The following is a 57,671-nucleotide window of genomic DNA, read 5'->3' as shown; positions in this document are numbered from 1 at the left end:
TTCGCCCTCACCTCACCGGTCTCGATGCGCTCATGGATGGTGGCGGCTCGCGCCAGCAGCGGCTCGGCGTACGCGTGCCTGAGTGCGTCGACCGAGTCGAATCCCGGCTCGTCCGTCAGCCAGACCTCGGGGATCTCGGCGGTCACCTCGGCGACCAGTTCCTCCGTGACCAGCGGCGCCAACTGAACGGCGGCGGAGGCGATATCGGGGCCGAAGGGTGCGAGGGCGTGGTCGGTGGCGTCGTACGGACGGGCCGCGGAGGCGGGTGCGCCGGGCCAGTTGTGGTGCCAGATCATCGTGGCGCCGTGGTCGATGAGCCACAGTTCGCCCTGCCACATAAGCAAATTGGGGTTACGCCATGATCGGTCGACGTTGTTGATCAAGGCGTCGAACCAGACGATCTTCCCGGCCTCTTCAGGGCTCACCGGGTGCGCGAGAGCGTCGAAGCCGATCGCGCGGGACAGGAACTCCATCCCGAGGTTCAGCCCACCGCTCGACTTGAGCAACTCCTGTACTTCCTCGTCCGGTTCACCGAGTCCGATGACCGGATCGAGCCCGATCGTGACCAGTCCGGGCACGCGCAGGCCCAGGCGCCGGGCGAGTTCACCGCAGACGACCTCCGCGACGAGGGTCTTCCGCCCTTGTCCGGCGCCGGTGAACTTCATGACGTACGTCCCGAGATCATCGGCCTCGACGAGCCCGGGCAGCGAGCCGCCCTCACGCAGGGGCGTGATGTAGCGGGTCGCGGTGACCTCTTTCAGCATTTTCCCAGGCCACCCGTCTGTTCAACCTTGAAATCCACGACCACCGCTGGAGGGGCGCGGAAGCGCGAATCGACCGTCAACGGCCCTGGGGAGAATCTGGGGAGTTTCGACTGGCATGCAGTTTCCCCTACTCCCCGAGCAGCCCGTCGATGGCGGTTCGCCTCTTACTTCCGGCCTCCGGCATGAAGTGAGCATAGTAACCAAGGGTGATCGCGGGCGAGGAGTGCCCGAGCCACCGCGCAAGCGTGGCATGCAGAAGTTCCCGCTGGAACGCCACGAAGTCCTCGGCGCCGTGGCACTGACGCAGGTCCTGGATGAAGCTGACGAGCCACTCACCGTTCTCCCGGTGGAACGGGTGCTTGATCAGCGCGTCCAACCGGTCGGACGACATGTCGGTCAGCAAAGGAGCCACGCCCGGCATTCTCCCGGGGCAGACCAAACCCGCCCGAGCCGCGGCCGACAGTCCACAGCGATGGAGTCAATCGCCGGCAGGCAGGGACGTGGGCTTGCGCAGCAGCCACTGTCCGAAGGTCCGCCGTGCGGGCCGTACCACGACGCGGCCGTGGGTCGTCGTGCCGACCAGCTCCACACGCAGCGTGATCGGCGTCCCCTGGTCTGGAGCCTGACGAATCTTGATCTTGCTGTGTACGAGGCTCAGGGCGCCGGTATCGACCACGATGCCTGGCTTGGTGATCAGCGTCAGCTTCTTGCCTGCCGTGTCCATGCCGATCCGCAACGTGTCCTGCGTGATCACTGCCCGAGTGAAGTCGAGCGTCACCTCACACCACGCAGTGGCCAGCTCCAGCCTCCGCGGCACCACCCAGCGCCCCTCATGTCTGACCGCACCACTGTGAACCCCCTCGATCCGGAGTACGTCCTTGACCTCCGCTACGGCAGTGCCGGTCGAGGCGGACACGGCCGGCAGGTCAGCGGTCAGCGCGGTCAGCTCCCTGACGGTACGCGCCGACAGAGCAGCTTCCAGGCGCTCGTCCAACTCGTCCGCGGTCAGCAGGCCGTCCCCCGCCGCGATACGCAGCACGTCCACCACCCGGTCCCGGTCCGCATGAGAGGCCCTCAGCTCGGGCGACGCTCCGAGGCCGGAGTCCTTCCCGGTGGGCGAAATCTCTCCCGACATACTTCCGTCCTGGTCCTGTCGAACGTCCCCATGTGACGCAGGCAGCGGCACGAGTAGAAGACTAACGCTATATCGCGACATGGATCCCGGCTGGGCCCCATCACGGAGAGGCGATGGTCAGCGTCGATTCACGCACGGCTCGCGGCATCCATCATGCCGAGGCCCGGCCTCGACGTACATGAGGGAGTGTCACATCTGGCGATATCCGGTACGGCGCCCCCGGGCGCAGACACGGGAATCAAACACCGCTCTCACTGACCGTGACGGCTCCCCGTGATCGCTGACAGAGCCCCATATGCGACGTTGTCGCCGTCGTGGGCTCAGCCGAGTTCGGCGAAGGACTCCACGGCTTGGATCTTGCCGGTGACGATGATGACGTCGCCCTTGGCGATGACGGTCTCGGCGGTGGCGTAGGTGAAGCCCTCGCCCGGGCGTTTGATGCCGACGACCGTGACGCCGTACTGGGTGCGGACGCCGCTCTCGCCCAACGGGACGCCGGTGGCCGCCTCCGGGGCGACGGTCTTGACCAGGGCGTAGTCGTCGTCGAACTCGATGAAGTCCAGCATGCGGCCGGTGACGAGGTGGGCGACGCGCTCGCCCATGTCGTGCTCGGGCAGGACGACGTGGTGGACGCCGAGGCGTTCGAGGATCTGGCCGTGCTGGCGACTGATGGCCTTGGCCCAGATGTTGGGCACCTCGGCCTCCAGCAGGTTGGAGGCGATGAGGATGGACGCTTCTATGTCGGTGCCGATGCCGACCACGGCGCTGGTGAACTCATGCACGCCGAGTTGCCGCAGCGTCTCGGGGTCGGTGCAGTCGGCGACGGCGGCGTGGGTGAGGTCGTCGCTGATCTTCTGGACGAGCTGGGGGTCGGTGTCGACGCCCAGGACGTCCCAGCCGCGGCGCATCAGCTCGTTGGCGAGGGAGCTGCCGAAGCGGCCGAGGCCGATGACGGCGACGCGCTGGTCGCCGTGGGGGTTGGCGTACTGGGTCGCGAGCTGCTTGGCGCGGCGGCGGCGCAGGTTGTGCAGGTAGTTAGCCAATGACGGGTCGCTCCTCGGGTAGCTGGTAGCGGCGGGTGCGCTCGCGCAGGGCGAGCGCGGAGACGAGGGTGACCGGGCCGAGCCGGCCGACGAACATCAGCACGATGACGATCAGCCGGCCACTGGTGGGCAGGTCGCCGGTGATGCCGGTGGACAGGCCCACCGTGCCGAAGGCGGACACCGCCTCGAAGAGCACCTCCTCGAAGGGTTTGTCCACCACGACCAGCAGGGCAAGGGTCGCGGTCATCACGAATCCCACGCCGGCCAGGGCGACGGTCAGCGCCTGGCGCAGCACGTGCGGGGCCAGCTTGCGGCCCAGCACGCCGGAGTGCGGCTCGCCGCGCACCTCGGCCAGCATGGCCGCGCCCAGCACGGCGAAGGTGGACACCTTGATGCCGCCCGCGGTGCCCGCGCTGCCGCCGCCGACGAACATCAGCATGCACGTCAGCAGCAGCGTGGCGTCCGTCATCGCGCCGACGTCGACGCTGTTGAACCCGGCGGTGCGGGACATGGCGGAGTGGAAGAACCCGGCGAGGATCTTCTTGTGCCAGTCGAAGGGGCCGAGAGTGTCGTCGTTGCCCCACTCCAGGGCGCAGGTCAGCACGGTGCCGAGGGCGAGCAGGACGGCGGTGGTGACCACCGTGAGGCGGAAGTGCAGGGACCAGCGGCGCCGGCCGGTGAGCTGCCTGCGGCGGCGGTGGCGCAGCAGCTCCAGCAGTACCGGAAAGCCGATGCCGCCGAGGATGACCGCGACCGCGACCGGCAGGGTCACCCAGGGGTCCTGGGCGTACATGGTGAGGCTGTCGGCGTGCAGGCCGAACCCGGCGTTGTTGAACGCGGACACCGCGTGGAAGAACCCGAGGTACGAGGCGTCCCAGATGGACTCGCCGTAGCCGAAGCGCGAGTACGGCGCCGACGGCGAACTCCACCATCAGAGTGCAGCCGGCCACGCCGAGCAGCACCTTGCGTACGTCGCCGATGCCCAGGCTCTTGGTCTCGGCCTGCGCGGTCAGCTGCATCCGCAGCCGCAGCTTGCCGGAGATCAGCAGGCCCAGCAGGGAGGCCATGGTCATGATGCCGAAGCCGCCGACCTGGAACAGGGTCAGGATCACGCCTTCCCCGAAGCCGCTCCAGTACGTGCCGGTGTCCACCACCACGAGGCCGGTGACGCAGACCGCGGAGGTGGAGGTGAAGAGCGCTGTCACGAAGTCCGCGGAGGAGCCGTTCTCGCTGGCGACGGGCAGCATCAGCAGGACGGTGCCGAGCAGGATCACCGTGCCGAAGGCCGTGACCACGGTGCGCGCGGGGTGCGCCGTGAACAGTGCCTGCCATCTCCGTGCCGCCTTGGAAGGGCGTGCTGCCCCCGTCGGCCGCGCCACTGCACGTCCGGTCACGCTTGCGCTCCTCCACCTGTCGTATCCCGCCAAGACATCGTCGAGGGTCCGACAGGTCGGGGCCAAGATCCCGGCGGCACACCCTAACCGAACACGCGAGCGGGAGACACCGTGCGCACCCTCACACGGGTGCGGCGGCGCGGCCGTTACGTCATCGTTGTGGCCGGCACATCGGGGCGGGCCGGCGGCCGGCCGGGGGCCGTCTGAAGCGTGAGGACCATGGTGAGCCCGCCGCCGGGGGTGTCCTCGGCGTTGAGGGTGCCGCCCATGGCCTCGGCGAAACCCCGGGCGACCGCGAGGCCGAGACCGACGCCTGCGCCGCGTGGGGCGTCGCCGTGGCGCTGGAACGGCTCGAAGATGCGCTCCTTGGCCTCGTCGGGCACACCAGGGCCGCGGTCCGCGACCCGCAACTCGACACGGTTGCCGAGCGCGCTGGCGGAGACGTGGACGGGCCGGCCATCGGGGCTGTACTTGACGGCGTTCTCCACGACGTTGGCGACCGCCCGCTCCAGCAGCCCCTTGTCGACGGCGACCATGGGCAGCGTCTCGGGGATGTCGAGGCCGACGCTGTCCTCGGGCACGCCCACCAGGGCCATCGGGACCACCTCGTCGAGGTCGATCTCCCGGATCAGCGGGGTGACCGTGCCCGTCTGCAGCCGGGACATGTCCAGCAGGTTGTCCACCAGACCGCCGAGCCGGTCGGCGCCCTCCTCGATGCTCGCCAGCAGCTCCGCCTGGTCCTCCTCGGACCAGGCCACGTCGTCGGAGCGCAGCGAGGACACGGACGCCTTGATGGCGGCCAGCGGGGTGCGCAGGTCGTGGCTGACCGCGGCAAGCAGCGCGGTGCGGATGCGGTTGCCCTCGGCCAGTTCCTTGGCCTGGCCGGCCTGCACTTGGAGCCGCTGCCGGTCCAGTACGACGGCGGCCTGGGCGGCGAACGCGGCCAGCACGCGGCGGTCCTCGGCCGGCAGGACGCGGCCGGACAGGGCGAGGGCCATGTGGTCGCCGACCGGCATGTCGACGTCGGCCTCCTCCGGCCGCTCGATCACGCGTGCGTTTCCGACGCGGCCCGCGCAGGTCCACGGGTCGACGTCGCTCTCCCGCTCCAGCAGGGCCACCGAGTCCATGGCGAAGGTCTCCCGGACCCGCTCCAGCAGGGCCTCCAGGCTGGTCTCCCCGCGCAGCACACTGCCCGCCAGAAGGGAGAGGATCTCCGACTCCGCGCGCAGCCGGGCCGCCTGGTGAGTGCGGCGGGCGGCCAGGTCGACGACCGACGCGACGGAGACCGCGACCGCGAAGAAGACCGCGATCGCGACCACGTCCTCCGCATCCGCGATGATCCAGGTGTGCACGGGCGGGGTGAAGAAGTAGTTCAGCAGCAGTGATCCGGCGGTCGCCGAGGCCAGTGCCGGGCGCAGACCGCCGAGCAGCGCCGCCGCGACCGTCAGGGTCAGGAAGAGCAGGACGTTGTTGGTCAGGTCCGGGCCCGAGTCGAGGCCGGTGAGGACGTACGTGAGCAGAAGCGGGCCGGCCACACCCACCAGCCAGCCCCAGATGATCCGGGAGCGCCCGAGGCGGGCGCCCCGGGCGAGGGGCAGCCCGCGTCCCTTGCCCGCTTCGTCATGGGTGATCAGGTGGACGTCCAGGTCGGGGCCGGACTCCCGGGCGACCGTGGCGCCGACGCCGGGGCCGAATATGTACTGCCATGTTTTGCGGCGGGAGACGCCGAGGACGATCTGGGTGGCGTTGACGCCGCGGGCGAACTCCAGCAGCGCGGTCGGGATGTCGTCGCCGATGACGTGGTGGAAGGTGCCGCCCAGGTCCTCCACCAGGGTGCGCTGGACGGCGAGTTCCTTGGGCGAGGCGGAGGTCAGGCCGTCGCTGCGGCCGATGTACACGGCGATGACCTCGCCGCCGGCGCCCTTCTCCGCCAGCCGCACGGCACGGCGTACGAGCGTCCGCCCCTCGGGGCCGCCGGTCAGCCCCACGACGATGCGCTCGCGGGCCTGCCAGGTGGAGCGGATGTCGTGCTCCCCGCGGTACTGCTGCAGGTACTCGTCGACCCGGTCGGCCACCCACAGCAGCGCCAGCTCGCGCAGCGCTGTGAGGTTGCCGGGCCGGAAGTAGTTCGACAGGGCCGCATCGACCTTGTCGGGCTGGTAGATGTTGCCGTGCGCCATCCGGCGGCGCAGCGCCTGCGGGGACATGTCGACCAGTTCGATCTGGTCGGCGCGGCGCACCACCTCGTCGGGGACGGTCTCCTTCTGCCGGATGCCGGTGATCGACTCGACGACGTCGCCGAGCGACTCCAGGTGCTGGATGTTCACCGTGGATATCACGTCGATGCCGGCGGCCAGCAGCTCCTCGACGTCCTGCCAGCGCTTGGTGTTGCGCGAGCCGGGGATGTTGGTGTGCGCCAGCTCGTCCACCAGCGCCACCTTGGGTCGGCGAGCGAGGACCGCGTCGACGTCCATCTCCGTGAACGTCGTGCCGCGGTACTCGATCTCCCGGCGCGGCATGACTTCCAGGCCGTGCAGCATCACCTCAGTACGCGGCCGGTCATGGTGCTCCACGAAGCCGACCACGCAGTCGGTGCCCCGCTCCATACGGCGGTGGGCCTCGGAGAGCATGGCGTAGGTCTTGCCGACGCCCGGTGCCGCGCCGAGGTAGATGCGTAGCTTGCCGCGTCCCATGGGCTTCAGTTTCTCGTCTCTGCGGTGATGTGCGGTCGTGCGGTGGCCGGCGGGAGGGCGGCCGGAGCGGGGGTCACTCCTCGAAGCGGTATCCCATGCCAGGTTCGGTGATGAGATAGCGCGGGTGTGAGGGGTCCGCTTCGAGTTTGCGCCTCAGCTGGGCCATGTACACCCGCAGGTAGTTGGTCTTGTTGCCCTGGGAAACACCCCAGACCTCGTGCAGGAGCCGCTTCTGTGTGACGAGGCGGCCCGGGTTCGTCACCAGGATCTCCAGCAGGTGCCATTCCGTCGGGGTCAGGCGCACGTCACCTCCGCCGCGGTGGACCTTCTTCGCGGCCAGGTCGACGGTGAACTCGTCCGTCTTGACCAGGGTCATCTCGGGTTCGAGCGGTACGCTCTCGGTGCGGCGGACGGCGGCCCGCAGCCGGGCCAGGAGTTCGTCCATGCTGAAGGGCTTGGTGATGTAGTCGTCGGCGCCCGCGTCCAGGGCCGTCACCTTCTCGCCGGATGCCCGCCGGGCGGACAGCACCAGGATCGGTACCCGGGTCCAGCCGCGCAGCGCCTTGATGACGTCGACGCCGTCCATGTCCGGCAGTCCCAGGTCGAGGACGACCACGTCGGGCTGGCGCGCGGCAGCCAGCCGCAGGGCCGTGGCGCCGTCCGGGGCCGCGTCGACGCCGTAGTGGCGGGCCTGCAGGTTGATGACGAGCGCGCGTACGAGCTGGGGGTCGTCCCTCCACGACCAGCACCCGGGTCATCGGTGTGCGCCTTTCCTGTCGTGTCGTGCACGGGAGCGGAGCGGTCCGCAGGGACTGAGGGCAGGGACTGCAAGGCGTCATGGCGGCGGGAGCCGGTGGCCCGGACAGATGTCCCGAGCCACCGGCTCCGGCGCCGTTCGGATGAACCCATCAGCTCTTCGCCACGAGTTCCTTGAGCGCGATGTTGAGCTCCAGGACGTTGACGTGGGGCTCGCCCATGAAGCCGAGGGTGCGGCCGTCGGTGTGCTCGTCGACCAGCTTCCGGACCTGCCCCACGGTGAGCCCGTTGTTCTCGGCGACACGCTGGACCTGGATGTCGGCGTACGCCGGGGAGATGTGCGGGTCGATCGCGGAGGCCGAGCCGGTGACCGCGTCCTTGGGCACCTCGGACTCGGGTACGCCGTTGAAGGCGGCGACCCGCTGCTTGGCGGCCTTGACGTTCTTGACGAGCGTCGGGTCGCCGGCGCCCAGCTGGCTCGAGCCGGTCGACAGGGGGTCGTAGCCGCTGTTGGAGGGCCGTCCCTGGAACCACTTCGGGTCCGGCTTGTCGGTGCCCGGCAGGTTCCAGCTCTGCCCGATCAGCTTGGAGCCGACCTCCTTGCCGTCGACCTTCACGATCGAACTGTTGGCCTTGTCGTTGAACAGGGCCTGCCCGATGCCGGTGACCACCAGCGGATAGACGATGCCGGTCACGACGGTGAGGACGAGCAGCATGCGCAGGGCGGCCCAGACCATGCGGCCGGTGTTCACGAGAGAGGTATTCATGTCCTTCACCCGATCCCGGGGATGAGCGAGATGAGCAGGTCGATGATCTTGATGCCGATGAACGGAGCGACCAGCCCGCCCAGGCCGTAGATCGTGAGGTTGCGGCGCAGCATCTTGTCCGCGCTGCCCGGCCGGTACTGCACGCCCTTCAGGGACAGCGGGACCAGCGCGATGATGATCAGTGCGTTGAAGATGACCGCGGACAGGATCGCCGACTCCGGCGAGGCCAGGCCCATGATGTTGAGCTTGTCCAGCGAGGGGTAGGCGACGGCGAACAGCGCCGGGATGATCGCGAAGTACTTCGCCACGTCGTTGGCGATGGAGAACGTCGTCAACGCGCCCCGGGTGATGAGGAGTTGCTTGCCGATCTCGACGATCTCGATGAGCTTGGTCGGGTTGGAGTCGAGGTCGACCATGTTGCCGGCCTCCTTGGCGGCCGACGTGCCCGTGTTCATCGCCACGCCGACGTCCGCCTGGGCCAGGGCCGGGGCGTCGTTGGTGCCGTCGCCGGTCATCGCGACCAGCTTGCCGCCTGCCTGCTCCCGCTTGATCAGCGCCATCTTGTCCTCGGGCGTGGCCTCCGCGAGGAAGTCGTCCACGCCCGCCTCGCCCGCGATCGCCTTGGCGGTCAGCGGGTTGTCACCGGTGATCATGACGGTCTTGATGCCCATGCGGCGCAGCTCCTCGAACCGCTCTCGCATGCCCTCCTTGACCACGTCCTTGAGGTGGATGACACCCAGCACCCGGGCACCCCGGTCGTCGTGAACGGCGACCAGCAGCGGCGTACCGCCCGCCTCGGAGATCTTGTTCGCGATCCCGTCGGCGTCGTCGGCGACCTCGCCGCCCTGCTCCCGCACCCAGGCGATGACGGAACCGGCCGCCCCCTTGCGGACCTTGCGCCCGTCGACGTCCACGCCCGACATGCGGGTCTGCGCGGTGAACTCGATCCACTCGGCGCCGACCAGTTCGCCCTGGTGGCGCTCGCGCAGGCCGTACTTCTCCTTCGCGAGTACGACGATGGAGCGGCCCTCCGGCGTCTCGTCGGCCAGCGACGACAACTGGGCGGCATCGGCGACCTCGGCCTCCGTCGTACCGTGCACCGGCACGAACTCCGACGCCTGCCGGTTGCCGAGGGTGATGGTGCCGGTCTTGTCGAGTAGCAGCGTCGACACGTCGCCGGCCGCCTCGACCGCCCTGCCGGACATGGCGAGTACGTTCCGCTGCACCAGCCGGTCCATGCCGGCGATGCCGATCGCCGAGAGCAGCGCGCCGATCGTGGTCGGGATGAGGCAGACCAGCAGGGCCACCAGCACGATCATCGTCAGATGCGTACCGGCGTAGTCCGCGAACGGCGGCAGGGTCGCCACCGCCAGCAGGAAGATGATCGTCAGCGAGGCGAGCAGGATGTTCAGCGCGATCTCGTTCGGCGTCTTCTGCCGTGCGGCACCCTCGACCAGGTTGATCATCCGGTCGATGAAGGTCTCGCCCGGCTTGGTCGTGATACGGATGACGATCCGGTCGGAGAGCACCTTCGTACCGCCGGTGACGGCGCTTCGGTCGCCGCCGGACTCGCGGATGACGGGCGCGGACTCGCCGGTGATCGCCGACTCGTCCACCGAGGCGACGCCCTCGATGACATCGCCGTCGCCGGGGATGATGTCGCCGGCCTCGCAGACGACCAGATCGCCGATCTTCAGCTCGGTGCCCGGGATCCGCTCCTCGGTCGTGCCGTCCTTGCCAAGACGCCGGGCGACGGTGTCGGTCTTGGCCTTGCGCAGCGTGTCGGCCTGAGCCTTGCCGCGGCCCTCGGCGACCGCCTCCGCGAGGTTGGCGAAGATCACGGTCAGCCACAGCCAGGCACTGATGGTCCAGCCGAACCAGTCGCCCGGGTCCTTGAAGGAGAAGGCGGTGGTCAGCACCGAGCCGACAAGCACCACGAACATCACGGGCGACTTGACCATCACCCGCGGGTCGAGCTTGCGGAAGGCGTCCGGCAGCGACTTGACCAACTGCTTGGGGTCGAACAGGCCCGCGCCGACCCGGCCGTCGGGAGCCTTGTGCCCAGTCGGTGCGTCCTGATGGGGCGCAAGGGTGGGAGTGGACATGGAGTCCTGCTTCGTTACGTCGGTTTTCTGCGTGTTGGTCGTCATGCCGCCAGCCCCTCGGCGAGCGGGCCCAGCGCGAGGGCCGGGAAGAAGGTCAGACCGGTGATGATCAGGATCGCGCCGACCAGCAGGCCGGTGAACAGCGGCTTCTCCGTGCGGAGCGTCCCCGCGGTGGCCGGCACCGGCTTCTGCTCGGCGAGCGAACCGGCCAGCGCCAGCACGAACACCATCGGCACGAAGCGGCCCAGCAGCATGCACAGGCCGAGCATCGTGTTGTGGTACTCGGTGTTCGCCGCGAACCCGGCGAACGCCGACCCGTTGTTGTTCGACGCCGAGGTATAGGCGTACAGCACCTCGGAGAAGCCGTGCGCCCCGACGTTGGTCATGGACGACTCGCCCTTGCCCAGCGCCATCGCCAGCGCCGTGCCGACCAGCACCAGTGCCGGAGTGATCAGGATGTAGGCCGCCGCCAGCTTGATCTCGCGCGAGCCGAGCTTCTTGCCCAGGTACTCGGGCGTACGGCCCACCATCAGGCCGGCGATGAACACCGCGATGATCGCCATGATCAGCATCCCGTAGAGGCCGGAGCCGACACCGCCGGGCGCGATCTCGCCGAGCATCATGCCGAGCAGCAGTACGCCGCCGGACAGGCCGCTGAAGGAGTCGTGGAAGGAGTTGACCGAACCGGTCGAGGTCATCGTCGTGGACACCGCGAACAGCGAGGAGTTGCCCTCGCCGAAGCGCTGCTCCTTGCCCTCCATCGCGCCGCCCGCGATCTGCGAGGCGGTGCCCGGGTGGGCGTACTCGGTGATGGTCACGGCGACCACTCCGAGGAACCAGATGACGCCCATGGCCGCGACGATGGCGTAGCCCTGCTTGACCGAGCCGACCATCTTGCCGAAGGTGCGCGGCAGCGAGAACGGGATCACCAGCAGCAGGAAGATCTCCAGCCAGTTCGTGAAGCCGTTGGGGTTCTCGAACGGGTGCGAGGAGTTGGCGTTGAAGAAGCCACCGCCGTTGGTGCCCAGGTCCTTGATGGCCTCCTGCGAGGCGACCGCGCCCGGGCTGATGGCCTGCTTGTCGCCGGTGAGCGTGGTGATGCTGTGGATGCCGCCGAAGTTCTGGATGGCCCCCGCGGCGATCAGGATCACGGCCGCGACCACGGAGATCGGGATCAGGATGCGGACGGTGCCGCGCACCAGGTCCGCCCAGAAGTTGCCCAGATCCCCGGTCCGGGACCGGGCGAAACCGCGCACCAGCGCCACCGCGACGGCGATGCCGACAGCCGAGGAGACGAAGTTCTGCACCGCCAGGCCCATGGTCTGGGTGACGTGGCTCATCGCCGCCTCACCCGAGTACGACTGCCAGTTCGTGTTGGACACAAAGGAGGCGGCCGTGTTGAACGCCTGGTCCGGCGTGATCGGCTTGAACCCGAGAGAAAGCGGCAGCTTGTCCTGGATGCGCTGCAGCAGGTAGAGGAAGAGCACGCTGACAGCGGAGAACGCCAGCACCCCGCGCAGGTAGGCGGGCCAGCGCATTTCCGCGTCGGGGTTGGCACCGACGGACCGGTAGATCCACTTCTCGACCCGGAGGTGCTTCGTGGAGCTGTAGACGGCGGCCATGTAGTCGCCGAGAGGACGGTGCACCAGGGCGAGCGCGCCGATCAGCGCGGTCACCACGAGCACGTCAGCAAGTACGGGACTCATCTCGGTGACTCAGAACCTCTCCGGGAAAATGAGGGCGGCCACCAGATAGCCCAGCAGGGCGACGGCCACCACCAGACCCACGACGTTCTCGACGCTCACAGCCGCCCCACCCCTTTGGCGATGAGAGCCACCAACGCGAACACCGCGATGGTGGCGACAACGAAGGCCACGTCGGCCATCGCAAGCTCCCTGAATAAGGCTCGGCATCAGATCGGACCAGTACAGGGAACCCGCCGTCCGGCCGGATTCAACCGTCCTTAACGGCCCCCTAACGGCCGCCCTGACAGTCTTGACGCACCTCTTACGCCGTACCGCGCCCGCCGTTCGAGTGATCATGAAGTGCGCGGAATCGGCCGCGGCGCGCGCCCCGACTCGAAGCCGACGCCAGGGCGTCAGGGACCCGTCGGCAATGCGTCAGCGGTGCGTCAAGAAAGGGGCACGGGAGGGTTCCCGGCCTGTGGTCCCGCCATGGGACGCCATACGCCCGGAGACAAGGAGAGCCGCGGAAGCGGCCGGTCCAAGCGGGGCCTCAACGAGCGGGGCGAGCCGAAGGCCATCCTGCCGGCCACCACGCGCCCCCAGATGATCTGGGTGCGGGTTCCCGCCCACGTCGTCAAGGTCCCACGCTCGCCGCGGTGGTCGATGAGCTGAACGCCGACCGGCTTCGCGCAAGGCCCTGACAGGCCGCCTGTCGGCAACCGCCTCTCGCGTACGACGGCCCCACCGCCGATCGCCGACCCGGACGACACCGCCCTGGAGGTCGCCGCGCTGATAGCGCAGGTACGCAGCCCGCTGATCCCGGTGGCAACCAAGGACAAGGCCGACACGCATCTGGTGGGCGCGATCACCGCCTCCCACCTGCTGCACGGACTCCCGGGCATGGTTTCGTAGGTGGGCAGCTCCCACGTACAAACCCACGGGCAGGCTGGCACGTTGAGCGCCCCCAGCACGTGATACGCGCGCGGAGGGTGGCGTCCGCCCGCGGGACGGTGGCTCGCCGGGTCAGCGGTCGAGAACCGGCCCGGCCGTGTCCAGCGCGGCACCGACATGGTCGGCCAGGCTCACGGCGACCAGACGCGCCTGCAGGGGCGGCACTACGGCGCCGCGCTGCGGCTGCAGCATGAACCGGCCGAGGTAGCGGCCGCCCACCGAGGCGCGCAGTTCGATTTCCTCACCGGGCAAGCCGTCCTTCTCCAGGTCCCAGGTGGCCCGCCCGACGGTCACCGAGCCGTCCTGCTCCAGGCGGGGGTGGCGGCCGAGCAGCGTCCCGTGTTCGAAGCGGCAGCCGCGCAGTCCCAGGATCTCGACGAGCTGGGCCCGTACCTGGTCCACCACGGCATACGGCGAGGCACCGGCCTGGACCAGGCTGGCCGTGTCGTGGATCCGTGACAGATGGGCCGCGTCGGTGACGGTGACCAGCTTCAAGGTGCGTGCATGGGCCGCCAGTTGCGACACGGCCACGCCCACGGCGAGGAGCAGGAGCGTGGTGGTGATGTCGTCGCCGTCGGAAATCGTGAACCGCTGGTAGGGGCGGGTGAGGAAGAAGTCGAACCAGGCCGCCGCCGACAAGGCGGCCAGCACCCCGGCTGTCCGGCTGCCGAGGGCGGCGACCGCCACAACGGCCACGACCAGGATCAGGGCCAGGTTCGCGGACGTCATATGCGTACGGAACGGCACCAGGACGAGCGCGATGGCGAGCGGGGCGAGCAAGGCGGCCGCCAGGGCGATCCGGTCACGAGGGGGCATCCGCATGGTCCATCACCTCACGGAAGCGAGGAGCGGCCCGTTGCCCATGAGGCCGCCCGCACGGGGTCGGCGCGATGCTGCGTCGACAAGGCCAGAATCCTTCTGCCACCCCCACCTGGCCACAGCAACGCGCGCAACCTTGACACGTTCCTGACGCCGGATGCGCCGAGATGTGACGTCCTGCTCACTCTTGGCAAGCGGGTCGATGGTGAACTCGTCGGTCGTCACCACGGTCGTCTCAGCAGGCAGCGGCACGGCCTCGGTGCGGCGAACCACGGCCCGCAGCCGGCCAGCAGCCCGTCTCCTGGTCCTGTCCGCGCGCCACGCCTCCGCAGCGGCGAGGGCCGTGGTGCCGCCGGCTGCCGAGTCGACTCCGTACTGCCGAGCCTGCATGGTGGTCAGGAGGGCTGGTCCGAGTTGTGGATCGTCCTCCACCACCAGCACCTGGGTGGCACGCCTGCGCGGTACGTCCTGCCGTCGGCTGCCCTTCCTGGGTGCGGCCGTCCGCCTATCCCGCCGTGTCGCGCATCAGGTGTTGATGTCGCGGCGCCCGAAGCGGAGTGTGCCCAGGGTGACGAGGCCGGCCGCCGTCGCGGCGAGGGTGCCCGCGTCGGCCCACTGGAAGCCGTTCCGCAGCGGCTGCCCGCCGATGTAGTGGTGGAAGGGAGAGAGGGACGCCAGCCAGTCCACGCCGAGTTGGGCGGCGAACGTGTGGGCCGTGTAGGCGAGGACGCCGATGGCGGCGGTTCCGGCCAGTACGACGGTACGGCGGCCGAATGCCGCTCCGAGTCCGAGGGCGAGGGCGCCGAAGACGACGGCGAGCAGGGCAAGGTTCAGGCACTGGGCGAGCAGTTCGACCGGGGTGATGCTCGTGAGTTCGGCGCTGTCGCGGATGGCGAGCAGGGCGAGCCAGACCAGTACGGACACGGCCACGGCCCCGGTGACCAGCGCGCCGAACCGCTGGAGCGCGAGCCGGGTACGGGTGACCGGGTGGGCGAGGAGGAGGTCGAGCTGCCCGGAGTCTTCTTCGCCCGCGACGGCCCGGGAGCCGGTCGTGGCACCGTAGATCATGGCCAGCAGTGGCAGGATCACGCCGAACACGCTGGCCTGGAGGTATCCGGCGGCCGTGGCGTCGATGTGCAGGGACTCGCGCAGGGCCTGGGGCAGGCTCGCGGTGTTGTCCTTCTGCGCGGGGTAGGTGGAGGCGTACATCATGCCGACGGCGGCAGTGCCGAGCATCCAGCCGACGAGGCCGCGACGGCTGTCGGAGAGGGACTTGGTGCAGAGGGCGAGGTTCACGGCGGAGCCTTTCGTACGGGGATTTTCGAATCAGGCGGGCTGGGCGGTCGTCGTGCGCGGGGCGGCTTCCGCGCCCTCGTAGTAGGAGTGGAAGAGCTCTTCGAGGGCGGGCTCGGTGGCGCGCAGCCCGGTGACGGTGTGCGCGGCGAGGGCCTTGACGAGGGCATCGGGACTGCCGCTGACCTGGCCGGTCAGGGTGGTGCCGGCCGCGTCGAGGTGCAGGCGTCCCTCGATTCCCGTAAAGGAGGCGGCCGTTACAGGGCGGGCGAAGGTGACCTCGATGTCGCGGACGGCTCCGGCGCGCAGGGCGGCGACGGTGTCGAGGGCGACGAGCTGGCCGTCGCGGATGATGCCGACCCGGTCGGCGACGGCCTCGACCTCGCTCATGACATGGCTCGACATGAACACGGTCTGGCCGTTCGCCGCGGCCTCCGCGACCAGGTCCAGGAACGTCTGCTGGACCAACGGGTCGAGCCCGGAGGTGGGTTCGTCCAGGATCAGCAGCTCCGGGGTGTGCATGAACGCCTGCACCAGGCCGACCTTCTGCCGGTTGCCCTTGGACAGCTTCTTGATCCTCGCGCCCTGGTCGAGACCGAGCCGGTCGGCCAGGTCGTCGATGCGCTCCGGCCGTACGCCCCCGCGCAGGGCAGCAAGGAAGCGCAGGTAGCCGCGCACGTTCTGCCGCCCGTCGCAGACGAAGTCACCGGCCAGATAGCCGACCCGTGAGCGCAGCCGCAGACCGTCGGCGCGCGGGTCGAGACCGAACACCCTGGCGCTGCCCGACGTCGGGCGGATCAGGTCGAGCAGCAGCCGGATGGTGGTGGACTTGCCCGCGCCGTTGGGGCCGAGGAAGCCGAAGACCTCCCCTGCGCGGACGTCCAGGGTCAGGCCGGTGAGGCCACGGCGGGCACCGTACGTCTTGGTGAGCTCGCGGAGCTCGATCACGTTCTCCATAACTCGGAACGTATCGAACTTTCAGAGATCTGTAAATAGATTGAACTCCCTGAACACATCGAGACTTCGTAAAGTTCGGTACGCTGAGAGGCATGGACACGAAGGAGCAGTTGCGCGACGCAGCGGAGAAGCTCGCCCTGACCCTGGCGCAGGGCGGCATGCAGAAGACCACGGCCCGGGTGATGACCGCCCTGCTCTACACCGAGCAGGAGACGATGACCGCGGCCGACCTGTGCGAGGAGCTGTCGATCAGCTCGGGCGCGGTCTCCACCGCCGTCAAGCAGCTCATCCCGATCGGCATGATCGAGCGGGTCCCGGCCCCCGGCAGCCGTCGCGACCACTACCGCTTCCGCGAGCACGCCTGGGCCACACTCATGGGCAACCAGAACACGATGCTGGCTGTCATGGGCGACGCCGCCACCGAGGGCCTCAAGGCAGCCGACGAGAACAGCGCCGTAGGACAGCGGATGCGCGAGATGCAGGACTTCTACGCCTTCATGCAGCGCGAGATGGCCGCGCTCATCGACCGGTGGCGGGAGCAGTACGACGCCAGGCGCTGACCCCGGACAGATCTGCAGCTCTCAGCAGTGGCCCGCGCCGACCGCCAGGTCAACGCCACCGCAACGCAGTCCCTAAAGCCGCAGACTGACGCAGTGGGGCGAGAATCTGCTGCAGCTTCGCCACCCTCCCCCAGAGGGGGCACCCCCAGCAGCACCAGCCGTCCCTCCACCGGAGGCCGCCAAAGCCCGCAGCGGTCCTTCCGGCTGTCCGCTTATGTGGCAGCCGCCGTCGACGACCGGCTGGCTGGCCCTGGCCCGCGCCGACGACCTCCGAGTAGAGCCTCTCCCCTGACTCCCTGGGGAGAATCTGGGGAGTACGGGCCGCTCTGGGGAGCGCGTAGGGAGAATCGACTACCTAACCGGGTACGAGCCTGAAAGAACGCGAAAGAAGGATCAGCGCAGGTCAGAGACCTGATCGACCGCATTGCCGCAGGTCAGGGCCACCTGCTAGAGGACTTCATGACGTACGTCCCGAGATCATCGGCCTCGACGAGCCCGGGCAGCGAGCCGCCCTCACGCAGGGGCGTGATGTAGCGGGTCGCGGTGACCTCTTTCAGCATTTTCCCAGGCCACCCGTCTCTTCAGGCTTACAACGACGAGCATGGTAATCAAGGGTGATCGCGGGCCAGGGTGTGCTCTCCGCGCCTGCTGGCTTCGCTCCTGCTGCCTTCGCTCCTGCTGGTTTCGGCGCACAACCTCACCCAGCGCATCGAAGATGTCCTGCCCGTGAGCCCACGTTTCCATGAGTCGAAGCGGCACCATGAGCGCCGCGGTCAGCTGCGATCCGTACCACGGAAACGCATGGCCGTCTGGAACGTCACGTAGCGCCGCTGCCACCTCGGTTCGGCCGGCGCGCCATTGTTCCAGCAGTGCTGATCGCGGTTTGGCTGCTCCGGCGGCGGCGTCGAGATCGGCGTATTGGCTGCCTGCGGCTTTTGCCTGTTTGAGTACGGCGTCGAACGCATCCGGGGTCCGTATGGCGATAAGGACGTTCGCATCAGCTGCGGCAAGGTGAGCGATCTGGTGGGCGATCGTCCAACCCGCTGCCAGTGTAGGCGTGGACCAGTCGGTCTGCGCTGATACCAGGGCGTCCAGTTCATCGCCTTCAGCCACCAAGTCGGGCAGAGCAAGGTCGTGTTCTACGCCGGAGAGGTCAAGGCCGTAATCCAACATCCGTATTGCCTTTACACATTGACGGCAACGGGCTTGTCCCGCTGGGTGCGGTCGCGGAAACGTCCGGGGGAGATTCCGTACTCGCGGCGGAATGCGGCTCCGAACGCGAATTCCGTCGAGTAGCCGACCTGGCGGGCTATCGCCGCCAGCGGCGCCTTGGTATCCCGGAGCAGCCGGGCGCCGTAGCTCAGACGCCAACTGGTCAGGTAGGTCATGGGCGGTTTTCCGACCAGCGCGGTGAATCGTTTGGTGAACGCTGTCCGCGACATTCCGACGGTCTCGCCGAGCTGCTGTACCGTCCACGGCTTGTCCGGGCTCGTGTGGATCTCACGCAGCGCGACAGCGATGGCGGGATCGTCGATCTCCGGCCGTTCCACATCGCGATTCTGCTCGAGCCACTGACGCAGGACATGGGTCAGCAGCAGGTCCAGTAAGGCGGCACGGGCCGCCCTGCTCCCGGGTCGCGTATCGGACATGTCCACAGCCAGGAGATTGGTCAGCGCCCCCAGTTGTGAGGTGCGGCCATGCTCCGCCGACACCGCGATGACCTCAGGTAACGCCCTGAGGAAGGGGTGTACTTCTCCATGGTCGAGCCAGTAGGCGCCGCAGAGGATCTCGACCTCGGCTGGACCAGGATCGTGCGGGACCACCCGCGGCAAGTTCTGGAGCAGGCATGGTGCGTGGCTCAGTCCACGCTCGGCTCCGAACGGGCTGAGCACGACATCGCCCGCCTTGAGCGCCCGTGGCCGGCCGTTGGCCGTGATCAGCCATGCGCTGCCCCGCAGGAGGATGTGGAAGCCGCTGCCCGCGAAGGCGGGAAATCGTATCCCCCAAGAGCCCGCCCCCCTGACCCGGCAGGCCCGGGCGTGCCCGATCCGCACGCTCCCGATCGCCTCGCTGAGGATGTCCGTACCCGCGTCGGTATGGGCATGAGCGATGGAGACTGCGCGGGTGGAATTCTCTTGGTCCACGACTTTCTCGTCTTTCATCTGCGCCGGGCCCACAACGGCCCAGGTCCGCCCCTGCCTCCGTAGCCTAGGAAGATTGGTATGGCGGGCACTTGAACGACTGCGCCGTCAGAGCAGAACATCTGCGCCACGTGGCGATCACCGATGTGGTGACCGTCAGGGTTGGTGCGTGACGCTCACCTGCACGGTCAGCTGGCCCCTGTTGTCCTCGAGACAGGTTCCGTTGCCGTCGTTGATCCGCAGTTGCAGGGTGCCGTTCCCGGCCGCCTGGAAAGTCAGCCTCCGCCCAACGGCGTGAACGGGGACGTTCTTTGCACCCTCCAGGCGTGTCAGAAGGGTGCCGAACGGCAAGTCGGGCTTGACCTTGCAGCTCTTCGCGAAGTCCAGCGCCCTGTCGGTGTTCGCGTCGTAACCGGCCGGCCCGGTCATGGGCATGCTCCGGTGGTCGACCGTCCACGTTCCCGAAGCGAACCGCACGCTGACGCGGTCTCCCCGCTGGACGGACACCGCGGTCACCCCCTGCCAGCCGGTTGTGGACTGGATGACCTGACTGGTGGTCGTCGTCTTCGGGGCCTCCTCGGGCGGCAGCACCCCGGCGATGAAGAGACCGCTCGTCACGAACCCAGCCAGTACGACCATGCCGGTCATAGCCCACAGCAGCCGCTTCGGCCCGCTTGACCGGGACGAGGGCCGGTGCGCGGGCGTGAGTGACGTGGTGTGCCGCGCCGTCGGAACGGTCTCCCCGGCCGGGACGGCCAGCCCCCGGCCGCTGGTCACGGTATCGGCGTCGGTCAAGGACACCGGAGGCCGCGCCACGCGCATGGTCGCCGACGGCAGCGGCCCGGCGTCCGCCTCCCCCGCCGCGACGCGCCGCAACGCGGACCGTACGACGGCCGCCGGCGGGCGCTCGTCCGGGGACTTGCCCAGCAGTGCCTCGACGATCGGACGCAGCGGGCCGAGCCGCTCGGACAGGGCGGGTTGCTCGTACGCCACCGCGTGGAGCGTCGCGGGCCGCGCCGGTCTGCGGAACGGGGACTGCCCGCCGCAGACCGTGGCCAGAGTCGCGCCCAGTGACCACAGGTCGGAGGCCGGTCCGACCTCCGCACCCATCACCCGCTCCGGCGCCATGAACTCCAGGGAGCCGACCAGTTCGCCGGTGGTCGTCAGGAACTCGCCGTCGTCCAGGGCCGCGATGCCGAAGTCGGTCAGGACGGCGTTGCCGTCACGGCGCAGCAGTACGTTGGCCGGTTTCACGTCGCGGTGCAGGGTGCCGGCCGCATGTACGGCCTCCAGCGCAGCCAGCAGTTGCAGGCCCAGCGCGGCGGCGTGCTGCGGTGTCAGCGGTCCGCTCTCGTTGATCCGTTGGGCCAGCGAGGGGCCGTCGACGAGTTCCATGACGATCCACAGCCGGTCCTCGGACTCGACCAGGTCGTGGACGCCCACCACGTGCGCGTGCGGCACGCGTGCGACCGCGCGCGCCTCGCGGATCGCGCGGCGCATCCGAACGCGGTGCTCCTCGTCGCCGTGGATGAGGATGTGCAGTTCCTTGGCCGCGACCGGACGGTCCAGCAGCTGATCGTGCGCGCGCCAGACCGTGCCCATGCCGCCTCTGCCGAGGACGTCGTGGAGCAGATATCGACCGGCGATCAGCCGTCCTGATGCGCGTTCCGCACGCGTCCCCGCCTGGTGATCGCCATCTCCGGATATCACGTGCTCTCTCACGTTCCCCTCCCGGCGAACTGGGCGTCCGCCGGTCACCATTCGCTCGAATGGAGCCGAGCATAGAGGAGTGCATGACCTCACATGTCGTCAACTGTCATGCAGAGCAAGGCCCTTGCGGCAAAGTCCCGGACCGCGTGCACATACACGTATGGCTCCGCATCACGGGAGTATGGCTCCCCCGATCGACCGCTGGTTGAGTCAAGCGCGGCCAAGCCCTTTGCCCGAAAAACGGACATCGTCGGGCGACATGACACAGCATCATGAGGAAAGACCAGACAACACAATGACCGGGACAACGCCTCGAAATCCGTGGGACGCACTGGTTCCCACCTACGAGCGGTGGATGGAGCCTTGCTCGGCGGTGCTCGCGAAGGCGGCACTGGACCAGGCCGCCCTGAGCGCGTGCTCGTCGGTTCTGGACGTGGCCGCGGGCACGGGCGCGTTGGCCGTCGCGGCGGTCGAGCGTGGACACAGCGTCGACGCGATCGATACGTCGTCGTCGATGGTGGGCCGCCTGACCGAGCGCTTGAGGCCGTACTCCGGATGTTCCGCCGAGGTGATGGACGCACGGGACCTGCGCTACGGCGACGACGTATTCGACGCGGCGTTCTCGATTCTCGGCGTGCTGGACTGCGGAGCCCAAACGGCGAATGCGCTCGCCGAGATGGTCAGAGTGGTACGTCCTGGCGGCATCGTCAGTGTGGCGCAGTGGGCGGACCCCGTGGGAGCTCCGTTCCTCGCACCCCTGGCCCGGGCCGTCAACCGCCTGAACGACCCTGGCCTGGGCGAGTTCGTGGCCCCGTTGAGCGAGTATCTGAAGCAGTCGGAAATCGAGCACGCGTTGAGCCCAGCCGGATGCGATGACGTCCGCCTGGAGACCGTCCAGGTGCCGTGCGTCATGCCCAAGCCCGAGACGTTCGTGGACGAGCTGCATCCGATCTTTCGCATGCATCCTCAGTACCTCACCGCGGTTTCCCTCCATCGGGACCGCTTCCGGACGCTTCTGGCCGAGGAAGTGCGCGCCATGGAGACCGGAGAACACGGCCACCCCATCGCACGAGCCCATATCGCGTCGGCCCGTGTCACTCACGATGCCGCCCAGGCCAAACCGTCCCTCACCAAGCCGTCCATCATCGAGGCGCCACACGATCTCCCCGGTCGTCGCGAATCCGCTCGTCATGGATGAGACGAGCGGATGAGGGTCGCCGCTTTGGCACCTCACTTCGCACATCCGCCATGCCCGGCCGGCGTTGCCGCGCCGCTTCGGCGTATCGAAATCCACGGCCATCGCCGCTTGTTCAACAGCCTTCAGGGAGGCTTGTCCGATGCCGATCGACGAACTGAGCGGCGCCGTCCAGTACGCGATGGATCTCTTGGGCATCTTCGCCTTCGCCCTTTCCGGGGCGTTCCTCGCGGTGCGCAAGGACTTCGACATCTTCGGGACGGTCATCCTCAGTGAGGCGGCGGGCCTCGGCGGCGGCCTCTTCCGGGACATGGTCCTCGGGGTCACCCCCGTCGCCTTCACCGACCTCGGCTACTTCTTCACACCCTGCGCCGCCGCGGCGATCGTGTACTTCGGCCATCGCCTCGTCCACGACGACAAGGTGCGAGAAGGCAGGCTGTTCGACGCATCCGACGCGGCCGCGCTCGGACTCTTCAGCGTCACCGGCACGGTCAAGGCGCTCGACCATGGATTCAACATTCCCGCCGCCGTCACCCTCGGCTGCGCCAGCGCCTTCGGAGGCGGCGTCCTCGCCAGTCTCCTCGCGCTGGAAATGCCGACGCTGCTCCGCTGGAACCACGACCTGTACGCGCTGCCCACCCTCGCCGGCGCGACCTCGACCGCCCTGCTGCACCACACCGGACTGCTCAATGTCGGTACCGCCATCGGCACCGCGCTGTTCGCCTTCGGACTGCGGCTTCTCGCCCTGCGCTACAACTGGCGCACCCCGCGATCCAACTTCTGGCGCAACCCGTTCGCGGGAATGCGGCAACAGCCGCCGCCCGCGAACCCGGACCCCGCCCCAACGCCCCCACCAGCCATCGAAGCCGACACGGTAACGCTGCCACCCATGGACGCGGACCAATTGATCCAGCGCAGAGACGACACCCTCCGCTTGAAACGACGCCCGGACCCCCGGCTCCTCCTCAACCGCCCCGCGAAACGGAAGCCGGACGACCGGGAGCAGACGTCCCCAAAGCAGCCGTCAGAGGACTGACCGAGCGTTCGGGCCCACGCGCTGGGCCCGGTCATCGTCCCACGCCCCAGACCGACGGCACGCGCATCGCGTACGAGACCGACGGCGCCCTCCGCGTCGTACGCACCGACACGCACTGGAACGAGTGGTTCCTCGCACATCCGGACCTGTCGCCGGAGAATTGCGAGCGCTGTTCCCTGGCGCGGCGCTGCTCGCGGCGGGCCGTCCGCACAGGGTGCTGCCGCTGCCCGGTTCGACCCGTTTGGTCACACAGGAAGGCGTGATAAATACGCTCCTCCGGCTTGATCTCGATTTCATCAAGAACTCAAGCACCTTATGAACGACCCTCGTGACGTGCGCGTACACCTTGATGTGGATCAGCGCACTCCGCGTTGGTCCGCTGCACATCTGTACATCTGTGGAAGGGACCGCCACATGGCCAGCGAATCGCTTCAGTCCGCTCAACCCGCGCCGGCGATCTGTCGTCGCACCATCCTGGCGGCGCTCGGCGTGGCCGGCGCCACCGCCGCGTTGACCGCGTGCGGAGGATCCGACGACAGTTCGTCCGGCTCATCGGGCGCTTCCGAATCATCCAGTTCCGCCGGCTCGGGCGGCGGTGGCGAGGCGCTGGCCAAGACCAGTGAGATCCCGGAGGGCGGCGGCAAGGTGTTCGCCGACCAGAAGGTGGTCGTCACCCAGCCGACGGCCGGCGAGTTCAAGGCTTTCTCGACGGTATGCCCGCATCAGAACCAGCAGATCAACGCCGTCGACAAGGGCCTGATCACCTGCCCCGCTCATGGCAGTCAGTTCAGCGTCACGGACGGCAGTGTCGAGAAGGGGCCCGCGACCAGTGCGCTGACCACCGCGAACATCAAGGTCGAGGGAGACTCGATCATGCTCGCGTGATCGTGCGCGGACGTTTGAAGCAAGCCAGCACTTCGTCCGTAGTGGTGATGGTGGCCACGAGGGCGAGCGTGTTACGGACCATCGCGGGGGTGTAGTCGGAGGGCACCCCCGCGATGGCGTCCCTGGGCACGACGGTGGTGTAGCCGCGGTTGACCGCGTCGAACACGGCGTTGGGTATCGCCACATTGGCCGAGACGCCGGTGACGATCAGTGTCCGGCAGCCCAGGTTGCGTAGCAGGGCATCGACATCGGTGCCCGCGATCGGCGACAGCCCGTGCAGCCGCCGTACGACGAGATCCTCGTCCGCGACCTCGATGGGCGCCGCGACGCGCACGGCCGTACTCCCCGACAACTGCTGCACCGGCAGCCGCTCGGCGGCCCGGAACAGCCGGGCATTGTGATTGGCGCCCCGCCCGTCCGGCCGACGCTCGGCGATCGCATGAATCACCTGCACCCTGCACTCGTGCCCCGCCGCGACCAGCTGGGCGATACGGGCCAGAACCCCCGACGCACGAGCCTCCTTGGCAAGTTCGGGCAACGCACTGTCCGGCCCGACGACCCCCTGCTGACACTCGACGGTCAGCAAGACCGTGCTCGTAGGGTCGAGAATCTCCCTGAGCTCTTCGTACGACGGCATGACTCCCCCTGTCGCGGAACACGGAACACGGAACGCGGAACGCGGAACGCGGCTGGCGCTGCGGTGGCGGGCGAGCGTAGCGACCATTGCGTGAGGGCGGAAGACACCGCATGATTTCCTGACGCTCAGTCAGAAATGAGGGACCGTATGACCACCACGCAACGCCGGGGCCGCAAGATCATGATGACCCCCGAAGAACTGGACGAGTTCCTGAGAACCCAACGCACCTGCCGAGTAGCAACCGTCTCGGAGGACGGCGCCCCCCACCTGAGCGCCCTCTGGTTCGCCTGGGACGGCACGTCCCTCTGGCTCTACTCGATCACCCGCAGCAAACGCTGGGCAGACCTGCGCAGGGACCCCCGCGTGGCCGTGGTCGTGGACGCCGGCGAGGAGTACGGAGAGCTACGAGGCGTGGAACTGTCGGGCACAGTCGACTTCGTAGGCGAGGCCCCACGCACAGGCGAACCACGCCCCGAACTGGACGAAGCGGAGCGCCTGTTCGCCCAAAAGAACTTCGGCCTGGAACAGATGCCCCACGACGGCAAACACGCATGGCTCCGCCTGACTCCGGAGTCGATCAAGTCCTGGGACTTCCGCAAACTGGCTTCACTGTGACGTAGACACGAGCGCAGGGTCCCTGTGGGAGCGCCGGGTTCCGGCAGCGCCCCATCAGGGGCGCGGGGAACTGCGCGACAAGCCACAACGAACCCGCACCCGACCCAAAACCCCTTGGGGGCCTGGGGGCGCAGCCCCCAGTTCCGGGAAGGGGCGGGCTTGGGGACAAAAAACCTACGAACCCCCAGCGGAGCGCAACGCCTCAACGGCCGCCCGAACAGAAGGCCGCCGATCCCCATCGGCACGCCACACCGCATACACATGCCGAGTAACCCGCTGCCGAACCGGCACAGTACGCACCCCCTCCGGCACAACCCCCCGCCCAAGCCGAGGCGCAACACAAACCCCCAACCCCGCAGCAACCAGCGCCAGTTGCGTCTGATGCTCCTCAGCCCGATGCGCGACAACCGGCTCAATCCCCTTGGCCCGAAGCGTGAATAACAGCCACTCGTGGCAGAACTCCCCCTCGGGCCAGGCGATCCACTCATCGCCGGCGAACTCCTCGAGATCCACCTCATCCCGCCCGGCCAGCGGATGCCCCGCAGGCATCGCCACATCAGCCGCGTCCTCAAGAAGCGAGGCCTTGACCAGCCCCTCCGGCACAGGCAACGGCTTGTTGTACCAGTCGAGCACAACCGCCATGTCGACATCCCCCCGGACAACGGCGAAAACGCCCGCTTCGGGCTCCAACTCCCGCGAGCGAACCCGTAGCCCAGGATGCTCGGCCCGCAACGCGGCAAGCGCCGCGGGAAACAGCCCGCGAGCAGCCGTAGGGAACCCGCTGAGCCGCAGCTCCCCGACCACCTGCCCCCGCTGCGCCTCCAGATCGGACTGCGCAAGCTCGACCTGGGACAGAATCCGCGCGGCATGCTCGGCGAGCAGCCGCCCCGCGTCGGTGAGCCGCACCCCCCGCCCGTTCTTGACGACGAGCCGCTGCCCCACCTCCCGCTCCAGCTTGGACATCTGCTGGGACACGGCCGAGGTCGTGACATGCAGCCCTTCGGCCGCACGACTCACCGAACCGTGCCGGGCAAGGGCATCGAGGGTACGCAGGCGCTCCAGGTTCAACACCTAAGCAATGCTACGAGATACCGGCCAAAAAATCTCACTTGTGCTACGAGATCCCCAAGGCCATCGTGGTCGACATGAGCGCCGCCACCTCAAGCCGCACCGACACCGGCACCCGCACCCGCACCCCGGCGAGCCCACCCGACATCACCGCACCGACCACTCGCCGAGCCCTCGACTGGCGCCTCCGCTTCGCCTTCCTCTCCCTCATCTGGGGCTTCAGCTTCCTGCTGATCAAGGTCGGCACGGAAGGCTACGCACCCTTCCAAGTGACCCTGGGCCGCCTGGTGTTCGGCACCCTGGTGCTCGCGACCGCACTGGCCTGGAAGCGCGAGCGGCTGCCACGCGGGACGCGGACCTGGGGGCATCTGACGGTCACGGCGTTCTTCCTCAACGCCCTCCCCTTTTCGCTATTCGCGTACGCCGAGCTGACGATCCCGTCCACGCTCGCCGGCATCTGCAACGCGACCTCGCCCCTGTGGGGCATGGCCCTGTCCCTGGTCGCCCTCTCCGAGGACCGGCCCACCCGCCGCCGGGTCGCCGGTCTCGGCATCGGCTTCCTCGGCGTACTCACGGTGCTCGGCGCCTGGCAGGGCTTCCAGGGCCTGGACGCCACGGGCACGGCGATGGCCCTGCTGGCCTCCGTCAGCTACCCGATCGGCTGGATCTACCTCCGGCGCACCCTGGCCGGCTCCAGCCACTCGAACCTCTCGCTGGCCGGCGCCCAACTCCTGCTCGCGACCACCCAGTTGGCCGTGGTCACACCGCTGGTCACCACCTTGCCGAACCGGTTCACGGTCCTGCCCCTGCTCGCGATCGTCGCGCTCGGCGCGCTGGGCACGGGCGTCGCCATGCTCGTCCAGTACGGCCTGGTCGCCGAGGTCGGCCCGACGACGGCCCAGATGGTCACGTACTTCATCCCGGTGATCGCCACCGCTGCCGGCGTCGCGATCCTCGGCGAGTCGCTGACCTGGTCGACTCCGGTGGGCGCGGCCATCGTGCTGGCGGGCGCGGCCCTTACGCAGTCCAGAACGAAGTCACGTATGCAGTCCAGGCCCAAGTCACCTTCTTAGGCTGCGAGTTCAGCCGTAACGGCGCGCGGGCGCCCGGTCGATGGCGGAGGCGACCGCGTCCGCGAGCGGCCCGATGTCCTGCGGTGCGAGCGTCGAGACGGTGATCCGCAGGCCGGGCGGCGAGCTCACCCGGAAGCCGGCGCCAGGCGCGACGGCCCAGCCGGAGTGCAGCAGCCGTGCGACGGGACCGGTCTCGTCCGGCACGGGCACCCACACGTTCATCCCGCTGCGCCCGTACGCCTCGACGCCGCGCTCCGCGAGCGCGCCGATCAGCGTGTCGCGCCGCTGCCCGTACGCGGCCGCCACGGCCCGTACATCCACCGCGCCGCTCGCCCACAGCCGCACGACGGCCCGTTGCAGCAGATGGCTCACCCATCCCGGGCCGAGCCGTTGCCGCCCTTGGACGCGGTCGGCGGTGACGGGATCACCGGTGAACACGGCGAGCCGCAGGTCGGGGCCGTATGCCTTGGCGACCGAGCGTACGAAGGCCCAGTGGTGGGTGACTCCTGCCAGCGGGTGCAGGGGCAGGTCGACGATGCGATGGCCGTGGTCGTCCTCGATGAGCAGGGTCTCGGGGTGCTCACCGATCACGGAACGCAGGGCACGCGCGCGCGTGGCGCTCAGGGCGGCGCCGGTCGGGTTCTGCGCGCGGTCGGTGACGATCAGCGCGCGGGCGCCGGAGCGCAGCGCGCCCCGTACGTCGTCGGGCAGCGGCCCGTCGTCGTCGACGCCGACCGGGAGCGTACGCAGCCCGAGCGCCGGGGCCAGGTCGAGGACGCTGCGCCAGCCGGGGTCCTCGACAGCGACCGCGTCTCCGGGGCGGAGATGGGCGGCCAGTACGCGCTCGATGGCGTCGAGCGCTCCGGAGGTGACGGTGACGGGCCCGTCCGGCACGCCGTCCGCGTCCAGGTCTGCGCGCGCGAGGCGCGCCAACTCCGCGTCCACGGCGGCCTCTCCGTAGAGCACCGGCTCGCGGTCCGCGTGGGCCACTGCCGCCGCGAACGCCTCGGTGAGTGCGGGCAACAGGGCGGGATCCGGGCTTCCGTCGGACAGATTCCGCACCCCGGGCGGCACCTCCAGGCGGGAGAGCTCACGGGCCGTCGTGACCGGCTTGCGGCGTATGCGACTGCCGCGCCGGCCCGCGGTCTCGATGACCCCACGTTCTCGCAGCGTGCGATACGCGGCTGCGACGGTATTGGGATTGACGCCCAGCTCGGCCGCCAACTCCCGCATGGGTGGCAGAAGTTGACCGGGTTCAAGGCCTCCCGCGCCCACCGCACGCTCGACGCTGGCCGCAATCTCGGCTGCACGTCTTCCCTCAATCCGATACTCTCCTAGCACAAATCAAATTATGCACTAGTGCAAAACAAGGCGCAAGCGTTGCGCACCGAGCACGCGAGCGACCGAAGCAACGAACGACACGGAGAGCTGGAGACACCCATGACGCAGACGGCCCCGCGGCCCGCCGCCTACACCCCGACCGACCGCACCGTCCCCACCCGCTCCCGCGAGCGTGCCGCGTACGACCACGAGACGGTGCACTCGATACTCGACGAGGGGTACGTCTGCCATCTGGGCTTCGTCCGCGACGGGGCGCCGGTCGTGCTGCCCACGCTGTACGGCCGGATCGGCGAGCGCCTCTATGTGCACGGCTCGACGGGTTCGCGTCCGCTGCGGATGGCGGGCAAGGCCGAGCCGGGGCTTCCGGTCTGCCTCACGGTCACGCATGTCGACGGTCTGGTGCTGGCCCGTTCGGCCTTCCACCACTCGCTCAACTACCGCTCCGTGGTGGTGCACGGGATCGCCCACCAGGTGACCGACCTCGACGAGAAGCGCACGGCCCTCGACACCCTCGTCGACCAGGTGGTCACGGGCCGCTCGCAGGACTCCCGGCCCGCCAACGCCAAGGAGTTGGCCGCCACGTCCGTACTCCGCCTCGACCTCGACGAGGTCTCCGCCAAGCTCCGCACGGGCGGCCCCAACGACGACCCCGAGGACCTGGACCTGCCGCACTGGAGCGGAGTGGTGCCGCTCCGCAAGGAATACGGCACCCCCCTACCGGCCGTCGACCTGGCCTCAGGCATCGAACTGCCGGACTACGTGGCAGCGCTCTGAATCTCGCCTTCAAGCACCCGCTGCGCGGGGTGTGATGCCGGGGCGGGCGACGCCCGACATCACGCGCCCCTCACACCGGCGCCGACTCCTCCTCGGGCGCCTCCCGCGAGCTCTCCGCGCCCCCTCGCGTCTCCGCCACCGCGAGCCCCGCGACCGACCCGAGCATCAGCAACGTACCCACAAGCGTCGCCGCGGTGAGCCGCTCACCCAGCAGTCCCACGGCCAGTACCGCCGCGCTCACCGGCTCCAGGAGCATGATCACGGAGACGGTGGCCGAGCGGACGACGGCGGCCCCCGCGAAGTACAGGGCGTATGCGAGGGCGGTCGGGATGGCGGCGATGTACGTCAACAGGGCCACCACCTGGGCAAGTTCGGCGGTGTGCGGCACCAGGCCCTCGGTCAGGCCGAAGGGCAGCAGGCACAGCGTCGTGACGGCGAACGCGCCCACGGTGGTGGAGGACGCGTCGGCCCCGCCGTCACGCCCCCACCACCGGGTCAGCAGCGTCATCACGGAGTACCCGGCGGCGGACACGAGCGCGAGCGCCACACCCCAGGGCCGCACCGTCGCACCCTCGCCGCCCAGCACCAGCACCGTGAGCCCGGCGAGCGCCCCGATGACGGCGGCGGTCCCGCCCCGCCCGAGCCGCTCGCCCATGGTCAGCCGCGCCCCGAGCGCGATGAGCACAGGACCGGCGCCGAGGGTGACGACGGTGGCCACGGCGAGCCCGGTCGCCTCGACGGCGGCGAAGTACGCGGTCTGGAAGACGGCAAGGCCGAGCCCGGTGATCCCGATCCGCAGCAGGGTCGTACGAGGACGAAGGCGCGGCCGTTCGGTGTGGCGCGGCCGGGGCCGCAGCAGCAGCCGGGCGGCGAGGAGCAGCAGGAGTCCGCCCGCACAGCGCCAGAACGACAGGGCGACGGGACCCATGTCACTCGCCCGGTAGACGAGCGAGGCGGCTGCGCCCCCGGTGCCCCAGGCGGCGCCGGCGACGGTCAGGTAGAGGAGGCCTCGCCCGATGGGCAGGCCGGAAGCAGCATTCGACACGTGTTCTCTCCGCAGATACGCAGTTCGGAAAGGACCACGTCACGCGCGGAGCTCAGCGCAGAGCGCGGCGGCGCGTGGAAGGTCCTCGGACTTCGTCTGCGGGCAGCACCGTTCCGCCCGGCCGTCGGCCGGGCGTGGATTCCGGAGGGCCCGCCTCAGGCGGCGGGGGGAGGAAGAACGAGTGCGTCTGATGCGTCCGAATGCATGATCGGCAGCCTATGAGGCGCTGCCCCGCGCCGACAACTCCTTTTCGGTGTCGCCTCCGCCGCTGATCACCGGTCCGTCCGAGCCCTTGGCTGGCGTCGACGACTGCGCGATGAACGCGCCCAACAGCACCACCGCGCCGCCCACGAGCTGCGGCGCCGACAAGTGCTCGCCGAGCAGGATCCAGGCGAGGACGGTCGCGATGACCGCTTCGAGGCAGGCCACGACGCCCGCGACCTGCGGGGACAGCCGGCGCACGGCCAGCACACCGGTGACGTACGCGAGGACGGTGGCGATGAGCACGATCCAGACCAGCAGGTATCCGGCGGCGACCGTTGTGCCATTCATGTTCGCGCCGCCGCCGAGGACCGACCAGTCCATGCCCCACGGGCGTGCGACGAGCGTCAGCACGAGCGCGCCGATGAGCAGGCCGTACGCGATGACGCCGAGCGGGTCCGGGGCCTGGTCGCCCGCGTCGCCGCCCTGGTCGGACAGGACGAAGTAGCCGACCTGGCAGCAGGCCGCGCCGAGGGCCAGCAACAGTCCGAGGAGGTCGAAGCTCAGCCCCGCCCACACCTCGACGACACAGGCGAGCCCGCCGACGGCCAGTACGACTCCGAGCGCCGCGGCGCGCGTCACCGGCCGCCGCTGCACGAACCGCACCCAGCCGAGAACCAGCGCCGGCGCGAGGTACTCGACGAGCAGCGCGACGCCGACGGGGATACGGGAGATCGCCGCGAAGTAGCAGGCCTGGACACCGGCCACGGCGAGCAGCCCGAACCCGGCGAGCAGCGCGGGGCGCGTACGGAGCAGCCCCCGGTGGCGTACGGCGAGCGGCAGCATCACGACGGCGGCGCCCGCGACGCGCAGCCACACCACGTGGAGCGGGTCGAGGCCCGCGTCGATCAAGGGCTTGGCCGCGACACCGGATCCCCCGAAGGCGACCGCCGACACGAGCGCGAGGCTCAGCCCGACGCCTCTACGACGGGTGCCGTGACTGCTCTCAGACGTACGCATCGGCACATGATGACAGGCGACGACAGGAGCGTCATTCCCAATGACACCTGTCTCAGCGGCTGGACGCGCACGAGTGCGGACGCACCCTCGGAAACCGCCCGAAGCACAACCCTGGAGACCGACCGTGGCGACGCAGGGGGACGCTGGGGAACGTCAATACGTAGCGACGCTACGGGCCCGTCTCGACGCCCGGCCTCACCGCCGCGTCGAGACGGGCCCGTAGCGTCGCTACGTCGACGCCCGCCCGTCCCAGCACCTCAACAGCCCGGGACTCGGGATCGGCGACGATGGCCGCGAGCAGATCGATCCCGTCCGCCGGATCGCCGCCACGCCGCGCGGCGAGCGCGCACGCATGCTCCATGGCACCGGCCGCCACCGGAGACCAGCCGTCCTCCCGTACGACCGGTACGGCACCGGAGTCCTCCACACCGGTCTGCCAGCGCAGCCCGTAGCCGATGCTGCGCTGCACGAGATAGCCGAGCAGCCGCGCGATGCGGGGCCCGTCGTCAACGACCTCACGCACCTCCGGGTCGGACTCCAGGAGCGTATGCAGCAGATGAGCCGTGTCGATCTGCCGGTCCCCGTCCCGCAGCGCCCTTCTGCGCGCACCGGCGACCACCGCCGCCAGCTCCTTACTGAGCCCGGCCTCGATGTCCATGCGGTTCAGGCCATGATCGGCGGCCTGTTGCCGGGGAATACGGGGTTGCACACCCCTTACCCCATCAGCCCCTTCGAGCCGAGTCATCCTCGCCGGGAAGCATTTTCGCGTCCGACACAGGGTGGGCGGACGTAGGCGGATTCTCCTCCTTACGGATGACATCACGCCCTTGTCCCAGACGGAGCGCGCGCCGCCTTGCCTCACGCCACACGCGCAACCAACGTGCCCCGGCGCGCATCCATGAGGGCCCCTCATTTCCTGACGGTTCATCAGTATTGAATGTTGCGGGCCCTGCGGCTACGTTCCGCGACACCGTAGCTGCGCCCGGCGCAGCGCCTGACACGAAGGGGTGGTCGCATGGCCGAAGTCAGCGCGGAAGCACGGATCGAGGCGCCCGCCGAGAAGGTCTGGGCGCAGCTCACGGACTTCTCCTCCTACAAGGAGTGGAACTCCACGCACACCAGCTTCCCCAAGGGCGGCCCTCAGGTTCTCGAAGTCGGCGGCACCTTCGAGGAGCACATGAAGCTGATGAGTTTCCCCGCTGAAGTCAACTGGACCATCGAGCAGTTGGAGCCCGCCCGCACGCTGGCGATCCGCGGCAAGGGACCGATGTCCGTGACCGTCGCCACGCGCTACACGCTCACACCGGACGGCGAGGCCGCCACCAAGGTCCGTATCGACGGGGAGTTCACCGGCGCCGCCGTCTCACTGATGGCGGGCAAGCTCAAGGACTCGGCCACGGCCGCCCTCAACGAATCGCTGCGCAAACTGGGCGGGTTGGTCACCTAGAGCCCCATCATCACCGGCTCGGCCGCCGCCAACACATGCCAAAGGGGGTACTTCGCCGGCGAAGTACCCCCCTGTGCAGGCCATCGGAGATCGGACCGTGATCATCGGCCCTCACCCCGTCAGTCCTCGTCGGCGAGGATCAGATACAGCTTCTTCCGGGCGTCGTTGATGACGGACAGCGCCTTCTCTCGCTGCTCCTTGCTACCGGTCTTCCAGACCTGGCCGAACGCCTCCATCAGACCGAAACCGGCCTGCCGGATGTCGCTCAGCGCCTCCCAGTCGACCCCGCGCCCGGCCTCTTCCCAGGGCGCCTCGGGGCCCTCGTCGGCCGCGGTGCGGCCGGACTCGGTGAGCGAGAACAGCTTCTTGCCGCCCTCGGTCGCGCTGGTGATCAGGCCCTCGTCCTCCAGCAGTTGGAGGGTGGGGTACACCGAGCCGGGGCTGGGCTTCCATGCCCCGCCGCTACGCTCGGCGATCTCCTGGATCATCTCGTAGCCGTGCATGGGCCGGTCCTTGAGCAGAGCCAGGATCGACGCGCGTACGTCGCCGCGCCGCGCCCTGCCCCGCGGTCCACCCCGTCCGCCGTGGCCACCCCAGGGCCCCGGGCCGAAGCCCGGCCCAAAGGGACCGAAGGCGGAACGGAACCCTTCGAAGCCCCCCCGGCCATGCGGGCCGGGTCCACCGTGTCCACGCCCGGGACCAGGCCCGAAGCCCGGTCCGAATTCCTCTCCATGGGAACGCATCGCCATCACTCCATTCCATCGTTGATCGATCGCGATGCGTCAACGATATATCGGAATAGCTCGCCCGGCAAGCCCCGCCCAACACCGATCACATCCACACCCCGCCACAGAGAGAGCCCGTATCCGGTCCACTCACCCCGAATTGGCCTTGGCCTGGAGCTTCGATCCGCGCTTAGCGTCAGCGTCATGCGGATTCGAATCGTCGACGCCTTCACCGACCGCCCCTTCGCCGGCAACCCGGCCGGGGTCCTCCTCCTCGACGCCTTCCCCGACGACGCCTGGCTCCAGAACGTGGCCCTGGAGGTCAACCACGCGGAGACGGCGTTCGCCCACCCGCTCCCCGAGGGCGGCGAAGCCGACTGGGCGCTGCGCTGGTTCACGCCCGTCACCGAGGTCGCGCAGTGCGGCCACGCGACCCTCGCCACCGCACACGTGCTGGCCACCACGGATGCCGCCGAGGGGCCCGTACGGTTCGCGACCAGGAGCGGCGTACTCATCGCCACCACGAACGACGACGGGTCCATCACGCTGGACTTCCCGACCGCGGCACTCACTCAGGTCGAGGTTCCGGAGGGCTTGGCCGAGGCCCTGGGCGCCGAGCCGCTCACCGCCCACGACACGGGCCCGAACGTCGGCGACCTCCTCGTCGAGCTGGCCGACGAGAAGACCGTCCTGGGCCTCAGCCCCGACCACAAGGCCCTCGCCCGGTACTCCGAGCGAGGCATCATCGCCACCGCCCGCGCCGAAGACCCGTCACAGGGCCATGACTTCGTCTCGCGCTGCTTCTTCCCGAGGATGGGCATCGACGAGGACCCGGTCACCGGCAGCGCCCACACGGCACTCGCCCCCTACTGGTCCGAGCGTCTCGGCCGCCCCGACCTCACCGGCCTCCAGGCATCCCCCCGCTCGGGCCTGGTCCGCACCCGCCTCAACGGCGACCGCACCCTGCTCACGGGCCGCGCGGTCACCGTCATCGTGGGCGAACTCCACGCGTGAACAGCACAGAAGGGGCGTACGGGATCTCGTACGCCCCTTCCCATCGGCTCACGCGGTGGGCAGCCACCCCACCTTGCCCGCCAGCAGCGCGTACCCCACGAACGCCCCGATGTCGAGCAGTGAGTGGGCGACCACCAGCGGTCCGACGCGGCCCCAGCGGCGGTAGAGGTAGACGAAGACGACGCCCATCACCATGTTTCCGATGAACCCGCCGATGCCCTGGTAGAGGTGATACGAGCCGCGCAGTACGGAGCTGGCCATCAGCGCGGCTACCGGCGTCCACCCCAACTGGTCGAGCCGGCGCAGCAGATAGCCGACGACGATCACCTCCTCCAGGACGGAGTTCTGCACCGCGGAGAGGATCAGCACGGGGTACTTCCACCACACGTCGGGCAGCGATTCCGGGACGACGGTGAGGTTGAAACCGAGGCTGCGGGACGCCAGGTAGAAGGCGATGCCCGTGCTGCCGATGACCGCGGCGATCGCCGCGCCACGGCCGAGATCCGGCCACGGACGGCTCCGGTCGAAGCCGATGGTGCGCAGCCCCGCCCCCTCGCGGAGCAACAGGTGCGCGACGAGCACGACCGGCACCAGCGCCGACGCGATGCCGAACAACTGCCAGGCCAGATCAAGCCAGGGACGCCCCGGTGCCGCCGAGGCGTTCAGATTGGCCGCCTGATCCTTCAGGCCGCCGGGTTTCGTCACTGATCCGACAAAGCTGATCAGTGCGGAAACCCCGCTCGCACCGAGTGACACCCCGAGCACGAGCAGCATCTCGTCGCGGAAAATTCGCCGCGTCGGCCGCTCCACTGGAAAAGAATCGGCCACCGACCCCGCCTCCGCCTGCACACGTGCCTCCAGTTGTGTATTCCCGTCCCATGCCCATCCTGGCCCCGCTAGGGTCTCGAAAGAAGTTACGAAGATCGTGCGCAGGCCGTCGCTGGACGGACGCCGTACGGGGCGTACCTCCCTTTCAGGCCACGTGATACGGCCGCCGTACGGCTCACGGCTCACGCAGGTCAAGCAAGGGAGGGGCACCACCGCATGGGACGTCACAGCTTGCCCGACCGGCACGGGAGGAGGACAGCCGCCCCCCGTCCACGCGCCCGGCGCCGCAAGGTGGCCATCGCGGCGGTGCTCGTTCTCTCCGTCGCCGGGGGCACGGTTGCGGCGATCGAAGGCGGGCTGCTGTCCTTCCGGCCGACCTGCCAGGACAGCGCGGTGCGCCTCAGGGTCGCCGCGGCCCCGGACATCTCCCCGGCCCTCAAGTCCGCGGCCGACTACGTCCACGCCAAGGACGTGACCTCCGACGGCCGCTGCATGGATATCGAGGTCACGGCCCAAGAGACGTACGAGATCGTGGACGCCCTGCGGTCGAAGGACAAGAGCGGCACCGACTTCGACATATGGGTGCCCGACTCAAGCGTGTGGGTCGACCAGATCACGGCGGACACCAAGGCGGCCTCGGTGACACAGTCGGGCTTCGTCGCGTCGTCGCCGGTCGGTATCGCGATGATCCCGTCGGCCGCGAAGACGCTGGGCTGGCCGGAGAAGACGTACACCTGGACCGAGCTGACCGGCGCGGCCCTGCAGGACGACTCGCTCAAACTCGGGGCGGGCGACCCGGCGCGCAGCGCCACGGGCCTGCTCGCCCTGACCCGGCTGACCAGCGCCGCCGGACAGACCAAGGACGGCGGCACCCAGGCGGCCGTCCTGGCCCAGGCGCTCTCGCAGCGCACCGCCGAGAGCGACAGCCAGCTCCTGGAAACCCTCCCGCGCGACCTGTCCGGCACCGAACAGGGAAACCCGAAGCGCAACCAGGCCCTGATCCTCTCCGAGCAGGCGGCGTTCGCGTACAACACGGAGGCGGACGGCGGCGATGACCTCCAGTTGTTCTATCCCGAGGACGGATCGCCGCACCTCGACTACCCGTTCACGCTGGTCGACGAGACCAGGCTGACCACGGACGAGACCCGGGCCGCGCTGCGCTTCATGACGCTGCTCGGCGAGCCCGAGGGACGCCAGATCCTGGAGAAGCACGGTTTCCGTACGGACGACGACGAGACCCCGGACGCCCTGGTTACCCGTGCGGGAGGGCGGGCCCCGCAGCCGTACGCCGAGACGGCGGCCCAGCCGGCCTCGGCGAGGGAGGTCCAGGAAGCCCTCGGGATGTGGACGATCACGGTGCAGAGTGCCCGGCTCACCACGGTCGTCGACGCCTCCGCGTCCATGGCGAATCCCGTCCCGGGCACCGACCGCTCCCGGATGGACGTGACGAAGGCGTCCCTGCTGCAGGCTCTGGCCACCTTCTCGCCGGAAGACGAGATCGGCCTCTGGGAGTTCTCCACGAAGCTCGACGGCGAGCGCGACTACCGCGTCCTCGTCCCGACCGAGCGGCTCGGCGACCGTGCGGGCGACGGCACCCAGCGGGACCGGCTGGCCGCGGCCTTCAACGACCTGGAGCCGGTGGCGGACGGCTCCACCGGCCTGTACGACACCACGCTCGCGGCGTACAAGGAGGCCATCGCCTCGTACGGCAACGGCAAGTTCAACGCGCTGGTGATCCTCACCGACGGGGTGAACGAGGACCCGGGCAGCGTCTCGCGCTCCGAGCTCATCGCCGAGCTCCAGAGGTTCACCGACCCGGAGCACCCTGTGCCGCTGATCGCGATCGCCGTGGGCCCGGACGCCGACAAGGACGAGGTCGACCAGATCGCGAAGGCGACGGGCGGTTCAGGCCACCAGGTCACCGACCCGTCCGAGATCCACTCGGTGATCCTCAAGGCCATCGTGCTGGCGGGCAGCCGGAGTTGACCGCCTCAGCGGGATCGCAGGCTTGGCAAGCGACTCCGCGGGCTCGCCAAGCCGGATCGCCAGCTCACCCCAGCGGGACCGCCGGCTCCGGCAGCCCCACCGGCCAGGTGTGCACCGGCTCACCGAGGTGCATCAGCTCGCAATAACGTTTCGTCATGGCGGCCAGCGCCGCCTCCCGGCTCATGCCGGTCTCCAGCGCCCGGTGGAACGTACTGGCCTGCCAGGACGCCCCGTTCACCCGGCGTCTGCATCTTTCCTCGATCACCCCGAGGCAGAGGTCCCGGTCGGCCGGCTCGACACCCCACGCGTCCAGGCCCGCCTCCGCGAGCGGCAGCAACTCGTCCAGCACCAGCTGCACCGCGGGCACCCGCGTCGTCCCGCCGTAACGGCCGCGCCGCGGCCACTGCAGGTGTGCGTCGATGCCGTACCGGCACGCGTGGTCGAAGTTGGCGGCGGCGGCCTCGAAGGGCAGCCGTGTCCACACGGGCCGGGCTTCCTCGGCGAGGGCGCGTATGAGCCCGTAGTAGAAGGCCGTGTTGGCGATGACGTCGGTGACGGTGGGACCGGCGGGCAGGACGCGATTCTCGACGCGCAGATGCGGGACGCCGTCGTCGATGCCGTACACCGGGCGGTTCCAGCGGTAGATGGTGCCGTTGTGCAGCACGAGTTCACCGAGCCGGGGTATGCCGCCGTCGTCCAGGACCTGCTGCGGATCCTCGTCGTCGCAGATCGGCAGCAGCGCCGGGAAGTAGCGCAGATTCTCCTCGAAGAGGTCGTACGCCGACGAGATCCACCGCTCCCCGAACCAGGTGCGCGGACGGACGCCCTGGGCCTGCAACTCGGGCGGACGGGTGTCGGTGGACTGCAGGAACAGCGGCGGCCGGGACTCGCGCCACAGCTCCCGGCCGAACAGGAACGGGGAGTTGGCGCCGACCGCGACCTGCACGGCGGCGATCGACTGCGCCGCGTTCCACACATCGGCGAAGCGGCCGGGCGTGACCTGGAGGTGCAACTGCACGGAGGTGCAGGCGGCTTCGGGGGCTATGGACGCGGACGTACAGCTGAGCCGCTCGACGCCGTCGATGTCGAGTGTGAAGTCCTCGCCGCGGGCGGCCACGATCTGATCGTTGAGCAGGGTGTAGCGGTCCACGTCGGAGAGATTCGCGGAGACCAGATCGTCGCGGGCCAGCGTGGGCAGAATGCCGATCATCACGACGCCCGCGTCGACCTCGTTCGCTTTGCGATGGGCATATGCGAGTGAGGTGCGCAACTCCTCCGCGAGGCGGTCGAATACCCGGCCTCCCAATCTATGTGGGGCAATGTTGACTTCCAGATTGAACATGGCGAGTTCTGTTTGGAAATCACGGCTGGCTATACGTTCAAGTACTTGAGCGTTCATCATGCGCGGCATACCGTCCGACCCCGCGAGATTGAGCTCGATCTCCAGGCCCATGAGGTTCTTCGGGCGGTCGAACCGCTCCTGAGCCAACAGCCGCTCGAGCCCCGTCAGGCACTGCCGGAGCTTGCCGCGGTAGCGCTGCCGATCGGACAGTCCGAACGACGCTGCCTCGACCTTCTCCCCCATCGAAGCGTCCCTCCTCGACTGGGCAGCCCGACGAACCGGCCGCTGAGGTGTCCCGGGTCACGGGGGATGATGCCCAGGCAATGCGATCGATAACGTCCTGGACAGGCCTGTCGGCCGCTACCCTGAACGCAGGATCTCCGGGCACATTCACGCGGCATGAGGCAGAACACGGTTTTCAGCCGGGCGATGACCTCTTCTTCGACGCGTTGCGTTCTCGTGAAAAACGCCGACGACATTTGGCCGACCGTTTCGGTGAGGTATCCCGAGGTCGTCGCCAGGCATCCATGGAGAATCGGGATGAAAGGCACTTATCGACGACCGAATTATGCCTGGCCCTTAATCTGCGCAACGGCTAGACGAAACACTGCCAGAACGTGCGTCGTATAAACTTCTCGAACGAGGCAGAGAGTCGGCGCTCGTGGTCGCCGGACCTGTCGTCACAGTGACGCCATTCACCTAGTGGTGAACCGCGCAGCGTCTGATGTGTGCGATCGCAAAGTGATAGCAGAACCTCGTTGCGAGCGTACGCGCCAGACGCCGCGCGACAGGCGCCGCGGTGATCCCACAGGCCGGGAACCCCCGCCCCTCTGCCCACGAGTGCTGACAGCGTCGTCCGCCCCCGTCCTCGCGCCATCTGTGCCTGTCGAATGAGAGGCGACCCACCATGCCGCTGCATGTCCCTCCGGCTCCCGCGCCCGCCGTACGTACCGTCCTCACGGCCCTCGGTTCCCCCACCGCTGTCCGCGAGGCACCCACACCGTCCCTGCGCAACGCCCAGGGTCCCGCGACAACCGACCTCCCACTGCCCGTCCACGTGCTCGACCGGATCACCCCGGCCGGCGCCTCGGCCACCCGTCTCGCCGGGTGGCGCTTCCTCATCCGCTCTGGCGGGTCCGCGGTGGCGGCCGCCGAGACCCGGCTGACCCCTGACGGCTGGGCCTTCTCCCACTTCTTCGAGGGTCCGTACGTCACGGCCACCGAGTACGCGCTGCGCCAGGCCGAGTCCATGACGCAGTCGCAGTCGTACCAGGCCCGCCTGCTCTCCGTACCCGAGCTCTATATGCTCACGCTCTGGCTGCACGGCGACTGCACCGCCGACGGCGCCGAAGGCCACCCCGCCGCCACCGATCTCCTGGTGCCCCTGGCGCCCGCGCCGCCCGGCATCGCCGCGCATCGCCCGCACCGCGTGGCCGAACTGCTGCCCGTCCTCACCAACCGGCTCACCCCCGCCGCCACTCCCCCGCTGCTCGGCTCACCCGCCTGAGCGCACCCGGCTTCCGTGCCCCGCGGCCACTCCGGTCGCGGGGCACACTGCTGCGCGCAGTGATGTACTGGCGACGCAGAGCAGACCCGGCCCATTCTGACTAGACCTATCCGACCATTGAGAACCACCCGAAAAGGCAGCCCAGTTCGAATGAACCATCCGCACGAGTGGAGCGTCCTCAACCTGTGAGGAGCGCTGACGCAAAATCCCTGCGGATTGACGCCCGTAGGGCAACACTGGGTTCCGTACCGACTGACAAACGGGGGGCGGCCATGAGCACCACATCGAGCCGCAGCACAGACAACAAGCCGATCACCGACCTCACACCACAGCGAAAGATCCCACCAATGTGCCAGCACCAGCCACCGTGTCCGACAGCCGACTCCGCCGACCGGGAAGCAGCGCTCCTCGTGGCGCACCACCCGGAACAGGGATGGAGCCTGCTGTGCAACGGCGTTCTCCTCTTCGAGGACACCGGTGAGCTCCTGCCGGACGGCCGGATCATCGCCCCGCACCGACCGCTGGCCGGCGCACAGGTGATGACCGCCGCCTGAGCCGCGCGGGCGCACCGCGGGCAACGCCAGGCACGCTGCTCAGCCCTATCGCTCAGAAAGCTCGGACAAGAGCTCAGACATACGAGGGGCCGGCCCGGGAGATCCCGGAACCGGCCCCGACGCGTGTCCGCACCCGATCACACGTCTAACTCGTCTGCTCGCCTACTCGTCGTAAGCGTCCAGCGGCGGGCAGGAGCAGACCAGGTTCCGGTCGCCGTACGCCTGGTCGATCCGCCGCACCGGCGGCCAGTACTTGTCCGCGGCCGACACCCCTGCCGGGAAGACGGCCTCCTCACGGCTGTACGCGTGCTCCCACGCACCGCCGAGCACGGCCGCCGTGTGCGGGGCGTTCCGCAGCGGGTTGTCGTCCGCCGGCCACTCCCCCGAGCCGACCCGCTCGATCTCCGCACGAATGGCGATCATCGCCTCGCAGAACCGGTCGAGTTCGGCCAGATCCTCGCTCTCGGTCGGCTCGATCATCAGCGTTCCCGCCACCGGGAACGACATGGTCGGCGCGTGGAACCCGTAGTCGATCAGTCGCTTGGCGATGTCGTCGACGCTCACACCGGTCGCGTTGGTCAGCGGCCGCAGATCGATGATGCACTCGTGCGCCACCAGCCCGCCGGGACCGGTGTAGAGCACGGGGTAGTGCGGTTCCAGCCGCTTCGCCACGTAGTTCGCGCTCAGCACGGCGACCTGCGTGGCCCGCTTGAGTCCCTCGCCGCCCATGAGGCGTACGTACGCCCAGGAGATCGGCAGGATCCCGGCCGAACCCCAGGGAGCCGCCGAGACCGGACCGACGCCCGTCTCCGGGCCCGCGGCGGGCTGCAGTGGGTGGTTCGGCAGATACGGCGCGAGATGCGCGCGTACACCGACCGGACCGACGCCCGGACCGCCACCGCCGTGCGGGATGCAGAACGTCTTGTGCAGGTTGAGGTGCGAGACATCACCGCCGAAACGGCCCGGCTTGGCGAGGCCCACCAGCGCGTTCAGGTTGGCGCCGTCCACGTACACCTGACCGCCCGCGTCGTGCACCTGCGCGCAGATGTCGGCGACGTGCTCCTCGAAGACGCCGTGCGTCGAGGGGTACGTGATCATCAGCACCGCCAGCTCGTCACGGTGCTGCTCGATCTTGGCGCGCAGGTCCTCGACGTCGATTTCGCCATCGTCGGCGGTGGCCACGACGACGACCTTCATGCCGGCCATGACGGCGCTCGCCGCGTTCGTGCCGTGCGCGGAGGACGGGATGAGGCAGACGGTGCGCTGCTCGTCGCCGTTCGCGCGGTGGTATCCGCGTACGGCGAGCAGGCCGGCCAGCTCGCCCTGCGAACCGGCGTTGGGCTGGAGCGACACCTTGTCGTATCCGGTGACCTCGGCGAGCTGCTCCTCCAGTTCACGGATGAGCGTGAGGTAGCCCTGCGCCTGCTCGGCGGGCGCGAAGGGGTGCAGCTGCCCGAACTCGGGCCAGGTGACCGGCTCCATCTCGGTGGTGCCGTTCAGCTTCATGGTGCAGGAGCCGAGCGGAATCATGCCGCGGTCGAGTGCGTAGTCACGGTCGGCGAGGCGCCGCAGATAGCGCAGCATCGCGGTCTCGGAGCGGTGCTGGTGGAACACCGGGTGCGTGAGGTAGTCGTCGGTGCGCAGCAGCGCGGCGGGCAGCGTGTCCGCGGCGGAGGCGTCCAGTGCCTCGATGTCGCCCTCGACGCCGAACGCGGTCCAGACGGCGCCCAGTTGGGTCCGCGTGGTGGTCTCGTCGCAGGCGATGGACAGCTGGTCGGCGTCGACGAGGCGCAGGTTGACCCCGCCCTCGCGCGCCGCCGCGACGATCTCGGCGGCCCTGCCCGGCACCCGGACGGTGAGCGTATCGAAGTACGCCTCGTGGACGACCTCGACTCCGCCCGCCTTCAGACCGGCGGCGAGGATCGTGGCGTACCGGTGGGTGCGCTGCGCGATCGACCTGAGGCCCTGGGGACCGTGGTAGACGGCGTACATCCCGGCCATCACGGCGAGCAGCACCTGAGCCGTGCAGATGTTGCTGGTCGCCTTCTGACGGCGGATGTGCTGCTCCCGCGTCTGCAGGGCCAGCCGATACGCGGTGTCGCCGTCCGCGTCCAGCGAGACACCGACGAGACGGCCCGGCAGGTTGCGGGCGAACTTCTCGCGCACCGCCATGTATCCGGCATGCGGTCCGCCGAAGCCCATCGGTACGCCGAAGCGCTGCGTCGTACCGACCGCGATGTCCGCGCCGAGCTCGCCCGGCGAGGTAAGCAGCGTCAACGCGAGCAGATCGGCGGCGACGGTCACGATCGCGCCCAGCTCGTGCGCCTGCTCGATGACGGGCTTGATGTCCCGTACGGCACCGGAGGCGCCCGGGTACTGGATGAGCGCGCCGGTCACACCGCGCTCGGCGACCTCGGCCGGAATGCCCTCGCTGAGATCCGCGACGACCACTTCGACGCCGATCGGCTCGGCGCGCGTCTCGATGACGGCGATGGTCTGCGGCAGCGCGTCGGCATCGACGAGGAAGACGCCGTTCTTGACCTTGCCCACGCGCCGTGACAGCGCCATGGCCTCGGCGGCGGCGGTGCCCTCGTCGAGCAGCGAGGCACCCGACGTCGGCAGGCCCGTGAGGTCGGACACCATGGTCTGGAAGTTCAGCAGCGCCTCAAGGCGGCCCTGCGAGATCTCCGGCTGGTACGGGGTGTACGCGGTGTACCAGGCCGGGTTCTCCATGACGTTGCGCAGGATCACCGGCGGCGGGAACGTGCCGTAGTAGCCGAGCCCGATCATCGAGTCGAGGACTTCGTTACGGTCCGCGAGGGAGCGCAGCTCGGCGAGGACCTCGGCCTCGGAACGCGCGGCCGGCAGCCCGAGCGCCTCGGCGTCCTTGATCACATCCGGCACCGCGGCGGCCGTCAGCTCCTCGAGCGAGCCGTACCCCACCTGCGCGAGCATCTTGGCCCGGGCCTCGGTGTCGGGCCCTATGTGGCGCTGCTCGAAGGGGATACCCCGTTCGAGCTCGGAAAGCGGAACGCGATGGGCGGTCATGTACGGAGGCCTCCTGGTCTGAAACGACCTTCGAGGGCACCACGGAGCGGGTGCCCGGACGGCCTCCCCCTCTGTCATCTCAACCTGAGAGCTTCACCGGCCCGCCGGCGTACGGCGTCCCGGCTTTCACCGTCGGTGAGAGCGGAAGCCGTCAAACACCCGCTCTGCTTTCCAGAGTGGCCTCGTCCGCGCGGTACGTGGGCCTGAGAGATTCCGGGGAGGATTTGCTCCTTCGGCGCCTCCGATGAAGCCTTGGAGGACTCTCCCGCACGGGGTCAGCGGCCGTTGACAGCGTACCAGCGGGCATCCCCCGAGTGGCCGCCCGCCGCAAAGTGCCCTTTCGTAGTGCGTATGGATGCGTACTCCTGACGGATGAGTTGCGACCAGCTGGAGGGCCCGTGCAGACCGACATCGATCCGCGCAACCTGATCGGCCGCAAGGCCTTCGACCGCGACGGCCACAAGATCGGCACCGTCGACGAGGTCTATCTCGACGACGCGACCGGTACGCCCGAGTGGGCGGCCATACGCACCGGCATGTTCGGCAGGGACGCCTTCGTGCCCCTGGAGCCCAGCGAACTGGTCGAGGGCGCCCTGCGGATTCCCTTCGACCGCGCCCTGATCAAGGACGCCCCCGACTTCGGCGTCGGCCGCCACCTCTCCCCCGAGCAGGAACTCCAGCTCTACCACCACTACGGCCTCGACGTGACGCCCCCGTCTCCCCCACCGGACCGCGACTTCGGCCACCTGGCAGGCTCGGACGAGTCCTGAAGCTCCGCCCCGCTGGAGGCCGGATGGCCGGTTCGAAGGCCGTGGGCTCAGTCCGCTGACGAGGCCTCCTTGGGTCTTCGTCGCACCAGCGGTAGCGGTTCCGCAGGCTCCAGCTCCGGATCATCGACCCGGAAGGTGCGTACGCGCCCGGGCTCGGAGTCGGGCGTCTCGAACCGCACCGTGACCCGCCCGATGCCACTGCCCTGCACCCACCCGTGCCCGAACTCCGCATGCCGTACGTCATGCCCCGCGGCCCACCGCCGCACGGCGGGCGCCTCCCGCTCCTCGGCCGATTCCTGCGTCTCGTCCTCCGCCGGATGCTCCGGCTCCCCCTCGTGTGCCCGTGCCTCCTCCTGTGCCTGAACCTGCGCGAAGAGATCCTCCTGCGTGTAATCGGCGAGCCCTGAGACCCCGACTCCCAGCAGCCGTACGCCTCCGGTGGTGTCCACGGACTCCAGCAACCGCGCGGCCGCCTCCCGCACCACCGAGGGGTCGTCCGTGGGCCCCCTCAGCGTCTCGGAACGGGTCAGCGTCGAGAAGTCGTACCGCCGCACCTTGAGCACGATGGTCCGCCCCGACAGATGCGCGCCGCGCAGCCGCCGCACACACCGGTCGGCGAGCCGCTGCACCTCCATCCGCACCCGCACCCGGTCATGGATGTCCACGTCGTACGTGTCCTCGACAGACACGGACTTGGTGTCCCGCTCGGCCACCACGGCCCGTTCGTCGTGCGCCAGCGCCATGGCGTACAGCGCGGTCCCGTGGGCCTTCCCGAGCAGCCGTACGACCTCGTCCTCACCCGCCTCGGCGATCTCCCCGACGGTCGTGATCCCGGCCCGCCGCAGATGGTCCCCGGTGGCCGGTCCCACCCCGGGCAGTATGCGCACCGACATGGGAGCGAGCAGTTCGCGCTCCGTCCCCGGCTCGATCACCACCAGACCGTCCGGCTTGGCCTGCTCGGAGGCGATCTTCGCCAGCATCTTGGACGCGGCGAGCCCCACCGACCCGGTCAGCCCGGTGACGGCCCGGATGTCCCCGCGCAGCTTCGCCCCCGCCAGCCGCGCCGAAGCCTCGTCCCAGGCCGCTCCCCCTGCCTCCAGATCGACGAACGCCTCGTCCAGACTCAGCGGCTCCACCAGCGGCGACAGCTCCCGCAGCAACCCCATCACCTGCTCACTGATCTCCCGGTAGAACCCGAAACGGGGCACCAGATACGCGGCGTTCGGCGCCAGCCGTCGCGCCTGCGCCATGGGCATCGCGGAATGGACTCCGAAGACCCGGGCCTCGTACGAGCAGGTCGCGACCACACCGCGCGGCCCGAGCCCACCCACGATGACCGCTTTCCCGCGCAGGCTCGGCTTGGCCGCCTGCTCCGCCGAGGCGAAGAAGGCATCCATGTCGAGATGCAGGATCGTGGGCGCGGTTCTCACATCTCCGATGCTGCCCTACGCCACTGACAATGGCCCCGTACGCAGGAGGCTTCGCCCTCGATGCGTAGACCCTGGGCACTCGATCTGAATGGCCGTCCTGACCGCTCGCTCAGACCGCGCGGTTCCGGCGCCTGGCCAGTTCGTCGGCGGGATGGTGCCCGACGAGCGTCTCGCCAGTGTCGACCCGCTCCCCATGCAGCTGCGAAAGCGCGCTCTCCACGTCCCGCCAGACCACCCCGACCGCGATCCCGAAGATGCCCTGCCCACCCTGGAGCAGCGCATGGACCTCGTCGGGCGAGGAGCACTCGTAGACCGTCGCCCCGTCGCTCATCAGCGTCATGCGCTCGAGGTCACGGAATCCGCGCTCCCGCAGGTGCTGGACGGCGGTACGGATGTTCTGCAGTGACACACCCGTGTCGAGAAAACGCTTGACGATCTTCAGGACGACGACGTCCCGGAAGCTGTACAGCCGCTGCGTCCCCGACCCGTAGGCGGGCCGCACACTCGGCTCGACGAGGCCCGTCCGGGCCCAGTAGTCCAGTTGCCGGTAGGTGATGCCCGCGGCGGCGCAGGCCGTGGGACCGCGGTAGCCGATCTCCTCGGAGGTCACCCCGCTATCGCCCGACACCGGTGCCGGCCGCTGCTGCGGAGCATGATCGGCCACGCCGCCCTGCTGGGGATACCCCCTGCCCGGGCCGAGCCGAGAGCTTGGGGGAGGGTACGGGCCGCTCTCCACCGGACTGCGTCCGGGGGCGCCCCCAGCCGTACCGTCGCCGCTGCTTCTCACGCCGACCTCCGTCCCCTTGACCTGCCTTCTCGACGGTAGGCAGTCACCGGGGGTGCGTCAACGACCACCGCACTCGGCACGCCGAGTGATAATCACCCTAAGAGTGGTTTCCCGTGCCTCACCGCGGGGAAAGGCTAGCCGAATGTTCTCGGCGCGACCGCCGCACGCCCTGTCGTCCGGCGGCCCCGGAGGGTCACGGGATACGCGGACCGAAGCCGGGGCCCAGGTGGTGCGGGCCGGGCCGGATCACTGGCTGTTGGTTCCGAAGTCCTCGGGCGAGATCTGGTCGAGGAACTCGCGGAACTTCTCCACCTCGTCCTCCTGCTCGTCCGGAATCGCGATCCCCGCGTCGTCCAGCACCCCGTCGCTGCCGTAGATCGGCGTTCCGGTGCGCAGCGCCAGCGCTATGGCGTCGGACGGCCGGGCGCTGACCTCGACCCCGCTGGCGAACACCAGCTCCGCGTAGAACACACCGTCCCGCAGGTCCGTGATGCGTACCTCGGTGAGCTCCTGGCCGACGGCCTCCAGCACGTCCTTGAACAGGTCGTGGGTCAGCGGTCGCGCGGGAGCCATGCCCTGCTGTGCGAAGGCGATCGCCGTCGCCTCCCCCGGCCCGATCCAGATGGGGAGGTAACGGTCGCCTCCCACTTCACGCAGGAGCACGATCGGTTGGTTGGAGGGCATTTCGACCCGGACACCTACGACGTCGAGCTCGTTCACACAGCAACCCTAGGCCGTGCTCGGCATCTTTGGGTAGTCGAGCACGGAACGGGCGGCCGATCCGGCCTCGGCACAGGCCTCGGTTCAAGGCAGCCGTACGCCGAGCGCGGACTGCACCAGCGCTGCGTGCAGCTTCACCGCGAGTCCCGCCAGCTCCTTGGTGCGTGCCTCCGCGTGTGCCCTGGTCTGCGGATTGCGGTGCAGACGCAGAGGGGCGACGACCTGGTCGACGAGTCCGGCCTCACGGTCGGCGGCGGCCTTCACGGCGCGCAGATGCCGCGGCTCGATCCCGAAGCGCCCAAGTTCCACGACAAGGCCGGCCACGGTCACCGCCTCGGCGTCGTAACCGCCGTCCGGCAGCGGCGTGATGAGGCCGTACGACTCCCACTCGTCGAGCTCCTCCTCACCGATCTCGGCGGCGGCCAACAGCTCGGCCCGCCCAATCCGCGCCGCAGTCGGCCCCTCCGACTCGTCGTCGTCGGCAGGCTCGCCGTCACGCTGCCGCCCCAGGGACGGCAGCTGCACTGCCTCACCGCGCTCCATGGCGTCCAGATGCTCGCGGATCACCTTCAGGGGCAGATAGTGGTCCCGCTGCATCCTCAGTACGTGGCCCAGGCGCTCGACGTCTTCCGGGCCGAACTTCCGGTACCCCGACGGGGTCCGCTGCGGCTCGATGAGCCCTTCCGACTCCAGAAAGCGGATCTTGGAGATGGTGACTTCGGGGAACTCCTCGCGCAGCACGTTCAGCACCGCGCCGATACTCATAAGCCCACAGGCGGCGGCGCCGTTCCCGGCACCGCCGCTCGGTGTTCGAAGCATGGCCCTTCCCTGGGGTCCCCCGGACGGATTCTGGGGGAGGGTCAGATTCCTCGCTGGCTCGCGTAGAAGACCAGCCGGTACTTGCCGATCTGCACCTCGTCGCCGTTCGACAGCGAGACGGAGTCGATCCGCTCCCGGTTGACATACGTGCCGTTCAGGCTGCCGACGTCCGCCACGGTGAAGGTGCCGTCCGGCTGCCGACGGAACTCCACATGGCGACGCGACACGGTCACGTCGTCCAGGAAGATGTCGCTCTGCGGGTGCCGGCCCGCCGTGGTCAGGTCGCTGTCCAGCAGGAAGCGGCTGCCCGAGTTGGGGCCACGGCGCACCACCAGGAGCGCCGAGCCCAGCGGCAGCGCGTCCACGGCCGCCTGCGCCTCGGGAGAGAGCATCGGCATCTGTGTCTGGCCGGTGGCCTCGGCGTCATAGGATTCGATGCCCGAGATGGAGATCGTCGAGGTGGTCTCCGACGGGCGCTCGGCTGCCGCTCCGGCCCGCAGGGGCGCGCCGCAGTTGGAGCAGAACCGGCTGTTCTCCGCGTTGCGATTCCCGCACCTCGTGCACACCAGCGCCGACATGGACGGATCCTCCTGCCGCGGCTGTCCTGCCTGGGCATTGGACGCGTACGGATCGGGGGAGAACCCTCCACCCGCACTTGAGGTTGACGGTTCCCCGAAACCTATGCGGCCGGACTGGGCAGGGTCAACAGACGGCGCGCCCTGACCACCGGGAATGTCACCACCCTGGCCACCGAGCTGATCTCGGAACAGCGGGCGGTCTCCCTGCCCTTCGGCATCTTCATGGCGCGATGCGCGATGCCGGGCAGTAGCACTGTCGCTGCCCTCTTTCGCGCTCTTGCCAAACCACTTCGCAAACAACTTCACGGGCGATTCCCCTTGACCGAAACAGACCCGCCCGTGGGGCAGGACGAACCCTGATTACACACACCGGTCGAGCCGGACATCTTCACAACGTCGGCATCCACCAGACAGTTTCCACCACGCACCACCCATTCGGTGCGTCGACCCCCCGCAGCGTCATGCCCTCGACGAGCGGCCCGCATGCGCCCCCGCCTCACTGGGAGGACGACCGAGCGTAGTCAGGCTGCTTCGCCGGTCGCAAGGCATCAACGATGATCTTGTCGGAGCGTTCCACCGTGACAGTGGCCTGCTCCTTCTCCAGAGTCTGCACCACTCCGCCGGGGATGTTGAGTGCCGGTTCGAGGTCCTGTGGCTTGCCGATGACCTTGAAACGATAGGGCGCGCTGATCTTGTTCCCGTCGACGCTCACTCCGCCTCCGCTCGCGTCCGTCAAGTAGGTGCTGGCGACGACCCGTACGCCGTTGACCTGGATCGCCTCCGATCCGGCCGCCCGCAGTTCCTGGATCGCGTCGAGCAGCATGTCGGCCTCGACCGCCCCCTTCGTGTCGTCGATGGTCAGCGTGATGCCAGGCCCCTGTGCCGCCACGGTGCCCGCGAGTATGCCGAGTTGCTTCTCCTTCTCGACCGTCTGCTTGCGGGCCTCCTCGGCCTGGTCCGAGCTGTTCTCCAGCTCGGTGCGCTGATCTTCGAGACCCTGCTTCTCCTCTTCCAGACGCTGAGTTCGGTCATCCAGTTCATCGAGGATGCGTACGAGATCTTCCTGACGCGCGCCGCGCAGCGCGCCGCCGCCGTCGCTGTTGGACGCCACCTGAACGGCCAGGCCGAAGCCAAGACCGAACAGCAGGAGGGCGACGATGAACTGCGCACGCGAGAGACGTGGCGGCCACAGACCGTTCACCAGCCGCTGACGACCGGACAGTGGGGGCTCGGGCTGCTCCGGCTCGGCCTCCGGTGACTCGGAGGCTTCGCTTTCCGGCTCCTGACTCGACGTCTGAGGTGCCTCGCCGTTCGGCGTCTCCCGGGCCTCAGCCTGCACCTCTTCGGGCAGCTTCTTGCGCAGCGGGTTCTCGGGGGTCGCCTTGGGGGCCTTCTCGGTGGTCTTGTCGGTCTCGTCCTGGTTGCTCATCTGCCTCACGCCCGGAATACGTGCCGACGGATCGCCGCGGCGTTGGAGAAGATGCGGATGCCGAGGACGACCACGACGCCCGTGGACAGCTGAGCGCCGACGCCGAGCTTGTCGCCCAGGAAGACGATCAGCGCGGCCACCACGACGTTGGAGAGGAAGGACACCACGAAGACCTTGTCGTCGAAGATGCCGTCGAGCATCGCGCGCAGCCCGCCGAACACGGCGTCGAGCGCCGCGACCACGGCGATCGGGAGGTACGGCTCGACCACCGCCGGAACTTCGGGACGGACCAGCAATCCAGCCACGACTCCCACGACGAGGCCCAGTACGGCGATCACGATGTGCCCTTCTCTGTGCTCGGTTCTGCTGTTCGTACGATCACGCTCGGCGCGGCGGGCAGCCGGACGTCGTCCTCTACGGAAAGGGCGGTCCGGATCCCGTAGTTCTCGTGCAGCGCCTCCAGATACAGCCCGTCGGCACTGCTCTCGAATGCGCTGCTCAGCCCCTTGCCGTCGCCCACCGCAAGCACCGTGTACGGCGGCACCAGCGGCTTGTTGTCGACGAGTATCGCGTCGCCCGCCGCCCTGATCGCGGACAGCGCCGTCAGCCGCTGCCCGTTGATCGAGACGGCTTCGGCGCCCGATGCCCACAGCCCGTTGACGACCTGCTGCAGATCGCGATCCTTTACGCGCCCTGTGTCGGAGAAGCCCGATGTCTCACGCGCGTCTCCGTCACCGCTCTGATCGGCCGCCTGCGCGTCGTCCACGACCAGCTTGACGCCGGGACCGTGCACTTCGACCGCTCCCGACAGGATGCCGACCAGCTCGCCCCGTTCACCGCCGTGTTTCTTCAGCGCCTCACGCTGCCGAGCGCTCACGTCGTCACGCAATTCGTCGACATCGTCCTCGAGCTTGTCGGCCACCGCGTTCTCATCGTCGATGCGGTCGATGAGTTCCTCGCGCTCCTTCGCGACGACCGGAGCCTCGATCCGCGCCTGTGCTGCCCCCACGGTGACCACCAGGGCCGCCAATACCAGTCCGACCGCGAGCCCGACCTTGGCTCGCAGGGTCTTCGGCATGCCGCCGGCGTTCTCGGCCTTCTTGCGGGCTGCCGCCTCCGCATACCCCTCGTCCAGGCTGTGGTCCATGACGTTGGTGAGGAGCGACATGGAGGCGTCCGGCCGCGGAGGGCGCGTGGGGGTGCTCCGAACGGGGGTGTGCTGCGGCATGCCGCACATCGTCGCACGTCGCGACCGCCACCTCCGAATGACCCCGTCGACGTGCCGAACGGGCCCCGTTGGGGGCGCCGTTCGGCACGCGCGCGTGCTCAGCGCCCGGCGCTGTCCACCACGGATGACCACTCGTCGAGCAAGGCCTGGGCGGACGCGTCGTCGGGTCCCTCGGCCCACAGATGCGTGGCTGCTTCCGCGGGGTCGGGCAGCACCATCACCCAACGCCCGTCGGTCTCCACGACCCGTACGCCGTCAGTTGTGTCGACAAAGCGATCCCCGGCGGCCTCCACGACCCGGCGCATCACCAGGCCCTTGACGGCCCAGGGAGTCGCCAGATCGCGCTTGAGTACATGCGCCCGCGGAATCCGCGCGTCGATCTGGCTCAGGGTGAGCTGCGTGCGCGCCACCAGACCGATGAGCCGTACGAAGGCCGCCGTACCGTCGAAGACGCTGCTGAACTCCGGAACGATGAACCCGCCGCGCCCATCACCCCCGAAGATCGTCGAGTCGTCGCGTCCGACCCGTGTCAGATCGTCCGGCGACGTGGTCGTCCAGTCGACCTGCGTTCCGTGGTACGCGGCCACCTGCTCGGCAATCCTCGTGGTGGTCACCGGCAGCGCCACCCGCCCACTGCGCCGCTCGGCCGCAACCAGGTCGAGCATCACCAGCAACGCACGGTCGTCCTCGACGATCCGCCCCTTCTCGTCAACGAGCGAGAGCCGCTCACCGACCGGGTCGAACCGCACCCCGAACGCGGCCCGCGCCGAGGCCACGATCTCCCCGAGCCGCACCAGCCCCGACCTGCGCGCATCTGCCGTCTCCGTCGGCCTCGACTCGTCAAGACCTGGATTGATGGTCAACGAGTCCACACCGAGCTTGCCCAACAGGCTGGGCAGAACCAGTCCGGCGCTCCCGTTCGAGGCATCCACGACCACCTTCAGCCCGGATTCGGCAATCCCAGTGGTGTCGACATTCCGGAGCAGGGATCCTGTGTACGAGTCGAAGACGCTGGCCGGGAAGTGCAAGTCCCCGATCTCGCCCGGGAACGCACGCCGATACTCCTGCCGCGCGAAAACCCGGTCCAGCTTGCGCTGACTCGCCTGCGACAGATCTGCCCCACGCCCGTCGAAGAACATGATGTCGACCGAGTCCGGAACCCCAGGCGTCGTCCGGATCATGATCCCGCCGGCACTGCCCCGAGCGGTCTGCTGCCGCGCCACCGGCAGCGGCACGTTCTCCAGGTCCCGTACGTCGATGGCGCTGGCCTGCAGTGCCGAAATGACCGCCCGCTTCAGCGCACGAGCACCCCTGGAGTGGTCGCGGGCCGTGGTGACCGTGGAGCCCTTCTTGAGCGTCGTCGCGTAGGCCCCCGCGAGTCGCACAGCGAGTTCCGGAGTGATCTCCACGTTGAGAATCCCGGAGACCCCGCGGGCACCGAAGAGATGTGCCTGACCGCGGGACTCCCAAATGACCGACGTATTGACGAAGGCGCCGGCCTCGATGGTCTTGAACGGGTAGACGCGTACGTTCCCCTGCACGATCGATTCTTCGCCGACGAGGCACTCGTCACCGATGACGGCGCCGTCCTCGATACGCGCGGCACGCATGATGTCGGTGTTCTTTCCGACGACACAGCCGCGCAGATTGCTGTGCTGACCGATGTACACGTTGTCGTGCAGAACGGCCTTGTGTAGAAAGGCTCCGCTCTTCACCACGACGTTCGAGCCGACGACGGTGTGCTCACGGATTTCGACGTCGGCCTCGACCTTCGCGTAGTCCCCGATGTAGAGCGGCCCCCGCAGCACTGCATCGGGATGCACCTCGGCGCCCTCCGCCACCCACACGCCGGGCGAGATCTCGAAGCCGTCGAGCTCGACATCGACCTTGCCCTCCAGGACATCGGCCTGTGCCTTCACATAACTCTCGTGCGTACCGACGTCCTCCCAGTATCCCTCGGCGATATAGCCGTAGATCGGCTTGCCCTCCTTCATCAACTGCGGGAAGACATCGCCGGACCAGTCGACGGGAACATCAGCCTCGACATAGTCGAAGACTTCGGGCTCCATCACGTAGATGCCCGTATTCACAGTGTCCGAGAAAACCTGGCCCCAGGTCGGCTTCTCCAGGAAGCGCTCGACCTTGCCCTCTTCGTCGACGATCGTAATGCCGAATTCCAGCGGATTGGGTACCCTCGTCAGACAAACTGTGACGAGCGCACCCTTTTCCTTGTGGAAATTGATCAACTCGGTGAGATCGAAATCGGTCAGAGCATCACCGGAGATCACAAGAAATGCATCGTCCTTCAACGCCTCTTCGGCGTTCTTGACGCTGCCGGCAGTACCGAGTGGCTTCTCCTCGTTGGCATAGGTGAGCTCCATTCCGAGCTCTTCACCGTCGCCGAAGTAGTTCTTGACGAGCGACGCCAAGAACTGAACAGTAACGACGGTTTCGTTGAGTCCATGCCGCTTGAGCAGCCGCAGCACATGCTCCATGATCGGGCGATTGGCCACAGGAAGAAGCGGCTTGGGCATGCTCGAGGTCATAGGACGAAGGCGTGTGCCTTCGCCTCCGGCCATCACGACGGCCTTCATGTCGGAAGCGTCCTCCTTGAAGAGATGACGGTCTAGCCGACTTCGCCCATCCAGATTGTCCCGCACATTACGTCTGCGGGCCATCAGAGGCCACTACGACTGCCCATTCGGCGAGCTCAATCGGCCATGGCGTCCGCGCGGACAAGGCGGCGGACCTGAACCACGTAGAGGATCCCTGCCCACCAGTAGAGCGTTGTACCCCATCCTGCGAACGCCCATCCGAAAATAGCAGCGAGTGACGCGATCCATCCACTTCCGTCACTGAGCAACAGCAACGGGAAGGCATACATCAAGTTGAACGTAGCTGCCTTCCCAAGGAAGTTCACCTGCGGCGGCGGATAGCCGTGACGCCTGAGGATGCCCACCATCACCAGCAGAACCAGCTCTCGCGCCAACAGGACGGCCGTCAACCAGAGTGGCAGAATCTCGCGCCAGGTGAGACCGACCAAAGTCGACAGAATGTAGAGCCGGTCGGCCGCGGGATCGAGCAGCCGGCCGAGACTGCTGATCTGGTTCCAGCGCCGGGCGAGCTTGCCATCCAAATAATCGCTGATCCCGCTCAGCATGAGCACCAGCAGCGCCCACCCGTCGCTCTTGGGCCCGCCGAACTCAGGCCGGAGGATCAACCACAGGAAGACGGGCACGCCTACAAGGCGCGCCATGCTGAGGATGTTCGGGATGGTGAGGACCCGATCTGTCTGGACGCGGGTCTCCTGGACCTCCACCCGGGGGCCTCCTGTGGGAGCGTGCCAACGTTGCCACCTGACCTTACCCGCAGGCATCTCCCTGCGGCGCGGAGGGGGTTCGGGTAGCACCCTGGAAACAAAAGAGCTCCGGTCGTTGGACCTATCGTCCAACAACCGGAGCTCTAAAAGAAGTTCGGCGGTGTCCTACTCTCCCACAGGGTCCCCCCTGCAGTACCATCGGCGCTGTAAGGCTTAGCTTCCGGGTTCGGAATGTAACCGGGCGTTTCCCTCACGCTATGACCACCGAAACACTATGAAACACTCAACCGGCAACCGTCCTGTGGCCCAGGACAGGGGTTGTTCGTGGTTTCAGAACCAACACAGTGGACGCGAGCATCTGAGGACAAGCCCTCGGCCTATTAGTACCAGTCACCTCCAGCGGTTACCCGCCTTCCAGATCTGGCCTATCAACCCAGTAGTCTCCTGGGAGCCTTAACCCCTCAACGGGGGTGGGAGTCCTCATCTCGAAGCAGGCTTCCCGCTTAGATGCTTTCAGCGGTTATCCCTCCCGAACGTAGCCAACCAGCCATGCCCTTGGCAGAACAACTGGCACACCAGAGGTTCGTCCGTCCCGGTCCTCTCGTACTAGGGACAGCCCTTCTCAAGACTCCTACGCGCACAGCGGATAGGGACCGAACTGTCTCACGACGTTCTAAACCCAGCTCGCGTACCGCTTTAATGGGCGAACAGCCCAACCCTTGGGACCGACTCCAGCCCCAGGATGCGACGAGCCGACATCGAGGTGCCAAACCATCCCGTCGATATGGACTCTTGGGGAAGATCAGCCTGTTATCCCCGGGGTACCTTTTATCCGTTGAGCGACGGCGCTTCCACAAGCCACCGCCGGATCACTAGTCCCGACTTTCGTCCCTGCTCGACCCGTCGGTCTCACAGTCAAGCTCCCTTGTGCACTTACACTCACCACCTGATTGCCAACCAGGCTGAGGGAACCTTTGGGCGCCTCCGTTACTCTTTAGGAGGCAACCGCCCCAGTTAAACTACCCATCAGACACTGTCCCCGATCCGGATCACGGACCCGGGTTAGACATCCAGCACGACCAGACTGGTATTTCAACGACGACTCCCCCCGCACTGGCGTACGAAGTTCACAGTCTCCCAGCTATCCTACACAAGCCGAACCGAACACCAATATCAAACTGTAGTAAAGGTCCCGGGGTCTTTCCGTCCTGCTGCGCGAAACGAGCATCTTTACTCGTAGTGCAATTTCACCGGGCCTATGGTTGAGACAGTCGAGAAGTCGTTACGCCATTCGTGCAGGTCGGAACTTACCCGACAAGGAATTTCGCTACCTTAGGATGGTTATAGTTACCACCGCCGTTTACTGGCGCTTAAGTTCTCAGCTTCGCCTAGCCGAAACTAGACTAACCGGTCCCCTTAACGTTCCAGCACCGGGCAGGCGTCAGTCCGTATACCTCGCCTTACGGCTTCGCACGGACCTGTGTTTTTAGTAAACAGTCGCTTCTCGCTGGTCTCTGCGGCCACCCCCAGCTCACCGTGTAAAACGGATCACCAAGAATGGCCCCCTTCTCCCGAAGTTACGGGGGCATTTTGCCGAGTTCCTTAACCATAGTTCACCCGAACGCCTCGGTATTCTCTACCTGACCACCTGAGTCGGTTTAGGGTACGGGCCGCCATAAAACTCGCTAGAGGCTTTTCTCGACAGCATAGGATCATCCACTTCACCACAATCGGCTCGGCATCAGGTCTCAGACACATGCCAGGCGGATTTGCCTACCTGGCGTCCTACACCCTTACCCCGGGACAACCACCGCCCGGGCTGGACTACCTTCCTGCGTCACCCCATCACTCACCTACTACCAGATCGGGTCACCGGCTCCACCACTCCCCTCAACTCCGAAGAGATCAGGGCGGCTTCACGGGCTTAGCATCACTGGATTCGATGTTTGACGCTTCACAGCGGGTACCGGAATATCAACCGGTTCTCCATCGACTACGCCTGTCGGCCTCGCCTTAGGTCCCGACTTACCCTGGGCAGATCAGCTTGACCCAGGAACCCTTAGTCAATCGGCGCACACGTTTCCCACGTGTGAATCGCTACTCATGCCTGCATTCTCACTCGTGAACCGTCCACAACTCGCTTCCACGGCTGCTTCACCCGGCACACGACGCTCCCCTACCCATCACGATCCCCGTTAGAGGTATATATCGCAATGACACGACTTCGGCGGTACGCTTGAGCCCCGCTACATTGTCGGCGCGGAATCACTTGACCAGTGAGCTATTACGCACTCTTTCAAGGATGGCTGCTTCTAAGCCAACCTCCTGGTTGTCTCTGCGACTCCACATCCTTTCCCACTTAGCGTACGCTTAGGGGCCTTAGTCGATGCTCTGGGCTGTTTCCCTCTCGACCATGGAGCTTATCCCCCACAGTCTCACTGCCGCGCTCTCACTTACCGGCATTCGGAGTTTGGCTA

General features: G+C 68.3%; 51 protein-coding genes, 2 rRNA genes, 2 pseudogenes and 1 riboswitch (2 of these 56 running past the window's edge). Of the genes and pseudogenes, 14 read left to right on the top strand and 41 right to left on the bottom strand.

What is annotated here, in order from left to right:
• From OHT21_RS39510 to kdpF, 11 genes and pseudogenes are all read right to left on the bottom strand, one after another.
• Positions 1-764: the 5' portion of a HipA family kinase gene (locus OHT21_RS39510; RefSeq protein ID WP_328773051.1), read on the bottom strand. 4 nt of this gene lie to the left of the window's left edge; the window shows 764 of its 768 coding nt (coding positions 1-764); the start codon lies at positions 762-764; its stop codon lies beyond the left edge, outside the window.
• 127 nt (positions 765-891) lie between these two features.
• The gene (locus OHT21_RS39505; RefSeq protein WP_328773050.1) at positions 892-1,176 is read right to left on the bottom strand and encodes a hypothetical protein; all 285 of its coding nucleotides are present in this window, start codon (positions 1,174-1,176) and stop codon (positions 892-894) included.
• Positions 1,177-1,242: 66 nt separating this feature from the next.
• Positions 1,243-1,899 carry a DUF1707 SHOCT-like domain-containing protein gene (locus OHT21_RS39500; RefSeq protein ID WP_328773049.1) on the bottom strand — a complete coding sequence of 219 codons (657 nt, stop codon included), beginning with the start codon at positions 1,897-1,899 and terminating at the stop codon, positions 1,243-1,245.
• 320 nt (positions 1,900-2,219) lie between these two features.
• The gene (locus OHT21_RS39495) at positions 2,220-2,942 is read right to left on the bottom strand and encodes a potassium channel family protein (protein WP_328773048.1); all 723 of its coding nucleotides are present in this window, start codon (positions 2,940-2,942) and stop codon (positions 2,220-2,222) included.
• Positions 2,935-3,786, bottom strand: coding sequence for a potassium transporter TrkG (locus OHT21_RS39490; RefSeq protein ID WP_328773047.1), 852 nt, complete (start codon positions 3,784-3,786; stop codon positions 2,935-2,937). Before OHT21_RS39490 ends, OHT21_RS39495 begins: the two co-directional genes overlap by 8 nt.
• Positions 3,787-4,482: 696 nt before the next feature.
• Positions 4,483-7,029, bottom strand: coding sequence for a sensor histidine kinase KdpD (locus tag OHT21_RS39485; RefSeq protein ID WP_328773046.1), 2,547 nt, complete (start codon positions 7,027-7,029; stop codon positions 4,483-4,485).
• Between the two features lie 73 nt (positions 7,030-7,102).
• Positions 7,103-7,787 (bottom strand): annotated as a pseudogene (locus OHT21_RS39480) (response regulator).
• Between the two features lie 150 nt (positions 7,788-7,937).
• Positions 7,938-8,552, bottom strand: coding sequence for a potassium-transporting ATPase subunit KdpC (gene kdpC, locus OHT21_RS39475; protein ID WP_328773045.1), 615 nt, complete (start codon positions 8,550-8,552; stop codon positions 7,938-7,940).
• A 5-nt stretch (positions 8,553-8,557) separates the two neighbouring features.
• Positions 8,558-10,702 carry a potassium-transporting ATPase subunit KdpB gene (kdpB, locus tag OHT21_RS39470; RefSeq protein ID WP_328773044.1) on the bottom strand — a complete coding sequence of 715 codons (2,145 nt, stop codon included), beginning with the start codon at positions 10,700-10,702 and terminating at the stop codon, positions 8,558-8,560.
• Positions 10,699-12,363 (bottom strand): potassium-transporting ATPase subunit KdpA, encoded by a 1,665-nt coding sequence (gene kdpA, locus OHT21_RS39465; protein ID WP_328773043.1) that lies wholly within the window; start codon positions 12,361-12,363, stop codon positions 10,699-10,701. The genes kdpB and kdpA overlap by 4 nt, the downstream gene beginning before the upstream one ends.
• A 9-nt stretch (positions 12,364-12,372) precedes the next feature.
• Positions 12,373-12,462 (bottom strand): K(+)-transporting ATPase subunit F, encoded by a 90-nt coding sequence (gene kdpF, locus OHT21_RS39460; protein ID WP_328773042.1) that lies wholly within the window; start codon positions 12,460-12,462, stop codon positions 12,373-12,375.
• Positions 12,463-12,831: 369 nt separating this feature from the next.
• On the opposite strand from kdpF, the gene OHT21_RS39455 reads away from it, so the two are divergent.
• Positions 12,832-13,014 carry a hypothetical protein gene (locus OHT21_RS39455; RefSeq protein ID WP_328773041.1) on the top strand — a complete coding sequence of 61 codons (183 nt, stop codon included), beginning with the start codon at positions 12,832-12,834 and terminating at the stop codon, positions 13,012-13,014.
• A 351-nt stretch (positions 13,015-13,365) separates the two neighbouring features.
• Here OHT21_RS39455 and OHT21_RS39450 read toward each other — a convergent pair whose 3' ends face one another.
• From OHT21_RS39450 to OHT21_RS39435, 4 genes are all read right to left on the bottom strand, one after another.
• Positions 13,366-14,115 carry a DUF4118 domain-containing protein gene (locus tag OHT21_RS39450; RefSeq protein ID WP_328773040.1) on the bottom strand — a complete coding sequence of 250 codons (750 nt, stop codon included), beginning with the start codon at positions 14,113-14,115 and terminating at the stop codon, positions 13,366-13,368.
• Between the two features lie 6 nt (positions 14,116-14,121).
• Positions 14,122-14,544, bottom strand: coding sequence for a hypothetical protein (locus OHT21_RS39445; protein ID WP_328773039.1), 423 nt, complete (start codon positions 14,542-14,544; stop codon positions 14,122-14,124).
• A gap of 93 nt (positions 14,545-14,637) precedes the next feature.
• Positions 14,638-15,408, bottom strand: a complete 771-nt coding sequence (locus tag OHT21_RS39440) for an ABC transporter permease subunit (protein ID WP_328773038.1) — start codon at positions 15,406-15,408, stop codon at positions 14,638-14,640.
• Between the two features lie 30 nt (positions 15,409-15,438).
• Positions 15,439-16,362 carry an ABC transporter ATP-binding protein gene (locus OHT21_RS39435; RefSeq protein ID WP_328773037.1) on the bottom strand — a complete coding sequence of 308 codons (924 nt, stop codon included), beginning with the start codon at positions 16,360-16,362 and terminating at the stop codon, positions 15,439-15,441.
• Between the two features lie 92 nt (positions 16,363-16,454).
• Between OHT21_RS39435 and OHT21_RS39430 the strand changes: the two genes are divergently transcribed.
• Positions 16,455-16,922, top strand: coding sequence for a GbsR/MarR family transcriptional regulator (locus OHT21_RS39430; RefSeq protein WP_328773036.1), 468 nt, complete (start codon positions 16,455-16,457; stop codon positions 16,920-16,922).
• Between the two features lie 455 nt (positions 16,923-17,377).
• On the opposite strand, the pseudogene OHT21_RS44860 reads toward OHT21_RS39430, so the two are convergent.
• The 4 genes and pseudogenes from OHT21_RS44860 to OHT21_RS39415 all read right to left on the bottom strand — a co-directional run.
• Positions 17,378-17,482, bottom strand: a pseudogene (locus tag OHT21_RS44860) (HipA family kinase); the annotation flags it as partial.
• Positions 17,436-18,095 carry a maleylpyruvate isomerase N-terminal domain-containing protein gene (locus OHT21_RS39425; protein ID WP_328773035.1) on the bottom strand — a complete coding sequence of 220 codons (660 nt, stop codon included), beginning with the start codon at positions 18,093-18,095 and terminating at the stop codon, positions 17,436-17,438. The pseudogene OHT21_RS44860 and the gene OHT21_RS39425, both read right to left, overlap by 47 nt.
• Positions 18,096-18,106: 11 nt before the next feature.
• Positions 18,107-19,099, bottom strand: a complete 993-nt coding sequence (locus tag OHT21_RS39420; RefSeq protein ID WP_328773034.1) for an AraC family transcriptional regulator — start codon at positions 19,097-19,099, stop codon at positions 18,107-18,109.
• 120 nt (positions 19,100-19,219) lie between these two features.
• Entirely contained in the window at positions 19,220-20,785 is a 1,566-nt protein-coding gene (locus OHT21_RS39415) for a serine/threonine-protein kinase (RefSeq protein WP_328773033.1), read from the bottom strand.
• A 169-nt stretch (positions 20,786-20,954) separates the two neighbouring features.
• On the opposite strand from OHT21_RS39415, the gene OHT21_RS39410 reads away from it, so the two are divergent.
• The 3 genes from OHT21_RS39410 to OHT21_RS39400 all read left to right on the top strand — a co-directional run bounded on the left by OHT21_RS39410 (position 20,955) and on the right by OHT21_RS39400 (position 23,889).
• The gene (locus OHT21_RS39410; protein ID WP_328773032.1) at positions 20,955-21,971 is read left to right on the top strand and encodes a class I SAM-dependent methyltransferase; all 1,017 of its coding nucleotides are present in this window, start codon (positions 20,955-20,957) and stop codon (positions 21,969-21,971) included.
• A 139-nt stretch (positions 21,972-22,110) separates the two neighbouring features.
• A complete protein-coding gene (locus OHT21_RS39405; RefSeq protein ID WP_328773031.1) occupies positions 22,111-23,004 on the top strand; it encodes a trimeric intracellular cation channel family protein in 894 nt (297 codons plus the stop codon).
• A 414-nt stretch (positions 23,005-23,418) separates the two neighbouring features.
• A complete protein-coding gene (locus tag OHT21_RS39400; RefSeq protein WP_328773030.1) occupies positions 23,419-23,889 on the top strand; it encodes a Rieske (2Fe-2S) protein in 471 nt (156 codons plus the stop codon).
• Here the strand turns inward: OHT21_RS39400 and OHT21_RS39395 are convergent.
• Entirely contained in the window at positions 23,876-24,526 is a 651-nt protein-coding gene (locus OHT21_RS39395; RefSeq protein ID WP_328773029.1) for an isochorismatase family protein, read from the bottom strand. The two genes, OHT21_RS39400 and OHT21_RS39395, sit on opposite strands and share 14 nt — an antisense overlap.
• A 147-nt stretch (positions 24,527-24,673) precedes the next feature.
• Here OHT21_RS39395 and OHT21_RS39390 point away from each other — a divergent pair, with 147 nt between their 5' ends.
• Positions 24,674-25,141: a pyridoxamine 5'-phosphate oxidase family protein gene (locus tag OHT21_RS39390; RefSeq protein WP_328773028.1), complete on the top strand. Its 468-nt coding sequence runs from the start codon at positions 24,674-24,676 to the stop codon at positions 25,139-25,141.
• 174 nt (positions 25,142-25,315) lie between these two features.
• On the opposite strand, the gene OHT21_RS39385 is transcribed toward OHT21_RS39390, so the two are convergent.
• Entirely contained in the window at positions 25,316-26,212 is an 897-nt protein-coding gene (locus OHT21_RS39385) for a LysR family transcriptional regulator (RefSeq protein ID WP_328773027.1), read from the bottom strand.
• A gap of 38 nt (positions 26,213-26,250) precedes the next feature.
• Between OHT21_RS39385 and OHT21_RS39380 the strand changes: the two genes are divergently transcribed.
• Complete coding sequence (locus OHT21_RS39380; protein ID WP_328773026.1) at positions 26,251-27,282, top strand: DMT family transporter; 1,032 nt, start codon at positions 26,251-26,253, stop codon at positions 27,280-27,282.
• A gap of 9 nt (positions 27,283-27,291) precedes the next feature.
• Here OHT21_RS39380 and OHT21_RS39375 read toward each other — a convergent pair whose 3' ends face one another.
• Positions 27,292-28,623 (bottom strand): aminotransferase class I/II-fold pyridoxal phosphate-dependent enzyme, encoded by a 1,332-nt coding sequence (locus tag OHT21_RS39375; protein WP_328773025.1) that lies wholly within the window; start codon positions 28,621-28,623, stop codon positions 27,292-27,294.
• A gap of 99 nt (positions 28,624-28,722) precedes the next feature.
• Between OHT21_RS39375 and OHT21_RS39370 the strand changes: the two genes are divergently transcribed.
• Positions 28,723-29,397 (top strand): pyridoxamine 5'-phosphate oxidase family protein, encoded by a 675-nt coding sequence (locus tag OHT21_RS39370; RefSeq protein ID WP_328773024.1) that lies wholly within the window; start codon positions 28,723-28,725, stop codon positions 29,395-29,397.
• Positions 29,398-29,467: 70 nt separating this feature from the next.
• On the opposite strand, the gene OHT21_RS39365 is transcribed toward OHT21_RS39370, so the two are convergent.
• From OHT21_RS39365 to OHT21_RS39355, 3 genes are all read right to left on the bottom strand, one after another.
• Complete coding sequence (locus OHT21_RS39365) at positions 29,468-30,442, bottom strand: DMT family transporter (RefSeq protein ID WP_328773023.1); 975 nt, start codon at positions 30,440-30,442, stop codon at positions 29,468-29,470.
• Between the two features lie 216 nt (positions 30,443-30,658).
• On the bottom strand, positions 30,659-31,669 hold the full coding sequence (locus tag OHT21_RS39360; RefSeq protein WP_328773022.1) for an EamA family transporter: 1,011 nt from the start codon (positions 31,667-31,669) through the stop codon (positions 30,659-30,661).
• A gap of 163 nt (positions 31,670-31,832) precedes the next feature.
• Positions 31,833-32,372: a Clp protease N-terminal domain-containing protein gene (locus tag OHT21_RS39355; protein ID WP_328773021.1), complete on the bottom strand. Its 540-nt coding sequence runs from the start codon at positions 32,370-32,372 to the stop codon at positions 31,833-31,835.
• Between the two features lie 306 nt (positions 32,373-32,678).
• Here OHT21_RS39355 and OHT21_RS39350 point away from each other — a divergent pair, with 306 nt between their 5' ends.
• Positions 32,679-33,110, top strand: coding sequence for a type II toxin-antitoxin system Rv0910 family toxin (locus tag OHT21_RS39350; protein ID WP_328773020.1), 432 nt, complete (start codon positions 32,679-32,681; stop codon positions 33,108-33,110).
• Between the two features lie 119 nt (positions 33,111-33,229).
• Here OHT21_RS39350 and OHT21_RS39345 read toward each other — a convergent pair whose 3' ends face one another.
• Complete coding sequence (locus tag OHT21_RS39345) at positions 33,230-33,853, bottom strand: PadR family transcriptional regulator (RefSeq protein ID WP_328773019.1); 624 nt, start codon at positions 33,851-33,853, stop codon at positions 33,230-33,232.
• A 186-nt stretch (positions 33,854-34,039) separates the two neighbouring features.
• Here OHT21_RS39345 and OHT21_RS39340 point away from each other — a divergent pair, with 186 nt between their 5' ends.
• Positions 34,040-34,849, top strand: coding sequence for a PhzF family phenazine biosynthesis protein (locus tag OHT21_RS39340; protein WP_328773018.1), 810 nt, complete (start codon positions 34,040-34,042; stop codon positions 34,847-34,849).
• A gap of 48 nt (positions 34,850-34,897) precedes the next feature.
• Here OHT21_RS39340 and OHT21_RS39335 read toward each other — a convergent pair whose 3' ends face one another.
• A complete protein-coding gene (locus OHT21_RS39335; protein WP_328773017.1) occupies positions 34,898-35,698 on the bottom strand; it encodes a CPBP family intramembrane glutamic endopeptidase in 801 nt (266 codons plus the stop codon).
• A gap of 195 nt (positions 35,699-35,893) precedes the next feature.
• Here OHT21_RS39335 and OHT21_RS39330 point away from each other — a divergent pair, with 195 nt between their 5' ends.
• Complete coding sequence (locus OHT21_RS39330) at positions 35,894-37,663, top strand: substrate-binding and VWA domain-containing protein (RefSeq protein WP_328773016.1); 1,770 nt, start codon at positions 35,894-35,896, stop codon at positions 37,661-37,663.
• Between the two features lie 64 nt (positions 37,664-37,727).
• Here the strand turns inward: OHT21_RS39330 and OHT21_RS39325 are convergent, their stop codons facing one another.
• Positions 37,728-39,248 carry a glutamate--cysteine ligase gene (locus OHT21_RS39325; protein WP_328773015.1) on the bottom strand — a complete coding sequence of 507 codons (1,521 nt, stop codon included), beginning with the start codon at positions 39,246-39,248 and terminating at the stop codon, positions 37,728-37,730.
• A 664-nt stretch (positions 39,249-39,912) separates the two neighbouring features.
• Between OHT21_RS39325 and OHT21_RS39320 the strand changes: the two genes are divergently transcribed.
• Positions 39,913-40,512 carry a hypothetical protein gene (locus tag OHT21_RS39320; protein ID WP_328773014.1) on the top strand — a complete coding sequence of 200 codons (600 nt, stop codon included), beginning with the start codon at positions 39,913-39,915 and terminating at the stop codon, positions 40,510-40,512.
• Positions 40,513-40,859: 347 nt separating this feature from the next.
• Positions 40,860-41,066 carry a DUF5999 family protein gene (locus tag OHT21_RS39315; protein ID WP_165344574.1) on the top strand — a complete coding sequence of 69 codons (207 nt, stop codon included), beginning with the start codon at positions 40,860-40,862 and terminating at the stop codon, positions 41,064-41,066.
• A 162-nt stretch (positions 41,067-41,228) separates the two neighbouring features.
• Here OHT21_RS39315 and gcvP read toward each other — a convergent pair whose 3' ends face one another.
• Positions 41,229-44,114: an aminomethyl-transferring glycine dehydrogenase gene (gcvP, locus tag OHT21_RS39310; RefSeq protein WP_328773012.1), complete on the bottom strand. Its 2,886-nt coding sequence runs from the start codon at positions 44,112-44,114 to the stop codon at positions 41,229-41,231.
• A gap of 181 nt (positions 44,115-44,295) precedes the next feature.
• Positions 44,296-44,392: riboswitch (glycine riboswitch) on the bottom strand.
• A 120-nt stretch (positions 44,393-44,512) separates the two neighbouring features.
• Here gcvP and OHT21_RS39305 point away from each other — a divergent pair.
• Positions 44,513-44,884: a PRC-barrel domain-containing protein gene (locus OHT21_RS39305; protein ID WP_328773011.1), complete on the top strand. Its 372-nt coding sequence runs from the start codon at positions 44,513-44,515 to the stop codon at positions 44,882-44,884.
• Positions 44,885-44,931: 47 nt separating this feature from the next.
• Here the strand turns inward: OHT21_RS39305 and OHT21_RS39300 are convergent, their stop codons facing one another.
• The 12 genes from OHT21_RS39300 to OHT21_RS39245 form a co-directional block, all read right to left on the bottom strand.
• A complete protein-coding gene (locus OHT21_RS39300) occupies positions 44,932-46,314 on the bottom strand; it encodes a DNA polymerase IV (RefSeq protein WP_328773010.1) in 1,383 nt (460 codons plus the stop codon).
• Positions 46,315-46,423: 109 nt separating this feature from the next.
• Complete coding sequence (locus tag OHT21_RS39295) at positions 46,424-47,101, bottom strand: MerR family transcriptional regulator (RefSeq protein ID WP_443050536.1); 678 nt, start codon at positions 47,099-47,101, stop codon at positions 46,424-46,426.
• 246 nt (positions 47,102-47,347) lie between these two features.
• On the bottom strand, positions 47,348-47,821 hold the full coding sequence (locus OHT21_RS39290) for a bifunctional nuclease family protein (protein ID WP_033327106.1): 474 nt from the start codon (positions 47,819-47,821) through the stop codon (positions 47,348-47,350).
• Positions 47,822-47,905: 84 nt separating this feature from the next.
• Positions 47,906-48,640 (bottom strand): transcriptional regulator FtsR, encoded by a 735-nt coding sequence (gene ftsR / locus OHT21_RS39285; protein WP_328773009.1) that lies wholly within the window; start codon positions 48,638-48,640, stop codon positions 47,906-47,908.
• A gap of 41 nt (positions 48,641-48,681) precedes the next feature.
• On the bottom strand, positions 48,682-49,566 hold the full coding sequence (locus OHT21_RS39280) for an FHA domain-containing protein (protein WP_328774399.1): 885 nt from the start codon (positions 49,564-49,566) through the stop codon (positions 48,682-48,684).
• A 148-nt stretch (positions 49,567-49,714) separates the two neighbouring features.
• On the bottom strand, positions 49,715-50,647 hold the full coding sequence (locus tag OHT21_RS39275) for a DUF881 domain-containing protein (RefSeq protein WP_328773008.1): 933 nt from the start codon (positions 50,645-50,647) through the stop codon (positions 49,715-49,717).
• Positions 50,648-50,652: 5 nt separating this feature from the next.
• Entirely contained in the window at positions 50,653-50,985 is a 333-nt protein-coding gene (locus OHT21_RS39270; RefSeq protein WP_003988855.1) for a small basic family protein, read from the bottom strand.
• A complete protein-coding gene (locus OHT21_RS39265; RefSeq protein WP_328773007.1) occupies positions 50,982-51,875 on the bottom strand; it encodes a DUF881 domain-containing protein in 894 nt (297 codons plus the stop codon). The genes OHT21_RS39270 and OHT21_RS39265 overlap by 4 nt, the downstream gene beginning before the upstream one ends.
• A 98-nt stretch (positions 51,876-51,973) precedes the next feature.
• On the bottom strand, positions 51,974-54,469 hold the full coding sequence (locus OHT21_RS39260) for a mannose-1-phosphate guanyltransferase (RefSeq protein ID WP_328773006.1): 2,496 nt from the start codon (positions 54,467-54,469) through the stop codon (positions 51,974-51,976).
• Between the two features lie 116 nt (positions 54,470-54,585).
• On the bottom strand, positions 54,586-55,194 hold the full coding sequence (locus OHT21_RS39255) for a CDP-alcohol phosphatidyltransferase family protein (protein WP_165344573.1): 609 nt from the start codon (positions 55,192-55,194) through the stop codon (positions 54,586-54,588).
• Between the two features lie 152 nt (positions 55,195-55,346).
• Positions 55,347-55,463: ribosomal RNA gene (gene rrf, locus OHT21_RS39250) — 5S ribosomal RNA — on the bottom strand.
• Positions 55,464-55,554: 91 nt separating this feature from the next.
• Positions 55,555-57,671, bottom strand: a 23S ribosomal RNA gene (locus tag OHT21_RS39245) (it continues 1,008 nt past the right edge of the window).

This window comes from Streptomyces sp. NBC_00286, from assembly GCF_036173125.1.
In the GTDB taxonomy this organism is placed as follows: domain Bacteria; phylum Actinomycetota; class Actinomycetes; order Streptomycetales; family Streptomycetaceae; genus Streptomyces.
Note: the sequence above shows the minus strand (reverse complement) of the source record. Positions and strands in the feature narration are given on the sequence as shown.

Coding starts and splice junctions, on each gene's coding strand:
- OHT21_RS39260 (WP_328773006.1), bottom strand. CDS start 54,469: ATGAAGGCCGTCGTGATGGCCGGAGGCGAAGGCACACGCCTTCGTCCT.
- kdpA (WP_328773043.1), bottom strand. CDS start 12,363: ATGAGTCCCGTACTTGCTGACGTGCTCGTGGTGACCGCGCTGATCGGC.
- OHT21_RS39325 (WP_328773015.1), bottom strand. CDS start 39,248: ATGGGGGAGAAGGTCGAGGCAGCGTCGTTCGGACTGTCCGATCGGCAG.
- OHT21_RS39315 (WP_165344574.1), top strand. CDS start 40,860: ATGTGCCAGCACCAGCCACCGTGTCCGACAGCCGACTCCGCCGACCGG.
- OHT21_RS39265 (WP_328773007.1), bottom strand. CDS start 51,875: ATGCCGCAGCACACCCCCGTTCGGAGCACCCCCACGCGCCCTCCGCGG.
- OHT21_RS39370 (WP_328773024.1), top strand. CDS start 28,723: ATGACGCAGACGGCCCCGCGGCCCGCCGCCTACACCCCGACCGACCGC.
- kdpC (WP_328773045.1), bottom strand. CDS start 8,552: ATGAATACCTCTCTCGTGAACACCGGCCGCATGGTCTGGGCCGCCCTG.
- OHT21_RS39430 (WP_328773036.1), top strand. CDS start 16,455: ATGGACACGAAGGAGCAGTTGCGCGACGCAGCGGAGAAGCTCGCCCTG.
- OHT21_RS39395 (WP_328773029.1), bottom strand. CDS start 24,526: ATGCCGTCGTACGAAGAGCTCAGGGAGATTCTCGACCCTACGAGCACG.
- OHT21_RS39500 (WP_328773049.1), bottom strand. CDS start 1,899: ATGTCGGGAGAGATTTCGCCCACCGGGAAGGACTCCGGCCTCGGAGCG.
- ftsR (WP_328773009.1), bottom strand. CDS start 48,640: ATGCTTCGAACACCGAGCGGCGGTGCCGGGAACGGCGCCGCCGCCTGT.
- gcvP (WP_328773012.1), bottom strand. CDS start 44,114: ATGACCGCCCATCGCGTTCCGCTTTCCGAGCTCGAACGGGGTATCCCC.
- OHT21_RS39485 (WP_328773046.1), bottom strand. CDS start 7,029: ATGGGACGCGGCAAGCTACGCATCTACCTCGGCGCGGCACCGGGCGTC.
- OHT21_RS39275 (WP_328773008.1), bottom strand. CDS start 50,647: ATGAGCAACCAGGACGAGACCGACAAGACCACCGAGAAGGCCCCCAAG.
- OHT21_RS39450 (WP_328773040.1), bottom strand. CDS start 14,115: ATGCGGATGCCCCCTCGTGACCGGATCGCCCTGGCGGCCGCCTTGCTC.
- kdpB (WP_328773044.1), bottom strand. CDS start 10,702: ATGACGACCAACACGCAGAAAACCGACGTAACGAAGCAGGACTCCATG.
- OHT21_RS39330 (WP_328773016.1), top strand. CDS start 35,894: ATGGGACGTCACAGCTTGCCCGACCGGCACGGGAGGAGGACAGCCGCC.
- OHT21_RS39410 (WP_328773032.1), top strand. CDS start 20,955: ATGGCTCCCCCGATCGACCGCTGGTTGAGTCAAGCGCGGCCAAGCCCT.
- OHT21_RS39435 (WP_328773037.1), bottom strand. CDS start 16,362: ATGGAGAACGTGATCGAGCTCCGCGAGCTCACCAAGACGTACGGTGCC.
- OHT21_RS39400 (WP_328773030.1), top strand. CDS start 23,419: ATGGCCAGCGAATCGCTTCAGTCCGCTCAACCCGCGCCGGCGATCTGT.
- OHT21_RS39320 (WP_328773014.1), top strand. CDS start 39,913: ATGCCGCTGCATGTCCCTCCGGCTCCCGCGCCCGCCGTACGTACCGTC.
- OHT21_RS39455 (WP_328773041.1), top strand. CDS start 12,832: ATGGGACGCCATACGCCCGGAGACAAGGAGAGCCGCGGAAGCGGCCGG.
- OHT21_RS39425 (WP_328773035.1), bottom strand. CDS start 18,095: ATGTTGGATTACGGCCTTGACCTCTCCGGCGTAGAACACGACCTTGCT.
- OHT21_RS39345 (WP_328773019.1), bottom strand. CDS start 33,853: ATGCGTTCCCATGGAGAGGAATTCGGACCGGGCTTCGGGCCTGGTCCC.
- OHT21_RS39340 (WP_328773018.1), top strand. CDS start 34,040: ATGCGGATTCGAATCGTCGACGCCTTCACCGACCGCCCCTTCGCCGGC.
- OHT21_RS39350 (WP_328773020.1), top strand. CDS start 32,679: ATGGCCGAAGTCAGCGCGGAAGCACGGATCGAGGCGCCCGCCGAGAAG.
- OHT21_RS39390 (WP_328773028.1), top strand. CDS start 24,674: ATGACCACCACGCAACGCCGGGGCCGCAAGATCATGATGACCCCCGAA.
- OHT21_RS39405 (WP_328773031.1), top strand. CDS start 22,111: ATGCCGATCGACGAACTGAGCGGCGCCGTCCAGTACGCGATGGATCTC.